Source organism: Streptomyces anandii JCM 4720, from assembly GCF_014650655.1.
GTDB lineage: Bacteria > Actinomycetota > Actinomycetes > Streptomycetales > Streptomycetaceae > Streptomyces > Streptomyces anandii.
In genome coordinates this window covers 65,481-112,637 of sequence record NZ_BMVJ01000023.1, presented here as the reverse complement: position 1 = coordinate 112,637, position 47,157 = coordinate 65,481, and the positions used below count along the sequence as shown (strand labels likewise).

The 47,157-nt window shown below is 72.9% G+C and carries 31 protein-coding genes and 1 pseudogene; 14 read left to right on the top strand and 18 right to left on the bottom strand.

What is annotated here, in order from left to right; all coding sequences use genetic code 11:
• Positions 1-490: pseudogene (locus IE249_RS38935) on the bottom strand (DUF4129 domain-containing protein); the annotation flags it as partial.
• A 4-nt stretch (positions 491-494) separates the two neighbouring features.
• Positions 495-1,925, bottom strand: coding sequence for a DUF7847 domain-containing protein (locus IE249_RS30210; protein WP_189709870.1), 1,431 nt, complete (start codon positions 1,923-1,925; stop codon positions 495-497).
• A gap of 140 nt (positions 1,926-2,065) precedes the next feature.
• Here IE249_RS30210 and mtnA point away from each other — a divergent pair, with 140 nt between their 5' ends.
• From mtnA to IE249_RS30175, 7 genes are all read left to right on the top strand, one after another.
• On the top strand, positions 2,066-3,208 hold the full coding sequence (mtnA, locus tag IE249_RS30205; RefSeq protein WP_189709868.1) for an S-methyl-5-thioribose-1-phosphate isomerase: 1,143 nt from the start codon (positions 2,066-2,068) through the stop codon (positions 3,206-3,208).
• Between the two features lie 142 nt (positions 3,209-3,350).
• Positions 3,351-4,040 (top strand): two-component system response regulator MtrA, encoded by a 690-nt coding sequence (mtrA, locus tag IE249_RS30200; protein ID WP_009188938.1) that lies wholly within the window; start codon positions 3,351-3,353, stop codon positions 4,038-4,040.
• Position 4,041: 1 nt separating this feature from the next.
• A complete protein-coding gene (mtrB, locus tag IE249_RS30195) occupies positions 4,042-6,135 on the top strand; it encodes an MtrAB system histidine kinase MtrB (protein WP_189709866.1) in 2,094 nt (697 codons plus the stop codon).
• Entirely contained in the window at positions 6,125-7,993 is a 1,869-nt protein-coding gene (locus IE249_RS30190) for an LpqB family beta-propeller domain-containing protein (protein WP_189709864.1), read from the top strand. Before mtrB ends, IE249_RS30190 begins: the two co-directional genes overlap by 11 nt.
• A gap of 76 nt (positions 7,994-8,069) precedes the next feature.
• Positions 8,070-8,927, top strand: coding sequence for a ComF family protein (locus tag IE249_RS30185; protein ID WP_189709862.1), 858 nt, complete (start codon positions 8,070-8,072; stop codon positions 8,925-8,927).
• Between the two features lie 313 nt (positions 8,928-9,240).
• The gene (hpf, locus tag IE249_RS30180; RefSeq protein WP_189709860.1) at positions 9,241-9,930 is read left to right on the top strand and encodes a ribosome hibernation-promoting factor, HPF/YfiA family; all 690 of its coding nucleotides are present in this window, start codon (positions 9,241-9,243) and stop codon (positions 9,928-9,930) included.
• 206 nt (positions 9,931-10,136) lie between these two features.
• Positions 10,137-10,883, top strand: a complete 747-nt coding sequence (locus tag IE249_RS30175; protein ID WP_189709859.1) for a response regulator — start codon at positions 10,137-10,139, stop codon at positions 10,881-10,883.
• Between the two features lie 26 nt (positions 10,884-10,909).
• Here the strand turns inward: IE249_RS30175 and IE249_RS30170 are convergent, their stop codons facing one another.
• Both IE249_RS30170 and IE249_RS30165 read right to left on the bottom strand, forming a co-directional pair.
• Positions 10,910-12,085, bottom strand: a complete 1,176-nt coding sequence (locus IE249_RS30170) for a winged helix-turn-helix domain-containing protein (protein WP_189709857.1) — start codon at positions 12,083-12,085, stop codon at positions 10,910-10,912.
• A gap of 97 nt (positions 12,086-12,182) precedes the next feature.
• Entirely contained in the window at positions 12,183-12,752 is a 570-nt protein-coding gene (locus IE249_RS30165) for a GNAT family N-acetyltransferase (RefSeq protein ID WP_189709855.1), read from the bottom strand.
• A 272-nt stretch (positions 12,753-13,024) separates the two neighbouring features.
• Between IE249_RS30165 and secA the strand changes: the two genes are divergently transcribed.
• Positions 13,025-15,841: a preprotein translocase subunit SecA gene (gene secA, locus IE249_RS30160; RefSeq protein WP_189709853.1), complete on the top strand. Its 2,817-nt coding sequence runs from the start codon at positions 13,025-13,027 to the stop codon at positions 15,839-15,841.
• Positions 15,842-16,100: 259 nt separating this feature from the next.
• Here the strand turns inward: secA and IE249_RS30155 are convergent, their stop codons facing one another.
• Complete coding sequence (locus IE249_RS30155; RefSeq protein WP_189709851.1) at positions 16,101-16,700, bottom strand: Rv3235 family protein; 600 nt, start codon at positions 16,698-16,700, stop codon at positions 16,101-16,103.
• 335 nt (positions 16,701-17,035) lie between these two features.
• Between IE249_RS30155 and IE249_RS30150 the strand changes: the two genes are divergently transcribed.
• The 4 genes from IE249_RS30150 to IE249_RS30135 all read left to right on the top strand — a co-directional run bounded on the left by IE249_RS30150 (position 17,036) and on the right by IE249_RS30135 (position 25,491).
• Complete coding sequence (locus tag IE249_RS30150) at positions 17,036-17,557, top strand: DUF6912 family protein (RefSeq protein ID WP_189709849.1); 522 nt, start codon at positions 17,036-17,038, stop codon at positions 17,555-17,557.
• Positions 17,558-17,587: 30 nt separating this feature from the next.
• The gene (locus tag IE249_RS30145; protein ID WP_189709847.1) at positions 17,588-18,256 is read left to right on the top strand and encodes an HAD family hydrolase; all 669 of its coding nucleotides are present in this window, start codon (positions 17,588-17,590) and stop codon (positions 18,254-18,256) included.
• A 551-nt stretch (positions 18,257-18,807) separates the two neighbouring features.
• A complete protein-coding gene (locus IE249_RS30140; protein ID WP_189709845.1) occupies positions 18,808-23,751 on the top strand; it encodes an NAD-glutamate dehydrogenase in 4,944 nt (1,647 codons plus the stop codon).
• 216 nt (positions 23,752-23,967) lie between these two features.
• On the top strand, positions 23,968-25,491 hold the full coding sequence (locus IE249_RS30135) for a putative glycosyltransferase family protein (protein ID WP_373304491.1): 1,524 nt from the start codon (positions 23,968-23,970) through the stop codon (positions 25,489-25,491).
• A 35-nt stretch (positions 25,492-25,526) separates the two neighbouring features.
• On the opposite strand, the gene IE249_RS30130 is transcribed toward IE249_RS30135, so the two are convergent.
• Positions 25,527-26,336 carry an ABC transporter ATP-binding protein gene (locus IE249_RS30130; RefSeq protein ID WP_189709843.1) on the bottom strand — a complete coding sequence of 270 codons (810 nt, stop codon included), beginning with the start codon at positions 26,334-26,336 and terminating at the stop codon, positions 25,527-25,529.
• Positions 26,329-27,243, bottom strand: a complete 915-nt coding sequence (locus IE249_RS30125; protein WP_189709841.1) for an ABC transporter permease — start codon at positions 27,241-27,243, stop codon at positions 26,329-26,331. Before IE249_RS30125 ends, IE249_RS30130 begins: the two co-directional genes overlap by 8 nt.
• 183 nt (positions 27,244-27,426) lie before the next feature.
• Here IE249_RS30125 and IE249_RS30120 point away from each other — a divergent pair, with 183 nt between their 5' ends.
• On the top strand, positions 27,427-28,050 hold the full coding sequence (locus IE249_RS30120) for a TetR/AcrR family transcriptional regulator (protein WP_189709839.1): 624 nt from the start codon (positions 27,427-27,429) through the stop codon (positions 28,048-28,050).
• A gap of 68 nt (positions 28,051-28,118) precedes the next feature.
• Here the strand turns inward: IE249_RS30120 and galE are convergent, their stop codons facing one another.
• From galE to IE249_RS30100, 4 genes are all read right to left on the bottom strand, one after another.
• Positions 28,119-29,099, bottom strand: a complete 981-nt coding sequence (gene galE, locus IE249_RS30115; protein ID WP_189709837.1) for a UDP-glucose 4-epimerase GalE — start codon at positions 29,097-29,099, stop codon at positions 28,119-28,121.
• 73 nt (positions 29,100-29,172) lie between these two features.
• The gene (locus tag IE249_RS30110; RefSeq protein WP_189709884.1) at positions 29,173-30,774 is read right to left on the bottom strand and encodes a glycosyltransferase family 2 protein; all 1,602 of its coding nucleotides are present in this window, start codon (positions 30,772-30,774) and stop codon (positions 29,173-29,175) included.
• Between the two features lie 44 nt (positions 30,775-30,818).
• Positions 30,819-32,123 carry a glycosyltransferase 87 family protein gene (locus IE249_RS30105; RefSeq protein WP_189709835.1) on the bottom strand — a complete coding sequence of 435 codons (1,305 nt, stop codon included), beginning with the start codon at positions 32,121-32,123 and terminating at the stop codon, positions 30,819-30,821.
• Between the two features lie 68 nt (positions 32,124-32,191).
• Positions 32,192-32,683 (bottom strand): MarR family winged helix-turn-helix transcriptional regulator, encoded by a 492-nt coding sequence (locus IE249_RS30100; RefSeq protein ID WP_189709833.1) that lies wholly within the window; start codon positions 32,681-32,683, stop codon positions 32,192-32,194.
• 145 nt (positions 32,684-32,828) lie between these two features.
• Between IE249_RS30100 and IE249_RS30095 the strand changes: the two genes are divergently transcribed.
• On the top strand, positions 32,829-33,242 hold the full coding sequence (locus IE249_RS30095; RefSeq protein WP_189709831.1) for an organic hydroperoxide resistance protein: 414 nt from the start codon (positions 32,829-32,831) through the stop codon (positions 33,240-33,242).
• A gap of 51 nt (positions 33,243-33,293) precedes the next feature.
• On the opposite strand, the gene IE249_RS30090 is transcribed toward IE249_RS30095, so the two are convergent.
• From IE249_RS30090 to IE249_RS30060, 7 genes are all read right to left on the bottom strand, one after another.
• Entirely contained in the window at positions 33,294-34,673 is a 1,380-nt protein-coding gene (locus IE249_RS30090) for a hypothetical protein (RefSeq protein WP_229859557.1), read from the bottom strand.
• Positions 34,674-34,708: 35 nt separating this feature from the next.
• Entirely contained in the window at positions 34,709-36,964 is a 2,256-nt protein-coding gene (locus IE249_RS30085; RefSeq protein WP_189709829.1) for a bifunctional glycosyltransferase/CDP-glycerol:glycerophosphate glycerophosphotransferase, read from the bottom strand.
• An 8-nt stretch (positions 36,965-36,972) separates the two neighbouring features.
• Positions 36,973-39,180, bottom strand: a complete 2,208-nt coding sequence (locus IE249_RS30080; RefSeq protein WP_189709827.1) for a bifunctional glycosyltransferase/CDP-glycerol:glycerophosphate glycerophosphotransferase — start codon at positions 39,178-39,180, stop codon at positions 36,973-36,975.
• Positions 39,181-39,738: 558 nt separating this feature from the next.
• Positions 39,739-40,647 (bottom strand): carbohydrate ABC transporter permease, encoded by a 909-nt coding sequence (locus IE249_RS30075; RefSeq protein WP_189709825.1) that lies wholly within the window; start codon positions 40,645-40,647, stop codon positions 39,739-39,741.
• Positions 40,644-42,008, bottom strand: a complete 1,365-nt coding sequence (locus tag IE249_RS30070; RefSeq protein ID WP_189709823.1) for a carbohydrate ABC transporter permease — start codon at positions 42,006-42,008, stop codon at positions 40,644-40,646. Before IE249_RS30070 ends, IE249_RS30075 begins: the two co-directional genes overlap by 4 nt.
• 5 nt (positions 42,009-42,013) lie before the next feature.
• The gene (locus IE249_RS30065) at positions 42,014-43,429 is read right to left on the bottom strand and encodes an ABC transporter substrate-binding protein (RefSeq protein ID WP_189709821.1); all 1,416 of its coding nucleotides are present in this window, start codon (positions 43,427-43,429) and stop codon (positions 42,014-42,016) included.
• Between the two features lie 162 nt (positions 43,430-43,591).
• Positions 43,592-47,157 (bottom strand): FHA domain-containing protein (locus tag IE249_RS30060; RefSeq protein WP_229859553.1); only part of this gene is annotated, 3,566 nt, incomplete at its 5' end.

Below are 47,157 nucleotides of genomic sequence, written 5' to 3'. Positions count from 1 at the left end.
GTTCCTGGACGGCCTGGTTCCAGTGGCCCTGGGCGGCGTGCGCCTCGGCGGCCGCACGGTGTTCGGCGGCGCTGCGGGGGCGGTCGTCGAACAGGGCGGCGGTGGAGGCGGGTTCGCGGCGCGGTGTGCCGAGGCGCCACCACAGTGCTCCCAGCACCGCGAGGACGGCCACGATGACGACGACGAGCCCGAGGGTGCCTCCCGGTGTGGAGGCCGCGGCCGAGCCGAAGAGTTTGTCGACCCAGTCCCAGAACTTGTCGAGGGCGCGTTGGAGCAGGCCGGGGTCGTTCTCGTGGTACATCCGCTTGGACAGCTCGCGCCGGGCCGCCTCCCGCGCGGGGTCGCGCGGGATCGTCACCGGCGGTTCGGTGGCCGTGCGCGGTCCCGACGCCAGCGCGGCGGCGTGGACGCGCAGCAGTTGCCGTACGGCTCCTCGGGCCGCGTGCGGCAGCGCGGGCAGCGCTGTGAGAACTCCCCCCGGCAGGCTCACGGCATCAGCTCCCGGAGGCGGGTGTGCCGGCGCCGTAGCCCTGGACACCGGCGGCTCGGGCCAGTTCGAGGTCGAGCGCCTCGCGGCGGATGCGCTGGTCGATGTAGAGGAGCACGGTGACGCCGGCCGAGATCGGGAACTTGATCATGGACGCGATCACCGCGCCGATCCCGCTGATGACGAAGTACGTCCAGCCGAGGTCGCCGGTGCCGTTCAGCAGGCCGGAGATGCCTTCGCCGCTGAACGCCGCGGCGATCAGGCTGAACGGGATGGCGATGACCGCCGAGACCACTCCGACGATGACCGCGGCCAGCAGCTGGATGCCGAGGACCCGCCACCAGGAGCCGCGGACCAGCTTGGCCGAGCGGCTCATGGCCTGCCTGATGCCCTGCTTCTCGAGCATCAGCGCGGGCGAGGCCAGGGAGAAGCGCACCGCCAGCCACACGGCGACCACGCCCGCGCCCAGGCCGCCCAGGAGAGCGAGTGCCAGGCCGCCGAAGGGCGATCCGGAGATGGCGACGAGGATGCCGGGCAGCATGCCCACGCCGAACACGACCACGCCGATGAGCAGCAACAGCAGGATCAGGCCGAAGAGTTTGAGCACCTGGGGGCGTGCGTCGCGCCAGGCCTCGCCGAGCCGGACCGGCTTGCCCAGCACCGCGCGGCTGGTGACCGTGGTGAGCAGAGCGGTGGCCAGGACGGTGCCGATCATGGAGACGACGAAGACGAAGCCGGTCCCGATCAGCGAGTCGCCCATGACGCGGAACAGCTCGCCGGGGGTGGCGTTGGGGTCGTTGAGGGCGTCGCTGTTGGCGAGGTCGTTCAGCGCCAGGCCCTGTACGAGGACGACGACGATCTCGGTGACGACCGCGACGACGAGGGAGATGCCGAGGACGGTGCGCCAGTGGGCGCGCATGGTCGACACGGCGCCGTCGAGGATCTCGCCTACGCCGAGCGGGCGCAGCGGGATGACACCCGGCTTGGCCGCGGGCGGGGGACCGCCCCAGCCGGCTCCCCAGGGGTTGTAGCCGCCCGGGGCGCCGTAGCCGCCGTAGCCTCCGCTGCCCGGAGGGCCGTAGCCGCCGGGAGGACCGTATGCGCCGTGGCCGCCGCCGGACGGGGGCCGGGTTCCCCAGCCCGGGCCGGGCGGGGGAGGCGGGGGCGTGCCGCCGGGCGGGGCCTGGCCTCCCGCGGGTGCGGACCACTGGCCGGCGGGCGGCTGCTCCTTGGACCACTTCACGCCGGGGCCCTGCGGCTGCGCGCCCGGACGGTCCACGGGCTGCTCTTGCTGCTCCGGCCGTGCGGGCTGCTGCTCCGGCGGTGCCGGCTGCGCGGGACCGGGCCGGCCGGAGGCGTCGGCGGGGCCGGGTGCGCCCGGTTCCCGGCCGTCGGACGGGGCGGATCCGGGCGAGGCCCAGCCCGGAGTGTCTTTCATCGTCGCTCCTTCACGGTGCCCGTCCGCGGTCGCGGCGGCAGCTTGGCAGCCATCGTGCCATGGGGTGGTCTTCGGGTGACCGGGCGCGGTGGCGGCTGCGTACCTTCAATTGTCCGCCGGATAACGGGCACACTGACGGCATGGCTGATCAGTACGCGCAGACCCGCGAGGACAACCGGCCCGCCGGGACACCGGCCATCCGCTGGGAGGAGCCGCCCGAGGGCCCGGTCGTGGTTCTCCTCGACCAGACGCGGCTGCCCGCCGAGGAGGTCGAGCTGGTGTGCACGGACGCGCCCGCGCTGGTGGAGGCGATCAGGTCGCTCGCGGTGCGGGGTGCGCCGCTGCTCGGCATCGCCGGGGCGTACGGCGTCGCGCTCGCCGCCGCGCGCGGCTTCGACGTGGACGACGCCGCGGCCGCCCTCGCGGGCGCACGGCCGACCGCGGTGAACCTGTCCGTGGGTGTGCGCCGGGCGCAGTCGGCCTACCAGAGCGCGCTCGCCAAGACCGGTGACGCCCGGCTGGCGGCCGCGGCGGCGCTGGCCGCCGCGCGTCAGCTGCACCAGGAGGACGCCCGGGCCAGCGCGCGGATGGCCGAGCACGGGCTGGCGCTGCTGGACGAGCTGCTGCCCGGCGGCGGGCACCGTGTCCTGACCCACTGCAACACCGGTTCGCTGGTGTCGGGCGGGGAGGGGACGGCGTTCGCGGTGGCGCTGGCCGCGCACCGCGCGGGGCGGCTGCGGCGGCTGTGGGTGGACGAGACGCGGCCGCTGCTCCAGGGCGCCCGGCTGACGGCGTACGAGGCGGCCCGCAACGACCTGGCGTACACGCTGCTCACCGACAACGCGGCGGGTTCGCTGTTCGCGGCCGGTGAGGTGGACGCGGTGCTGGTCGGCGCGGACCGGATCGCGGCGGACGGCTCGGTGGCGAACAAGGTGGGCAGCTACCCGCTGGCGGTGCTCGCGCGCTACCACCACGTGCCGTTCATCGTGGTGGCGCCGGTGACGACGGTCGACCCGGCGACCCCGGACGGCGCGGCCATCGAGGTTGAGCAGCGCCCGGGGTACGAGGTCACCGAGTTCATCACCCCGCAGGTTCCGGTGACGGGGGCCGGGGGCGGCCTGCCCATCGCGCCGCTCGGCACCCAGGCGTACAACCCGGCGTTCGACGTGACCCCGCCCGAGCTGGTGACGGCGATCGTCACCGAGGAGGGCGCCGTGTCGCCGGTGACCGCCAAGGGGCTGGCCGAATTGTGCGGTCGCTCGCGACAGGCCACGTCGGGCTAGCGGGCGCGTCCTCGGGCGGTGGCCCCGTATCGTGTTCCGCTCGTGATCGCGGGCGAGGGCAGACAGTAGCGGCTCGATACGACTATCGTCACAGGCCAGTGAGCTGCCTCACCTGGATCTTCGCCACCGTTACGAGAATGGGATGATGTCGTTTATGAAGGGACGAGTCCTTGTCGTCGACGACGACACCGCACTGGCCGAGATGCTCGGGATCGTGCTGCGTGGTGAGGGTTTCGAGCCGTCTTTCGTAGCCGACGGCGACAAGGCGCTGGCCGCTTTCCGCGAGGCCAAGCCGGATCTGGTGCTCCTCGACCTGATGCTGCCCGGCCGGGACGGCATCGAGGTGTGCCGCCTGATCAGGGCGGAGTCCGGCGTGCCGATCGTGATGCTGACGGCCAAGAGCGACACCGTGGACGTCGTGGTGGGCCTGGAGTCCGGCGCCGACGACTACATCGTCAAGCCGTTCAAGCCGAAGGAGCTCGTGGCCCGTATCCGGGCGCGGCTTCGCAGGTCGGAGGAGCCGGCGCCGGAGCAGCTGGCCATCGGTGACCTGGTCATCGACGTGGCCGGGCACTCGGTGAAGCGGGACGGGCAGTCGATCGCGCTGACGCCGCTCGAGTTCGACCTGCTGGTGGCGCTGGCCCGCAAGCCGTGGCAGGTGTTCACCCGCGAGGTGCTGCTCGAGCAGGTGTGGGGCTACCGCCACGCGGCGGACACCCGCCTGGTCAACGTGCACGTCCAGCGGCTGCGTTCCAAGGTCGAGAAGGACCCGGAGAAGCCGGAGATCGTGGTGACCGTGCGTGGCGTCGGCTACAAGGCCGGACCGAGCTGACATGTCCGGGGACAGTGCCGCTTCGGCGCCCGGACGGACCGGGGCCCGCGCGGGGCGGCCTGTCGGCCGGAAGGGCGCGGGCTCCCGCTGGGGACGCCTCCTGGAGGGCGGGCTGCTGCACGGTGGTGTGCAGGGCAGCCCGGTCCTGCGTCTGCTGCTGCGCTGGGTGCGGCGGCCGCTGCTGCCGGTCATGCGGCTGTGGCGGCGCAACATCCAGCTCAAGGTCGTCGCCACCACGCTGCTGATGTCGCTGGGCGTCGTCCTGCTGCTCGGCTTCGTCGTCATCGGTCAGGTGCGCAACGGACTGCTGGACGCCAAGGTGAAGGCCTCGCAGAGCCAGGCCACCGGCGGGTTCGCCGTCGCCAAGCAGAAGGCCGACGAGGCCGCCAGCGGGACCTCCGAGGAGAGCGCTCCCGGGGACGGCCACTCCTCCCAGAACGTCATCTCCTGGATGAGCGAGCTGGTGTCCTCGCTCTCCAGCGGCGGCCAGGGCGCCTTCGACGTCGTGACGCTGCCCGCGGGCGACGACAGCGCCGGCGGGCGCGGTCCGCGCGCCTCCGGTCAGGTGGACCCCACCGCGAGCGTGCCCGAGGCCCTGCGCGCGCGGATCAACGGCAGCATGGTCGCCGCCCAGAGCTACACCCGCATCGTCTACAAGGACGTCGACAAGGAGCCCCAGCCCGCCCTTGTCATCGGCAAGCAGGTCAACGACCCCAACGGCGACCCGTACCAGCTGTACTACCTCTTCCCGCTCACCCAGGAGGAGAAGTCGCTCAGCCTCGTCAAGGGCACCCTGGCGACGGCGGGCCTCTTCGTCGTCGTCCTGCTCGGGGCCATCGCGTGGCTGGTGGTGCGCCAGGTGGTCACGCCGGTGCGGATGGCGGCCGGGATCGCGGAGCGGTTGTCGGCCGGGCGGCTCCAGGAACGCATGAAGGTCACCGGCGAGGACGACATCGCGCGTCTGGGCGAGGCCTTCAACAAGATGGCGCAGAACCTGCAGCTGAAGATCCAGCAGCTGGAGGACCTGTCCCGGATGCAGCGTCGCTTCGTCTCCGACGTCTCCCACGAGCTGCGCACCCCGCTGACGACCGTGCGCATGGCCGCCGACGTCATCCACGAGGCGCGCGAGGACTTCGACCCGGTCACCGCGCGGTCGGCGGAACTGCTCGCCGACCAGCTCGACCGCTTCGAGTCGCTGCTGGCGGACCTGCTGGAGATCAGCCGCTTCGACGCGGGCGCGGCGGCCCTGGAGGCCGAGCCGATCGACCTCAGGGAGGTCGTGCGCCGGGTCGTCAGCGGCGCCGAGCCGCTCGCCGAGCGCAAGGGCACGCGCATACGCGTGACCGGGGACCAGCAGCCCGTGGTGGCGGAGGCCGACGCGCGGCGCCTGGAGCGTGTGCTGCGCAACCTGGTCGTCAACGCCGTGGAGCACGGCGAGGGCCGGGACGTGGTGGTCCGGCTCGCCGCGGCGGGCGGCGCGGTCGCGGTCGCGGTGCGCGACTACGGCGTCGGGCTGAAGCCGGGTGAGGCCACCCGCGTCTTCAGCCGCTTCTGGCGGGCCGACCCGGCACGCGCGCGTACCACCGGCGGGACGGGCCTGGGGCTGTCGATCGCCTTGGAGGACGCCCGGCTGCACGGCGGCTGGCTGCAGGCGTGGGGCGAGCCGGGCGGCGGCTCGCAGTTCCGGCTGACTCTGCCGAGGACGGCCGACGAGCCGCTGCGGGGCTCGCCGATACCGCTGGAGCCCAAGGACTCGCGCCGCAACCGCGGTCTCGCCGACGCCGGACTGCCGCACGACGGCGCCAAGCGGGCCACCGTGCCCCTGCAGGCGTCCGGCGGCGCGGCGGCGCGTACCCGGGACCCGATCGCGTCCCGGCCGGCCCCGGTGGCCCCCACGGCCGACCCGACGGCGCTGCCCGGCAACGGCGCGCGCGTGGTGCCCCGGCCGGCCTCGGGCGCGCTTCGGGAGGCCGTTCCCGCCGCCGAGCCGGTGACCGGGGAGAACGTCACCCCCGCGGACCCGGAGGGAGCCGGGCCGACGCAGGGGCAGGGGCAAGAGGAGCCGAGGCAAGGGGAGGCATTTCGTGGGCGCTGACCGCGAGGGGGGCGCGCGGCAGCGGCCGATGCGCGCGGTGGCGTTCGCCGCCTGCGGGGTCGTACTGCTGGCGGGGTGCGCCTCGATGCCCGACAACGGGGACCTGCGGGACGTGGAGTCCACCCCCCGCCAGGACACCGAGGTACGGGTGTTCGCCATGCCGCCGCGCGAGGACGCTCCGCCCTCGGAGATCGTGCAGGGCTTCCTGGAGGCGCTGACCAGCGACGACCCGTCGTACGCGACGGCCCGGCAGTATCTGACCGGCGCGGCCTCGAAGCAGTGGCAGCCGGACGCGGCGACGACCGTGCTCGCCAACGGGCCCGACATCCAGGTGGACCGCTCCACGGGGCGCGACGACACCGACGACTATGCGTTCACACTGACCGGCACCAAGGTGGCCCGGGTCGACGAGCAGCAGTCGTACACGCCGCTCGGCGGCCACTACAGCCAACCGGTGCACCTGGCCCGGGACAAGAAGACCGGCCAGTGGCGCATCGACGTGCTGCCGCAGGGCGTGGTCATGGGGCAGTCGGACTTCCAGCGCAACTACATGTCCGTCAACAAGTACTACTTCGCGTCGAACGGCTCGGCGGCCACCGGCGCCGGGGCCGCCTCCGCCGTCTCGACGCCGCCCGTGACGGCCGTCGCCGATCCGGTCTACGTACGTGAGCGCGTGGACGCGATGACGCAGGTGGTGCGGTCCGTGCTGGAGGGGCCGACGCGCTGGCTGCGACCGGTGGTCAGGTCCAGCTTCCCGACCGGTACGGCGCTGCCCAAGGGCGTCGTGGGCCTGGCGCCCGACGACCAGAACAAGCTGACCGTGCCGCTCAACGAGAAGGCGTCCCGCGTGGGACGCGCGAAGTGCACTGAGATGGCCACCCAGTTGCTGTTCACGCTGCAGAGCCTGACGCCCACGGTGGACACGGTCGAACTGCGGCGCGCCGACGGCAGCACCCTGTGCACCCTCGACGAGGACCGCGCCGAGACGCTCGCCACGCGCGGGTCGGTGAAGCGGCCCGAATACCTGTACTTCGTCGACGACAAGCACCGGCTGGTGCGCATCGCCGGCGGCGGCGCGGCGACGAGCACCGCCGAACCGGTGCCGGGGGCGCTCGGGGAGGGCACCCAGAAGTTCAGGTCGATGGCCGTGTCCTGGGACGAGCACACGGCGGCCGCGGTCGGCTTCGACGGCAGGTCGCTGTTCGTCGGTCCGATGACGGCGGGCGCCCCGCTCGGTGATCCGGTGCTGCAGAGCGCGGGCAAGACCGAGGACGACCGGCTCACACCGCCCAGCTGGGACGCGCGCGGCGACCTGTGGGTGGCCGACCGCGATCCGGCCCGGCCGCGGCTGCTGGTGCTCGAGCAGGGCGCGGGCAAGCCCATCGAGGTGCGCGTGCCCGGTCTCGACGGAAGGGTCAACGCGGTGCGGGTGGCCGCGGACGGGGTGCGGATCGCGCTGGTCGTACAGAACAAGGACGGCAACCGGTCGCTGCTCATCGGGCGGATAGAGCGGGACGACAGGAGCGGGGACCGGCCGGTGGTGTCGGTGCTGGAGCTGCGCTCGGCGGCGCCGCAACTGGAGGACGTCACCGCCATGTCGTGGGCGGGCGACAGCCGGCTCGTCGTGGCCGGGCGCGAGCAGGGCGGAGTGCAGACCATGCGGTACGTCCAGGTCGACGGCTCCACGCCGGAGGGGCCGGCGCCCGCCGCACTGACCGGGGTGCAGTCGATCGCCGCGTCCGACGACGAGCGGCTGCCGCTGGTGGCGTACTCGGAGGACGGGATCGTGCGGATGCCGTCCGGGGCGCAGTGGCAGAAGGTGGTCAAGGACGGGTCGGCGCCGGTCTATCCGGGCTGAACGGCCCCGCCGGAGTTTTCCACAGGGGTTTTCCACAGGGCTGGCAGGGTCGCTCCGGCGTTGGCACAGTGGGGTCATGCGCGGGTGGTGGCAGGACCTGGCCGACCTGGTACTGCCGGCCGAGTGCGGAGGCTGCGGCAGGCCTCGCACGGTGCTCTGCCCCCGGTGCCGTGCGGTCCTCGCCGGGGCCGCGCCGCGCCGGGTGAGGCCGGAGCCGGAGCCGTCCGGCCTGCCCGCCGTGCACGCGGCGGCTCCTTACGCGGACGAGGTGCGGGCGCTGCTCCTGGCCCACAAGGAGCGCGGCGCGCTGGCCCTGGCCGCCCCGCTGGGCGCGGCCCTGGCGGGCGCGGTGCGGGCCGGGCTGCGACAGGCCCTGGGCGTGGGCGCCGGGGGACCGGTGCTGCTCGTTCCGGTGCCGTCGGCCCGGCGTGCGGTGCGGGCGCGCGGGCATGATCCGACGCGCCGGATCGCGCTCGCGGCGGCCGCCGAACTGCGACGGTGCGGAACTCCGGCGCGGGCCGTGGCCGTGCTGCGGCAGCGGCGTGCGGTGGCGGACCAGTCGGGGCTGGACTCCCGGCAGCGCAGGGACAACCTCTCCGGGGCTCTGGCGGTCGCGGGAGCGGGCGTCCGGCTGCTGCTCGGCGGTCCGGTGGTCCTCGTGGACGACCTGATGACGACGGGAGCGTCGCTCGCGGAGGCGGCGCGGGTGGTCGGAGCGGCCGCGCGCGGGCCGGCGCACGACCGTGCGCCCGCCGCCGTGTACGCGGCGCGGACCCGGGAAGGGATGGGGGACAAGAACAGGGGAGCACGGCGGAAGGAGGGGAACTCGGTGTACGACACAGGGGAAAGGGCGGCTGCCATCGGCCCGGGTGAGGTGATCTGCGCGGCCGTTGTCGCGTCGTCGCCGGATTCCTTCGAAATAAACCGGAACTGACTGCGAACTCGCGTCGTTGCCGGTAATGAGAAGGTCAATTCACCTGAACGGAGGTACGCCGCAGTAGAGGGTGACGTCATCCGTCCGGGCGAGATATGTTCGGTTGTGAGGGAAAGGCGCAGGCCATCCCCGTCATATCCGAATGCCGTGCCGCGGGTTTTCGCAATCACCCGCACGGCTGGGTGGAGATCTTGCCCACGGGGGAGGAGGAGGTGGACGTCACCGAGTCCGAGGTTCCGGGGCTGACCGGAACCGGGTGCAAAAGGGAGATGCTCCGCCGTCGAAGCGGAGCGATCCGGGAACGGAGTTCTGCGTGGACATCGTCGTCAAGGGCCGCAAGACCGAGGTGCCCGAGCGGTTCCGCAAGCACGTGGCCGAGAAGCTGAACCTGGAGAAGATCCAGAAGCTCGATGGCAAGGTGATCAGCCTCGACGTCGAGGTGTCCAAGGAGCCCAACCCCCGACAGGCCGACCGTTGCGACCGAGTGGAGATCACGCTCCGCTCCCGCGGTCCGGTGATCCGGGCGGAGGCGGCAGCCAGCGATCCGTACGCGGCGCTCGACCTGGCGGCGGAAAAGCTGGGGGCCCGGCTGCGCAAGCAGCACGACAAGCGTTTCTCCCGGCGTGGCGCGCGCCGGATCTCGGCGGCGGAGGTGCCCGACCACGTCCCGGGCGCGGCGACGATGGGCGGGGCGAACGCGTCCCGGGAAGAGGAAGCGGGCCAGGTGCCCACCAAGAAGGTCGGCTCGCTGGAGGTGCAGGGGGACGGACCCCTCGTCGTCCGGGAGAAGACCCACGTCGCCTCCCCGATGACCCTCGACCAGGCCCTCTACGAGATGGAACTGGTCGGGCACGACTTCTACTTGTTCGTCGACTCCGAGACCAAGGAACCCAGCGTCGTCTACCGCCGGCACGCCTACGACTACGGCGTGATCCATCTGCGGACGGACACGATGGTCACTCAGACGCACTCTCCCGAGGCGGGCGGCACGCTGGGCGGCTGACCCCCCCGGCCGACAGCTGAGCCGGTGCCCCTGGAGCGCGTGTGCGCCCCCAGGGGCACCGGTGTGCGACCCCGGGGCGCACGTCTCGGTCACCACGGTGTCGGCCGGACATGGAATCATGGCCGCAACGGCTCAACGGATGGGCCGTTGCCTTGGGTTGGCCACGGCACGAGACACCAGGCCACAGCCTCAGGGGGAGGAACACGATGACGGACAGCTTCGGACCGATGCGGGACGAGGATGCCGACGACGGCGTCGTCGGCATGGGCCCGGAGGCGGGCACTCCACGCAAGGAGCCGATCAGAGTCCTTGTCGTCGACGACCACGCCCTCTTCCGTCGCGGACTGGAGATCGTGCTCGCCGCCGAGGAGGACATCCAGGTCGTCGGCGAGGCCGGGGACGGCGCGGAGGCCGTGGACAAGGCCGCCGACCTGCTGCCCGACATCGTGCTGATGGACGTGCGGATGCCCCGGCGCGGCGGGATCGAGGCCTGCACCTCGATCAAGGAGGTCGCCCCCAGCGCGAAGATCATCATGCTGACGATCAGCGACGAGGAGGCCGACCTCTACGACGCGATCAAGGCGGGCGCCACGGGCTATCTGCTCAAGGAGATCTCCACCGACGAGGTGGCCACCGCCATCCGCGCGGTGGCCGACGGGCAGTCGCAGATCAGCCCCTCGATGGCCTCCAAGCTCCTCACCGAGTTCAAGTCGATGATCCAGCGCACCGACGAGCGCCGGCTGGTGCCCGCGCCCCGGCTGACCGACCGGGAGCTGGAGGTGCTCAAGCTCGTCGCCACCGGCATGAACAACCGGGACATCGCCAAGGAGCTGTTCATCTCGGAGAACACCGTGAAGAACCACGTCCGCAACATCCTGGAGAAGCTGCAGCTGCACTCCAGGATGGAGGCGGTCGTCTACGCGATGCGGGAGAAGATCCTCGAGATCCGCTGACGGGCGCGTGCGCCGCTCAGTGGCGGTCAGCCGAGCGCGCCGGCCAGTTCCCGGACGAGGGCCTCGCGCAGCTCGGGCGCGTCCACCCGCTCGACGCGCACGTCCGTGCAGTCCACCCAGCTCGCCGCCTCGACCAGCGCCTGCGCCACCGCGGGCACGGCCCTCACGCCGTCCAGGGTGACCTGCTTGGCGACCAGGGTGCGTCCGGCACGGGCGGGGTCCACCCGGCCGACGAGACGGCCGCCGGCGAGCACCGGCATCGCGAAGTAGCCATGGACCCGTTTGGGTTTGGGGACGTAGGCCTCCAGGCGGTGGGTGAAGCCGAAGATCCGCTCGGTGCGGGCCCGCTCCCAGACCAGCGAGTCGAAGGGGGACAGCAGGGTCGTACGGTGGCGGCCGCGCGGGGGCGTCAGAAGCGCCGCCGGGTCCGCCCAGGCCGGCCTGCCCCAGCCCTCCACCGTGACCGGCACCAGACCCGAGTCCGCGATCACCGCGTCCACCTGCTCGGCCTTGAGACGGTGGTAGTCGGCGATGTCCGCGCGCGTGCCCACGCCCAGGGACTGACCGGCCAGCCGGACCAGGCGGCGCAGGCACTCGGCGTCGTCCAGTTCGTCGTGCAGCAGCTCGGCGGGCACCGCGCGCTCGGCGAGGTCGTACACCCGCTTCCAGCCGCGGCGCTCCACGCAGACCACCTCGCCGTACATCAGGGCGCGCTCGACGGCGACCTTCGCACCGGACCAGTCCCACCACTCGCTGGTCCGCTTCGCGCCGCCCAGCTCGGTCGCCGTCAGCGGTCCCTCGGCCCGCAACTGCTTGATCACCTGGTCGTAGGCGCCGTCGGGAAGCTGGTGGTTCCAGTGAGGGCGGTCGCGGTAGGCGCGGCGGCGGAACGCGAAGTGGGGCCATTCCTCGATCGGGAGGATGCAGGCGGCGTGCGACCAGTACTCGAAGGCGTGGGTGTCCTTCCAGTACGCGTCCTCTACCGTCCTGCGGCCGACCGCGCCGAGCCGGGCGTAGGGGATGAGTTCGTGGGAACGGGCCAGGACGGAGATGGTGTCCAGCTGGACCGCGCCGAGGTGACGCAGGACGCCGCGCACGCCGGACCTCCGGTCGGGTGCGCCGAGGAGGCCTTGGGCGCGCAGGGCCATGCGGCGGGCTTCGTCCGCGGAGAGCTCGGTGGTGGGACGCGGGGCGGTCGTCATGCTGGGCACGATAGGGCCCCGCACTGACAACCCGCGCCGACCTGGGGATCTGTCCGCGGGCCTCGGGATGCGCAGAGACATCGAGGGGCCGAAGGCATCACGCGCGGGCGGGCAGATAGGGCGCCGCCGAGGGCAGGCCGAGGTCCGAGGGCAGCAGGGAGCCCACCCAGCAGTCCCGGCGCACGCCCTTGTTGTTGAGGGCCGAGCGCAGGGTGCCCTCCACCGTGAAGCCGGCCCGTTCGGCCACCGCGCGGGAGGCCTGGTTGCCGACCTCGGCACGCCACTCCAGCCGGTCCACGGAGCGCTCGGTGAAGGCCCAGCGGGCCACGGCCGACGCTGCCTCGGAGACGTAGCCGTTGCCCCGGTGCTCCTTGGTGCCCCAGTAGCCGATCTCCGCCTCGCCCAGTCCGCGCATGGTGACACCGAGCATGCCGACCAGGTCGCCCGCGGGCAGGAAGAGCCCGAAGGTGAACATCGAGTCGCCGGCCCAGCCGTCGGGCACCAGCTGCCCGGTGAAGCCCTGCGCGTGCTCGTGCAGATAGGGCGACGGCACGGTGGTCCAGCGCTGGATGTCGGGGTCCTGGGCCGCGGCGAACACCGCGTCCGTGTCCTCGGGGCCCACGGTGCGCAGCACGAGCCGGTCGGTGGTGAGCGTGACGGGTTCCATCGCCTGATTGTCCTCGGACCGCCGCGAGGTGCGCCATCGCTTTTCGCGCTCCGTGAGCACGCGACCACGATTCGCGCAATTCGCCGCCGGAACGCGGCACCATCGGCGACCCTGGGCCGTTGTCCCATTGAAGGCGAAGCGGAGCAGCGGGCGGGGACCGTCACGGCAGGCCCTCCCGGCTTGGCGGGGTCCTCGCATACGATGGCCGTTGCTCAATCAAGTCAAATGGAAACCGACCGTCCCAGGCCCGACCGGCAAGGAGACCAACCCCCGTGTCCGTCCTCTCGAAGATCATGCGTGCAGGCGAAGGCAAGATCCTGCGCAAGCTGCACCGCATCGCGGACCAGGTCAACTCCATCGAAGAGGACTTCGTCGACCTCTCCGACGCCGAGCTGAGGGCCCTCACCGATGAGTACAAGCAGCGGTACGCCGACGGTGAAAGCCTGGACGACCTGCTGCCCGAGGCCTTCGCCACCGTGCGCGAGGCCGCCAAGCGCGTCCTCGGCCAGCGGCACTACGACGTCCAGATGATGGGCGGCGCCGCCCTCCACCTGGGGTACGTCGCGGAGATGAAGACCGGTGAGGGCAAGACGCTCGTCGGCACCCTGCCCGCGTATCTGAACGCCCTGTCCGGAGACGGCGTCCACATCGTCACGGTCAACGACTACCTGGCCGAGCGCGACTCGGAGATGATGGGCCGCGTCCACAAGTTCCTGGGCCTGAACGTCGGCTGCATCCTCGCCAACATGACGCCGGCCCAGCGCCGCGAGCAGTACGCCTGCGACATCACCTACGGCACGAACAACGAGTTCGGCTTCGACTACCTGCGCGACAACATGGCCTGGTCGCAGGACGAACTGGTCCAGCGCGGCCACAACTTCGCCATCGTCGACGAGGTCGACTCCATCCTGGTCGACGAGGCCCGTACGCCGCTGATCATCTCCGGCCCGGCCGACCAGGCCACCAAGTGGTACGGCGACTTCGCCAAGCTCGTCCTGCGCCTGAAGAGGGGCGAGGCGGGCAACCCCCTCAAGGGAGTCGAGGAGACCGGCGACTACGACGTCGACGAGAAGAAGCGCACCGTCGCCATCCACGAGGCCGGCGTCTCCAAGGTCGAGGACTGGCTGGGCATCGACAACCTCTACGAGTCGGTGAACACCCCCCTCGTGGGCTATCTGAACAACGCCATCAAGGCCAAGGAGCTCTTCAAGCGCGACAAGGACTACGTCGTCATCGACGGCGAGGTCATGATCGTCGACGAGCACACCGGCCGTATCCTCGCCGGCCGCCGCTACAACGAGGGCATGCACCAGGCGATCGAGGCGAAGGAAGGGGTGGACATCAAGGACGAGAACCAGACGCTCGCCACGATCACCCTGCAGAACTTCTTCCGCCTCTACAACAAGCTCTCCGGCATGACCGGTACGGCGATGACCGAGGCCGCCGAGTTCCACCAGATCTACAAGCTCGGCGTGGTCCCGATCCCCACCAACAAGCCGATGGTCCGCAAGGACCAGTCCGACCTGATCTACCGCACCGAGGTCGCCAAGTTCGAGGCGGTCGTCGACGACATCGCCGAGAAGCACGAGAAGGGACAGCCGATCCTCGTCGGCACCACCTCCGTCGAGAAGTCGGAGTACCTGTCCCAGCAGCTCAGCAAGCGCGGCATCCAGCACGAGGTGCTCAACGCCAAGCACCACGAGCGCGAGGCGCAGATCGTGGCCCAGGCCGGCCGCAAGGGCGCCGTGACGGTCGCCACCAACATGGCCGGACGCGGTACGGACATCAAGCTCGGCGGCAACCCCGAGGACCTCGCCGAGGCGGAGCTGCGCCAGCGCGGGCTCGACCCCGAGGAGCACATCGAGGAGTGGGCCCACGCCCTGCCCGCCGCCCTGGAGAAGGCCGAGCAGGCCGTCCGGGCGGAGAAGGAGGAGGTCGAGAAGCTCGGCGGTCTCTACGTCCTCGGTACGGAGCGGCACGAGTCGCGCCGGATCGACAACCAGCTGCGCGGCCGCAGCGGCCGTCAGGGCGACCCGGGCGAGTCCCGCTTCTACCTCTCCCTCGGTGACGACCTGATGCGCCTGTTCAAGGCACAGATGGTCGAGCGCGTGATGTCGATGGCGAACGTCCCCGACGACGTGCCGATCGAGAACAAGATGGTCACGCGCGCGATCGCCTCCGCCCAGTCGCAGGTCGAGCAGCAGAACTTCGAGACCCGTAAGAACGTCCTGAAGTACGACGAGGTGCTCAACCGCCAGCGCGAGGTCATCTACGGCGAGCGGCGCCGCGTCCTGGAGGGCGAGGACCTCCAGGAGCAGGTGCAGCACTTCATGGACGACACCATCGACGCCTACGTCCAGGCGGAGACCGCCGAGGGCTTCCCGGAGGACTGGGACCTCGACCGGCTGTGGGGCGCGTTCAAGCAGCTCTACCCGGTGAAGGTCACCATCGAGGAGCTGGAGGACGCGGCCGGCGACCGGGCCGGGCTGACCGCCGAGTTCATCGGCGACTCCATCAAGGACGACATCCACGAGCAGTACCAGGCGCGTGAGGAGCAGCTCGGCTCCGAGATCATGCGTGAGCTCGAGCGCCGGGTCGTGCTGTCGGTCCTCGACCGCAAGTGGCGCGAGCACCTCTACGAGATGGACTACCTCCAGGAGGGCATCGGCCTGCGCGCGATGGCGCAGAAGGACCCGCTGGTGGAGTACCAGCGCGAGGGCTTCGACATGTTCACCGCGATGATGGAGGGCATCAAGGAGGAGTCCGTCGGCTACCTGTTCAACCTGGAGGTCCAGGTCGAGCAGCAGGTCGAGGAGGTTCCGGTCGAGGACGCCAAGCCGGTGGCCGACCTGGAGAAGCACGACGCGGTGCCGGCGCAGGCGGGTGCGCGTCCGGAGATCCGGGCCAAGGGGCTGGACGCTCCGCAACGGCGTGAGCTGCACTTCTCCGCGCCGACCGTGGACGGCGAGGGCGGCATCGTCGAGGGGGAGTTCGCCACCGACGGCGAGCCGGTCCGCTCCGAGTCCGACGGACTCACCCGCGCGGAACGCCGCAAGCAGGCCAAGGCGGGCCGCCGCCGCAAGAAGTAACGGCACGTTCGTAGGAGGGCCGGGCACCTCTGGGGGCGCCCGGCCCTCCTGCTTCCCGGACGGGCCCGGGCCGGCTCTGCGGGCCTGCGCGCTGCGCTGCCCGCAGGAACTCGCTCCGTCGGCCCGGCCGTGCTCCGAGGACCCTTCCTGCCTGCTGCGCGGCTCTCCGCAGGTTGCCGCGGCCTTGGGGTCGGTCGCCGTCCCGCCCGGGCCTGTGGGGCCCGCTGGGGTGCGCCAGGCGTCTTTCGCTCCTTGGGGATCAGTCGTCGTTCGGGTGGGGTGGGCGGGGGCCGCCCAGTTCCACCGCCGTGCAGCGCCAGCGGAGGTCGCGGCCCAGTTCCAGTCGGAAGGCCATCGCGCGGAGCTGGTCGCCGGCGCCGATGCGGGCGAAGGCCTCCACGGCGCCCGGGCGGGGCTCGTAGTAACCGATGTCGCGGACGACCGGGCGGGTTCCGCGAGTGCGCAGGGGGCCGCGTTCGGCGAGCCGTGCCAGTTCGTCGTAGGCGCGGCCCACGGTGTGGCGGAGCATCCAGTGCACCGGCTTCTGCCCGCTGAGCACGGCGAGGAGGCGGTCGGCGAAGAGGTCGGTGGTGAGGGGCAGTTGGGCCGTGCGGACCTCGGGTCGGGCGGCCTGTGGGGTGGGCGCGGCGGTCCGGCTCGGGCGGGTCGGCGGGCGGGTGTCGCGGGGGCCGGTGCGGGACCGGTCGCCCGGCGACCCCGGTGGGCGGCTGCCGCCTCCCGGAGTGCGGCGGACGCTCCCGCCCGGTGTCCGGGGCGGGACCCCGCCGGGACGGCCCGGTGGGCGGGTGTCGGGGCGGGTGCCCGGGCGGCGGTGGGTTCTGGTCATGACCTTGTTCATGGGGCCCCGTTCGTCGTCGGCCGGAGGGATACCGGTCGGTAACTTGCTGGTGGGGATCTTGTACGGGGCCGGTGTCACCGCTGCAAGGAAGAGGCGGGGCCGTGGCGGGCGTCGGGGAAGTTCACCTATCCGGGTGGCGGCACGGGCCGCCGGCCTGGGCGCACCGGCCGGCGCAGGGTGACATCCGCGGCGCGGGGTGGACGCGTCCGGGCGTGCCGGCAGGGCCACGAAAGGGGACACCCGCACGTATCCTGAAGGCCGTCCGGGTGGCCCCGGCCGAGTCTTCTCGCGGCCCGGCCCCATGCACAGCCTCCGACCACGAAAGCGGCCAAGCCATGCGCGTCTACGTCCCCCTGACCCTCCCCGGGCTCGCCGAGGCGCACAGGACGGGGGAGCTGGGCAAGGGGCCGTTCACCGCGTACGCCGTCACGCCCGCCCTGCGAGAGTGGTACCTCTCCGACGACATGGAGGAGCTCGAGTACGCCGCCCTCAGCCGGGCCGCCCTGGCCTCGCTGCGGCTGCTCGCGGCCGAACCGGACGCCCCCCGTCGGCGGGTCGTCGTCGCCGTGGACGTACCCGACGGCGAGGCGGCCGCCGACCCGGACCGGGCGCTCGACCCGGTCGCCCTGGGCGAGGTGCGGGTGGCCCGCACGGTGGCGCTGGCCAAGGCGGCCGCGGTGCACGTGGACTCGGACGAGGCGGAGGCCGACGTGAGCGCGGCGGCCGGGGCGCTCGACGCGGCCGGCGCCGGTGACGACGACGCGCAGTTCGTCGTGGACGGTGCCGAGGACCACGAGCTGCTCTGGTACGCCACGCAGGAGATCCCCAACCTGGTGGGGCACGTTGCGGGGAGCTGATTGTCAGTGGTGACGGGTACGTTCTCGGGCATGGGGAAACAGTCAGCGGCGCACATCGTCTGGGACTGGAACGGCACGCTGTTCCACGACAACGACGCCGTCGTCGGCGCGACGAACGCGGCCTTCGCGGAGCTCGGCCTGGAGCCGATCACGCTGGAGCGGTACCGCGCGCTGTACTGCGTGCCGGTGCCGAAGTTCTACGAGAGGCTGCTCGGACGGCTGCCCACCCAGGCGGAGTGGGAGGCCATGGACCAGGTCTTCCACCGGTACTACGCCGAGCACCGCGTCCACTGCGGCCTCACCGAGGGCGCTGCGGAGCTGCTCGCCGGGTGGGTGTCCGCCGGGCGCAGCCAGTCGATCCTCAGCATGTACGGGCACGCGGATCTGATACCCCTGGTCAGGGGCTTCGGCATCGAGGCGCACTTCCTGCGCGTCGACGGGCGGACGGGGCCTTCCGGGGGCAGCAAGGCCGAGCACATGGTCCGGCACCTGGGCGCGCTGTCCGCGGCGGTGGACCCGGCGCGGACGGTGGTGATCGGGGACGCCGCGGACGACGCGGTGGCCGCGCGGCACGCGGGAGCCCGTGCGGTGCTCTACACCGGCGGCTCGCACAGCCGCGCCAGCCTCGAGGGGGCCGGCGTCCCGGTGGTGGACACCCTCGCCGAAGCGGTGGCCGAGGCCCAGCGCCTGGCGGCATAGTCCGCCGCCCACCCGCCGACCCGCCGCCCGCGGACCGTCGACCGCGGGCAGTCACCCACGTGCGTCCCTGCCCGGACCCTCTCCGCCCCGCCCGCCCGGATACGCCCTCCCCCACCCCTCCGCCCCTGTGCAGAACGTCAAAGTTCGACCCCTGGTTTTGTACACATACGGCTCATGACGGGCCCCCCGTAATGAGCGATAGCCTTGTGGCGTGATCAGCGCGATAGTTCGCGGGGGCGCCGTCGCCTCCGCTGTGCGCCCGGCGAGCACGGACCACATCCGTGACCGGGCGGCGGTCGCTGGTCCTCGCGGGCGGGAAGGGGCCGAGGCGGCCCCCGGGACGCCGCGTCAACCCCGGGCAGCGGCGTCGCGGAGAGCAGCGTCACACCCGTCGGGCGCGTCGAAGATGGCTGATATCCCCCCGCTCATCTCACCTTGCGGCATAGCGTCGAAGCGGACCGGACACCCCGGGCCGTGGCGTCTTTCCGGAGGGGAAGAGACCGTACTTCCTTCAACGTCACGCAACGGCGCGCGACAGGAGCCAGAGGACAATGCAGACCAAGCTGGACGAAGCCAAGGCCGAGTTGCTCGAGAGGGCCGCTCGGGTAGCTGAGAACAGTCCGGTCGGGGGGCACCTACCGACTGGGACGACGGGCGAGGACACCCCGGACCGGGACTCCGTACTCGCCTTCCTCCAGCGCTACTACCTGCACACCGCCCCCGAGGACCTCGCCGACCGTGACCCGGTCGACGTCTTCGGAGCCGCTTTCTCGCACTACCGCATGGCCGAGAACCGCCCCCAGGGCACGGCCAACGTGCGGGTGCACACCCCGACCGTCGAGGAGAACGGCTGGACCTGCAGCCACTCCGTGGTCGAGGTCGTCACCGACGACATGCCCTTCCTCGTCGACTCGGTCACCAACGAGCTGACCCGGCAGGGACGCGGCATCCACGTCGTCATCCACCCGCAGTTCGTGGTCCGCCGCGACCTCACCGGCAAGCTCATCGAGGTGCTTCCCGCCCGCCCGGCCGGTGAACCGCTGCCGCACGACGCGCACACCGAGTCCTGGATCCACGTCGAGATCGACCGCGAGACCGACCGCGCCGATCTGAAGCAGATCACCGCCGATCTGCTGCGCGTGCTCTCCGACGTCCGCGAGGCCGTCGAGGACTGGGAGAAGATGCGCGACGCGGCGATGCGGATCGCCGACGGCCTGCCCGACGAGCCCGTCCCCGCCGACCTGCCGGGGCAGCGGGTCGAGGAGGCCCGCGAGCTGCTGCGCTGGCTGTCCGCCGACCACTTCACCTTCCTCGGCTTCCGCGAGTACCAGCTGCGCGACGACGACACCCTGGCCGCCGTCCCCGGCACCGGGCTCGGCATACTGCGATCGGACCCGCAGCACGGCGGTGACGACAGCCACCCGGTCAGTCCGTCCTTCGAGCGGCTGCCCGCCGACGCCCGCGCCAAGGCCCGCGAGCACAAGCTGCTGGTGCTGACCAAGGCCAACAGCCGCTCCACCGTGCACCGGCCGTCCTACCTGGACTACATCGGCGTCAAGAAGTTCGACGAGAACGGCGAGGTCGTCGGCGAGCGCCGCTTCCTCGGCCTGTTCTCCTCCGCCGCGTACACCGAGTCCGTGCGCCGGGTCCCGGTGATCCGCCGCAAGGTCGAGGAGGTGCTGGAGCGCGCCGGCTTCTCGCCCAACAGCCACGACGGCCGTGACCTGCTGCAGATCCTCGAGACGTACCCGCGCGACGAGCTCTTCCAGACCCCGGTCGCCGAGCTCCAGTCGATCGTCACCTCGGTGCTGTACCTGCAGGAGCGCCGCCGGCTGCGTCTGTATCTGCGCCAGGACGAGTACGGGCGCTACTACTCCGCGCTCGTCTACCTCCCGCGCGACCGCTACACCACCGGCGTGCGCCTGCGGATCATCGACATCCTCAAGGAGGAACTCGGCGGCACCAGCGTCGACTTCACCGCCTGGAACACCGAGTCGATCCTCTCCCGGCTGCACTTCGTCGTCCGCGTCCCGCAGGGCACCGAGCTGCCGGAGCTGTCCGACACCGACAAGGAGCGCATCGAGGCCCGTCTGGTCGAGGCCGCCCGCTCCTGGGCCGACGCCTTCTCCGAGGCGCTCACCGCCGAGCTGGGCGAGGAGCACGCCGCGGAGCTGCTGCGCCGCTACTCGGCCGCCTTCCCCGAGGGCTACAAGGCCGACCACACCCCGCGCGCGGCCGTCGCGGACCTGGTCAACCTGGAGCAGCTGAACGAGGACAAGACGTTCGCGCTGAGCCTGTACGAGCCGGTGGGCGCCGCGCCCGAGGAGCGCCGGTTCAAGATCTACCAGAAGGGCGGCTCGGTCTCCCTCTCGCACGTCCTGCCGGTGCTCAGCCGGCTCGGCGTCGAGGTCACCGACGAGCGGCCGTACGAGCTGCGCTGCGCGGACCGCACGACGGCGTGGATCTACGACTTCGGGCTGCGCATGCCCAAGGCGGCCTCCGGCGCCCCCGGCTCCGGCGACTACCTCGGCGACGACGCCCGCGACCGGTTCCAGGACGCCTTCGCCGCCGCCTGGACCGGCAAGGCGGAGAACGACGGGTTCAACGCGCTGGTGCTGAGCGCCGGGCTGACCTGGCGCGAGGCGATGGTGCTGCGCGCCTACGCCAAGTACCTGCGCCAGGCGGGCTCCACCTTCAGCCAGGACTACATGGAGGACACCCTCCGCAACAACGTCCACACCACCCGTCTGCTGGTCAACCTGTTCGAGGCGCGGATGGCGCCCGAGCGCCAGCGCGCCGGGCACGAGCTGGTGGACGCCCTGCTGGAGGAGGTCGACGCGGCGCTCGACCAGGTCGCCTCGCTCGACGAGGACCGCATCCTGCGTTCCTTCCTCACCGTCATCAAGGCCACCCTGCGCACCAACTTCTTCCAGGAGGCGCAGGGCGGCCGGCCGCACGACTACGTCTCCATGAAGTTCGACCCGCAGGCCATCCCGGACCTGCCGGCGCCCCGCCCGGCGTACGAGATCTGGGTGTACTCGCCGCGGGTCGAGGGCGTGCACCTGCGGTTCGGCAAGGTCGCGCGCGGCGGTCTGCGCTGGTCCGACCGGCGCGAGGACTTCCGCACCGAGATCCTCGGCCTGGTCAAGGCGCAGATGGTGAAGAACACCGTCATCGTGCCGGTGGGCGCCAAGGGCGGCTTCGTCGCCAAGCAGCTGCCCGACCCGAGCGTGGACCGGGACGCCTGGCTGGCGGAGGGCGTCGCCAGCTACAAGACGTTCATCTCGGCGCTGCTCGACATCACCGACAACATGGTCGCCGGCGAGGTCGTGCCCCCGCAGGACGTGGTGCGCCACGACGGCGACGACACCTACCTGGTGGTGGCGGCCGACAAGGGCACGGCGACGTTCTCCGACATCGCCAACGCGGTCGCCGAGTCGTACAACTTCTGGCTGGGCGACGCCTTCGCCTCCGGCGGCTCGGCCGGATACGACCACAAGGGCATGGGCATCACCGCCCGCGGCGCCTGGGAGTCCGTCAAGCGGCACTTCCGCGAGCTGGGCGTGGACACCCAGAGCCAGGACTTCACGGTCGTCGGCATCGGCGACATGTCCGGTGACGTGTTCGGCAACGGCATGCTGCTGAGCGAGCACATCCGCCTGGTCGCCGCCTTCGACCACCGCCACATCTTCATCGACCCCAACCCGGACGCGGCCACCTCCTACGCCGAGCGCCGCCGCCTGTTCGAGCTGCCGCGCTCCTCCTGGGAGGACTACGACACGGCGCTGCTGTCGGCGGGCGGCGGGGTGTTCCCGCGCAGCGCCAAGGCGATCCCGGTCAACGCGCACATCCGCGAGGCCCTCGGCATCGAGTCGGGCGTCGCCAAGCTGACCCCGGCCGACCTGATGCGCGCCATCCTCAAGGCCCCGGTGGACCTGCTGTGGAACGGCGGCATCGGTACGTACGTCAAGGCCTCCACGGAGTCCAACGCGGACGTCGGCGACAAGGCTAACGACGCCATCCGCGTCGACGGGGCCGACCTGAGGGTCAAGGTGGTCGGTGAGGGCGGCAACCTGGGCTGCACCCAGCTGGGCCGGATCGAGTTCGCGCAGGCCGGCGGCAAGGTCAACACCGACGCCATCGACAACAGCGCGGGCGTGGACACCTCCGACCACGAGGTGAACATCAAGATCCTGCTCAACGGCCTGGTCACGGACGGCGACATGACCGTCAAGCAGCGCAACAAGCTGCTCGCCCAGATGACCGACGAGGTCGGCGCCCTGGTGCTGCGCAACAACTACGCGCAGAACACGGCGATCGCCAACGCGCTCGCCCAGTCCAAGGACATGCTCCACGCCCAGCAGCGCTTCATGAAGCACCTGGTGCGCGAGGGCCATCTGGACCGGGCGCTGGAGTTCCTGCCCACCGACCGGCAGATCCGCGAGCGGCTCGCCGCCGGGCACGGCCTGACCGGCCCGGAGACGGCCGTCCTGCTGGCGTACACGAAGATCACGGTCGCCGAGGAGCTGCTGCACACCTCGCTGCCGGACGACCCCTATCTGCGCGGACTGCTGCACGCCTACTTCCCGACGCAGCTGCGCGAGCAGTTCGCCGAGCAGATCGGCAACCACCCGCTGCACCGCGAGATCACCACGACCGTCCTGGTCAACGACACGGTCAACACCGGCGGTACGACGTATCTGCACCGGCTGCGGGAGGAGACCGGCGCCTCGCTGGAGGAGATCGTCCGGGCGCAGACGGTGGCCCGCGCGATCTTCCGCTCGGCGCCCGTGTGGGACGCCGTGGAGGCGCTGGACAACCAGGTCGAGGCCGACGTCCAGACGCGCATCCGGCTGCACTCGCGGCGTCTGGTCGAACGCGGCACGCGCTGGCTGCTGAACAACCGGCCGCAGCCGCTCCAGCTGTCGGAGACGGTGGACTTCTTCTCCGAGCGGGTCGAGCAGGTCTGGTCACAGCTGCCGAAGCTGCTCAAGGGCGCGGACCTGGAGTGGTACGAACAGGTCTACGAGGAGCTGTCCGCCGCCGGCGTCCCGGACGAGGTGGCCACCCGCGTCGCCGGGTTCTCCTCCGCCTTCCCGGCGCTCGACATCGTCTCGATCGCCGACCGCATGGACAAGGACCCGATGGACGTCGCCGAGGTGTACTACGACCTCGCCGACCGGCTGAACATCACCCAGCTGATGGACCGCATCATCGAGCTCCCGCGCAACGACCGCTGGCAGTCCATGGCCCGCGCCTCCATCCGCGAGGACCTGTACGCGGCGCACGCGGGCCTGACCGCGGACGTCCTGGCGGTGGGCAACGGCACCTCCACGCCGGAGCAGCGGTTCAAGGTCTGGGAGCAGAAGAACGCGGCGATCCTGTCCCGGGCGCGCTCCACGCTCGTGGAGATCCACGGTTCGGACGCGTTCGACCTCGCCAACCTGTCGGTGGCGATGCGGACCATGCGCACGCTGCTGCGCACGCACTCGTAGAGCCGTTCACAGCTCAGGCGCCGAGCGCCCCGAGTGATCGAAGGCGCCCCGGCCCGCAAGGGTCCGGGGCGCCTTCTCGTCGTCTTCTTGTTCGGGTCTGGAGCACGCCACACGGCAAATTTACCCTTTCCTGCTAATCGGGATCATTCGGATAAAGTTGCCGCGTGACCATGAATCTCTCCGAGAGAAAACCGGCCGCGACCGTCGTGGCCGGCTGTGTCGCCCTTGCGTGCCGCGCCCTCTGAGGCGCGCTCCGCGGGCAGAGCCGCGCCGCGGCCGCCGGCCCCCGCGAAACGGGCCGCCGCCCCCCGGGCCGCCGCCGCGCTGATCCTCGCCCTGCTGCTCCTGGTGATCGTCCGGCTGCCCTGGGCCGGTGACCTCGGCATGCACGCGGCGACCATCGAACGTCTGCGTCACAGCTTCCTGCACCCGGGCGACCCGCTCGTCGACGCCGACGTCCCGAGCCCGTACTACTCGCCCTGGATGCTGCTCCTCGGAGGTCTCGCGCGCCTCAGCGGCCTGTCCGTCTTCGTCGTCCTGCGCGTGGCCGCGCTCGCCGGGCTCGGGCTGCTGGTCACCGGAGTGTGGCGGTACGTCAGGACGCTCAGCCGGCATCCGGCCGCGCCCGCCCTGGCCGCGCTGAGCCTGGTGCTGCTGTGGGGCACCGAGCTGATCAACTGGAGCGGCTTCCTCTGCCTGAACTCACTCGCGCTGACCGTGTCGTATCCGAGCGTCCTGGCGCTCGGGCTCGCCTTCCACCACTGGGCGTGGCTCAGCCGGGCGCTGCGCACGCCCACCGGGTGGGGCACCTGGCTGGGGTTGGGGGCGCTGTGGGCGCTGATCCTGCTCTGCCACCAGTTCACCGGCGTCGTCGCCACCCTGGGCGGTCTCGCCACGGTGATCGCCGCCCGGCCGCCGCGCCCGCTGTGGCGCAAACTCGCCGCCGGCACGGCACTGGGCCTCCTGCTGCTGTGGCTGTGGCCGTACTACGACTTCTTCGCCCTCTTCCGGGCCGGCGGCGACCTGGAGGAGGTGCACCGCGCGCTCTACACCGAGTTCATCGGCCGGTACTGGCTGGCGCTGCTCGGGGTGGCCGCGCTCGACCGGCGGTGGCGGCGCGACCGGCTCGATCCGCTCGTCCTGTTCTTCGCGCTGGGCGCCCTGGTGTGCGCGGCGGGCTTCGTGTCCGGCCACTACTCCTGGGGCCGGGCACTGCCCGCCGCCCTGATCCCGGCCCAGCTCGCCGCGGCGCTCGCGGTGGTGGGAAGCGGCCGGCGGGCGGCGCGGGTGCGCTGGGCCTGTGCGCTGGCCGCGGCGCTGGCCGTCGGCGCGTGGGCCCAGGCCGGGGTGGTCGGCTACGCCGTGGGGCGTGACCGGCTCCCGGACGTGCTCGCCGCCAACTACACGGCCCCGTGGACCGGCTACCACTGGATCACGCCGTACGTGAAGTACGGGCAGGTGGTCATGACCCGCGACTTCCCGGCCCGGCTGGTGCCCGCCTACGGCGCCTACACCGTCGCCCCCGGCTACCCGGACTTCTTCCTCCCGGACGAGTCGCGCCGTGAGGCGGCGGTGCAGCGCTTCTACACGCGGAGCACGCCGCGGTCCGTGCGCAGGGACATCCTGCGCGCGTACCGGGTGCGCTGGGTCGTGGACGGGCCGCGCACGGACCGCGACCCGGGCCTCAGGCCGGTGGCCCGGGGACCGGCCGGCCAGACCCTCTACGCCGTGGTTTCCTAGGGCCTTTCCTCCGGCTCAGGCCGGCCCAGGCCGGCTCAGGCCTTCTTGGCCGGCTTGTCGGCGCCGCCGGTGAAGGCCTCGTAGGCCTCCAGGACCTCCTCGGTCGGGCCGTCCATGCGCAGCACTCCGCGCTCCAGCCACAGCACCCGCTCGCAGGTGTCGCGGATGGACTTGTTGTTGTGGCTGACCAGGAACACCGTGCCCGCGCGCTCGCGCAGCTCGCGGATGCGCTCCTCCGAGCGCTTCTGGAAGGCGCGGTCGCCGGTGGCCAGGGCCTCGTCGATCAGCAGGACGTCGTGGTCCTTGGCGGCGGCGATGGAGAACCGCAGCCGGGCCGCCATGCCGGAGGAGTACGTGCGCATCGGCAGCGTGATGAAGTCGCCCTTGTCGTTGATTCCGGAGAAGTCGACGATGCCCTGGTAGCGCTCCCTGACCTGCTCCCGGGACATGCCCATGGCCAGGCCGCCGAGCCACACGTTGCGCTCGCCGGTCAGGTCGTTCATCAGTGCCGCGTTGACGCCGAGCAGGGAGGGCTGGCCGTTGGTGTAGATCTTGCCGTGCTCCACCGGCAGCAGGCCCGCCACCGCCTTGAGCAGCGTGGACTTGCCGGAGCCGTTGGTGCCGATCAGGCCGATCGCCTCGCCCTTGTATGCGACGAACGACACCTTCTTCACCGCGTGCACCCGGCGCACGCCGGCCGCCTTCTCGGCCTTCTCGCGGCGCAGGATGCGGTTGAGGGCGGCGGTGGCGCTGCCCTTGCCGGAGCCGGTGCCGTTGACCCGGTAGACGATGTCGACGTTGTCGGCGATGACGGTGGGGATCGCCTCGGTGTTTCGCTCAGCCACGGCCGTACGTCTCCTCAGCCTTCCAGAAGTAGATGAAGCCGCCGACGCCGGCGAGCAGCGCCCAGCCCAGCGCGTAGGCCCACACGTGGTGCGGGAGCTGGTGGGCCTTGAAGCTGTCGATCAGCGCGAAGCGCATCAGGTCGATGTAGACGGCGGCCGGGTTGGACTCCAGCAGCACCTTCACCACGTGCGGCATGTTGCTGTGCTTGAGGGTGGAGTCGATGCTCCACATCACGCCGGAGACGTACATCCAGGTGCGCAGGATGAACGGCATCAGCTGGGCGATGTCCGGGGTCTTCGCGCCCATGCGGGCCATGACCATGGAGACGCCGGCGTTGAAGACGAACTGGAGCAGCAGCACCGGGAAGGCCAGCACCCAGGACACGCCGGGCACCACGCCGAAGCAGAGCAGGATCACCACCAGGGCGGCCATCGAGAACAGCAGCTGCTGGAGCTGCTGGAGCGCGAAGGAGACCGGCAGCGCGGCCCGCGGGAAGTGCAGGGCGCGCACCAGGCCGAGGTTGCCGGAGATCGCCCGGGTGCCCGACATGATCGAGTTCTGGGTGAACGTCCACACGAACACGCCCGTCACCAGGAACGGGATGTAGTCCGACACGCCCCGGCTGGTGCCCAGCAGGATGCCGAAGATGAAGTAGTACACCGCCGCGTTCAGCAGGGGAGTGGCGACCTGCCAGACCTGGCCGAGCTTCGCCTCGCTGTACTGCGCGGTGAGCTTGGCGGTGGCGAACGCGCTGATGAAGTGGCGCCGCGCCCACAGCTGGCGGACGTACTCGCGCAGCGAGGGCCGGGCGCCGCTGACGGACAGGCCGTGGCGGGCGGCGAGCGCCGCGAGGTCGTCCTCGGCCTGGGCCGGGGCGGGGGGCGGTGTGTGGAGGACCTGGCTCACATCCGCTGCTTTCGCTCGGGGGGTGGGGGTGCGGGCGTCCGGGTCCGAGTCCGCCGCCCGTTTCCTTACGGTTCTCTTCACGTTTTCTTACGTCGGAACGGCACCGTATCGTCGCAACGCGAGCGTAGGGCCAATCGACGTCGGAACGCAACCGTTTCGTCGTAACGGCCTATGCTTGACGGCATGACGACGAACGCCGAGGAGCCACGGACACGTCCGCGCCGCGCCCCCGCCGGGGCCGCCGTACTGAGGGAGGACGTGACGGAGGCCATCCGCGCCGCCGTCTTCGAGGAGCTGGCGGCCGTCGGATACGCGCGCATGTCCATCGAGGGGATCGCGCGCCGCGCGGGCGTCGGCAAGACGGCGGTCTACCGCCGCTGGCGCTCCAAGCTGCACCTGGTGCTCGACGTCGTCTCGGCGCTCGCGGTCCAAGGCCTGCCCGCGCCGGACACCGGCCTGCTGGAGACCGACCTGCGGCTGCTGTACGAGGTCACCTCGCGCGCCCTGCGCCACCCCGTGGCCTCGCAGATCATCCCCGACCTCCAGGCCGAGGCCGCCCGCAACCCCGAGATCGCCGAGGCCATGCAGAAGGCCCTGCGGGACGGGCAGGAGAGCGTCGCCAGCAGCATTCTGGCGGCGGCGGTCGGGCGCGGCGAGATCCGCGCGGAGCTGGACCGCGACCTCGCCCTCGACCTGATCTCGGGCCCGCTGTACTGGCGCGCGGTCGTCATCCGCTCCCCGAAGCTGCCCAAGGGCTATCTGGGCGCCCTGGCCCGCGCGACGGCGGAGGCCATAAAGGCGCTGTGAAACACCGCGGGGCCCGCCGAAGCGGGCCCCGCGGGCGGGAGGTGCGGCCGGGTGGCCGTGCGGCCCGGTCAGTCGCGGGCCGCCTCCGGGTGGCGGCGGACCCAGCCCTGCCAGGCCGAGGTGATCATGTCGTTGACGTCGTGCTTGGCCTTCCAGCCCAGTTCGGTGGCGATACGGTCGGCCGAGGCGACGACCCGGGCCGGGTCGCCGGGGCGGCGCGGGGTGACCGTCGGGGGCCGGTCGTAGCCGGTGACCGCGTTGATCGTGTCGATCATCTCGCGTACCGAGACGCCCTCGCCGCGCCCGATGTTCAGGGTCAGGTCGAGCCCGGGGGTGGCCAGCAGGGCGCGGGCGGTGGCCACGTGGGCCTCGGCGAGGTCCACCACGTGGATGTAGTCGCGGATGCAGGTGCCGTCGGGCGTGGGGTAGTCGTCGCCGAAGATGCGCGGCGGCGCGTTCTCCGTCAGCTTCTCGAAGACCATCGGGACCAGGTTGAACACGCCGACGTCCGCCAGCTCGGGGGTCGCGGCGCCCGCCACGTTGAAGTAGCGCAGCGACGCCGTGGCCAGGCCCGTCGCCCGGCCCGTCGCACGGACCAGCCACTCGCCGGCCAGCTTGGTCTCGCCGTACGGCGACATCGGCGCGCACGGGGTCTCCTCCGTGACCAGGTCCACGTCCGGCATGCCGTACACGGCCGCCGAGGAGGAGAACACGAACGCGCCGACCTCGGCCGCCGTCACCGCCTCCAGCAGGACGCGCAGGCCCTCGACGTTCTCCCGGTAGTAGTGCAGCGGCAGGTCCACCGACTCGCCGACCTGCTTCTTGGCCGCGAGGTGCACGACCCCGGTGACGTCGTGCTCGGCCAGCGCCTTGGCCACCAGGTCGCCGTCCAGCGTGGAGCCCACGACCAGCGGGACCCCGTCCGGCACGCGCTCGGCGATTCCGGAGGACAGGTCGTCGTACACCACCGCCCTCTCGCCCGCCTCGGTCATCGCGCGGACGACGTGCGATCCGATGTAGCCGGCGCCGCCGGTGATCAGCCAGGTCATGTGCGGGCGTCTCCTCATCAGTTGGCCCATGGGTGGTACGTGAAGCGGGGGGATGCGGCCGGGCGGCGGCCCGTCAGCGCAGCAGGCGGCGCAGCCGGCCGCGCAGCACCGAGGTGACCCCGCGCAGGCCGGTGGCCAGGCGCAGGGCGAGCGTGCCGGAGTGCGTGGCGTAGGGCTGGACCAGCAGCACGCCGTGCAGCAGGCTCGGCACGACGCCGCGGCGCAGCAGTCCCCCGCCGGTGCGCGCGTGCGCGGTGGTCTCGCGGGCCGTGCCGTCGGCGAAGCGCAGCCGCAGCCGCAGGTCCCAGGTGCCGGCGCCGAGCGCCGCGAGGTCCACGGCCGTCTCGGCCGACCACAGGTCCTCGCCGGCGGCCCTGAGCGCGACCGTGCCCTGCCGGCGCGTGCGCCCCTGCTCCCGGTGCCGCCACTCGATCTCCACGGCCACCGGACCCGCCTCGGCCACCCGGCCGTACATCTCGTGCAGGCGCAGCCGCAGCACCGTGGCACGCGCGCGTGGGCGCAGTTCCGCGTCCACGGCGAGGGGGAGCCGGTGGGCCGGGCGGGTGAGGAAGGGCTCCAGGGTGACCTGGGGCAGGTCGGTGGCCCAGACCGGCGTGCCCTGGGCGTCGCGCGCGTAGGGCGGGCACAGGCGGGTCGGCCGGGCGGCGAGCTCCCTGAGCCGGGGCAGGTCGCGCGGCTCGGGCGAGGCGAGGACGACGCGGGCGAGCAGGCGGCCGGGTGCGGTGGGGCTCGTGGTCCAGTCCGCCGCGTCGTACTCGCCGAGGAACTCGCGGGTGTGCGTCCACCAGGCCCGCCGGTACTCGGCGTCGCGCAGGCCCAGCTCACGCGCGTACATGCGCAGCTCGTGGTCGAGGAACTTCGCGCGGGCCGCGCGCGCCAGCTCCTTCTGGCCGGAGTTCAGCAGGATCTCGTACGCCTGCCGGCTCGCCTCCGCGCGGGCCCGCCAGTTGTCGATGCCCGCCCGGTCCAGGGAGATGGACAGCTGTTCGGCGGAGCGGCGCACGTGCCACACGTAGACGCGGTCCGGTACGAGGACCATGCGTGGGCCGGCGGCCAGCACGCGCGCGGTGAACACGAAGTCCTCGTAGCGGAAGCGGCCCTCGGGGAAGCGGATGGCGTGCTCGCGCAGGAAGTCGGTGCGGTACAGCTTGTTGACGCAGAGGGTGTCGTGCACCAGGCGGGGCTGCCGCGCGGGCCGGTCGAGCACGGCGGTCTCCGCGTACAGCTCCTCCTGCCAGGCCACCTCGCGCCCGGAGGGCAGCTCGCGGCGCACGCACAGCCCGCTCACCACCTCGGCGTCCTCGTCCCGGGCGGCGGCGAGCAGCGCGTCCGCCGCGCCGGGCGGCAGCACGTCGTCGCTGTCCAGGAACATCACGTACGGCGAGGTCACCGCGTCGATGCCGGTGTTGCGCGGGCTGCCGCAGCCGCCGCTGTTGGTGTCGCGTCTGATCACCCGCACGCGATCGTCGCCCGCGGCGAGGCCGCCGAGCAGGTCGAAGGTGCCGTCCGTGGAACAGTCGTCCACCGCGACGACCTCGCGGACGGCGGGCCCCTGGGCGAGCGCCGAACGCACCGCTTGGGTGATGTGGTCCTCGTCGTTGTATCCGATCACGACGACGCTGACGGCGGGCTTCTGGTGGCTGTGCGGCTGCATGGAATCCACGTGCGGGAATGGTAGGGGCGGTCGGTAATCTCCCGTTAAGAGGGACTTGGCGTCCCGTGCGGAAGACGGTGTGCGTCCGTTGCGGGTTCCCTTCGACGTGCCACCAGTTTGGTCGAGCGCCACAGCCGGGCCATGGAGAGTACCGCGGCGGCGCCCAGCAAAACGTTCCGGGTGACCATCAGCGCACAGCCCGTCCATGTGCAGGCGGCGACCTCGTAGTACAGCGTGGGGTAGGCGATCACGCTCACCAGGCTCGCCAGCGCGACCAGCGCGGCCACCGGGCGCTGGGTGGTCCGGGGCGAGGTCAGGCACACCGCGGCGAGCCCCAGCAGCCAGATCATGTACTGCGGGCTGATCACCCGGCTGGTGACGGTGAACAGCAGTACGGCGCTCAGGGCCGCGTCGTACGGGGTCGCCTCGGTCCAGCGGCGGGCCCGAACGCGCCAGAGCACCAGCAGGCCGAGGGCGGCCGCCGACAGCGCCAGTGAGAGCCGCGCCACGGCGTGCACGTGCGGCCCGGTGAACTCCAGCGCCCCGTACTGGTAGCGCACCCGGCCGGGCCAGCCGGCGTGTGTGGCCAGGGAGAGCACGGTGCCGCCGAACGACTCGATCTGCACCCCGCGCCCGCCCTGCTGCCGCAGGAAGGCCAGGGGGTTGCGGAACAGCAGGGCCAGGGACAGTCCGGCCCCGGCGCAGGTCAGCGCGGCGGCCGTCCACGACGAACGTGTCGTACGGCCCCGGGGCGTGCCCAGCAGCGCCAGGGCCGGCCACACCTTCACCAGGGCGCCGAACCCCGCGAGCACGCCGCACACGCGCGTGGCGCGCGGCAGCGCCAGCAGGGACAGCACGGCGAAGGCCGTGACCTGCACGTCGTAACGGGCGAGGGGCACGTGCAGCAGCAGCGGCAGGCCCAGGGTCCAGTAGCCCGCGCCGCGCAGCGAACGGCCCTCGCGCGTGCCCGCGCGGGCCAGCGCCGCGGCGATCACCGCGTCCACGACGAGGGTGAGCACCACGAACGACTGGAAGTACGTCAGCCCCGGCAGCAGCGCGGGCGACAGCAGCACCACGCCCGCGCCCGGCGGGTACTGCCACAGCGTGTCGTGGGCCGGGAAGGCGCCCTGGGACAGCACCAGGTACCAGTGGTGGTAGAGCTTCCACACCTCGCGCGCCACCGCGCCCCGGCCCAGCAGCGGCCGGGTGTTGTGCGCGAGCAGCCACAGCATCAGGGCACGGGTCAGCAGCCAGGCGGCCGCCAGGGCGAGGAGGCGGTGCCTCCTCGGCGCGCGTTCGAGGGCGCGCTTCACGTTCGGGCGGGCACGAGGCACGGCGGAGGCACTCATCACGCGGATGGTAAGCCGGACTAATGCCACAAAACGGGCAATACGCCGGTGAGGCGTCCAAGAGCCGCCTATCGGCAGCCGGGGGTCTCCTCCAGGGCGGCCGCGTCCAGGGCCGTGGTGAGCCGGTCCAGGCGGGTGTGCAGATCGCGGATCTCCTCCAGGGAGAAGCCGGTCGCCGACATGATCCGGCGCGGCACCGACAGTGCCCGCTCGCGCAGCGCCGCCCCCTCGCCGGTGAGGCCCACCTGGACCGAGCGCTCGTCGCGCGTGCTGCGCTCCCGGCGCACCAGACCGGCCGCCTCCAGGCGCTTGAGCAGCGGGGAGAGGGTGCCGGAGTCCAGGCGCAGATGCTCGCCGAGCTTCTTCACGGGCGTCTCGCCGTGCTCCCAGAGCACCAGCATCACCAGGTACTGCGGATAGGTCAGACCGAGCTCCTTGAGGAGCACCCGGTAGACGCCGTTGAAGGCGCGCGAGGCGGCGTGCAGCGAGAAGCAGATCTGGCGGTCGAGGCGCAGCCAGTCCTCTTCGGGGGCCGCGCCCGGCTGAAGCTCGGTGGTCATGGCTCCAGGATAGCCCCGGTCCGCCATTTGATTGTGCACAACTGAATTGTGTGCTCTACTTGTGGTCATGAGGCCGCCGGGCCCGGACCACCAGGGCCGGATCCGGTCGCCCGGACACGACGTTTCGAGAGGGATGGTTTCTGCCATGGACGCGCTCTACACCGCCGTCGCCACCGCCACCCACGGGCGCGACGGCCGCGCCTACACCAACGACGGCAAGCTGGACGTGCAGCTGGCCCCGCCGGTGGAGCTCGGCGGCAACGGCCAGGGCACCAACCCCGAGCAGCTCTTCGCCGCCGGCTACGCGGCCTGCTTCGCCAGCGCGCTCGCCCTGGTCGGCCGCCAGGCCAAGGTCGACGTCAGCGACGCCGCCGTCACCGGCGAGGTCGGCCTCGGCAAGCAGGGCGAGGGCTTCGCGCTCGCCGTCACCCTGCGCGTCGAACTGCCCGACACCGTGGACGAGGCCACCGGCCGCAAGCTGGTCGAGCAGGCCCACCAGGTGTGCCCGTACTCCAACGCCACCCGCGGCAACATCCCGGTCGAGCTCGTCGTCGAGTGACGGCACGGACGGGCGGCCCATCGCTCGGCACACACCGACGTGCCAGTCACCTCATCGGGTGATCGGGTTTCGGCCGTCGTCGTCCGTGTGCCACGGGTGCGGCGGCCCGTCCGCAGTGGCGTCCGTCGTGCACTCCGGCGTGGCGTCCGCCGTGCGCGGAGCCGGGAACGCCGGCGCCGCCCGGCCCGCCACCGCCTCCAGCAGCAGTGGCACCCCGAGCACCGGCAGCAGCCAGGCCAGCACGATCAGCCGCTCGCCCCACACACTGATGTCGGGGTGCGCCGCCTGGGTGAGGAACCCGGTGCCCGCGGCCGCCACCACCAGCAGGCCGAAGGCCCGGTGCCGGCGCAGCGCGCCCCAGGCGCCCGCCGCGAGCAGCGCGGCGAACACCGGCTGCCACAACTGCCTGCGCGCCCACTCCCGCCAGAAGTTCGCCTCCAGGTGCAGCAGCTCCCGCCAGGGATGGGCGCGGTCGGGCCGGGCGTAGTGGTCGGTGAGCAGGTCCTGGAGGCTGTCGGTCTCGGTCGGGTAGCGCAGCGCACGTGCCGCCAGCAGCGTGAGCGCCACCGCGCAGCAGCCGACGACCGCGATCGCCACCACCCCCGCGCCCGCGGCCGTACGCCGCAGCCGGCGCGCCACGGCGATCAGCGCGCCCGCCGCGCCCAGGCACAGCCCGAGGAACAGCGCCTGGGAGTGCTTCACCGCGAACAGCGCCAGCAGCGAACCGGCCACGAGCACCACTCCGGCCCACACCCGCCGGGGCGGCTCTCCCGGTGCTCGCCCGCCCGCGCCCAGGGCGAGGGCGCAGCCCCACAGGGCCGCCAGGGTGAGGGCCAGCATCAGGCCCTCGGCCATCGGGCGCATCGCCGTGGTGCCGCACGGCAGCACGTAGTAGAGCGCCTGGCCGGTCAGGGCGAGCGGGACCGGCACGCGCCGGGTGCGCAGCACCAGGTAGGCGAGGACACCGCCCGCCGCAGTGACCGCCACGCCCGCCGCCCACAGCCCCCAGGTCACCCCGAACACCGTCAGGAACGGCACGAGGAAGACCGGATAGCCCGGCCGCACCTCGAAGATCCGCATGAAGCGCTCGGACATGAACGGCAGGGTGTGCCCGCCGCTCTGCCCGGCCCGCAGCCGCGCCGACACCGCCCGCCACAACTCGGCCCGGCACTCCCGGGCCACCCGGGCGGCCGGGTCCGGCCGGTGGAAGCGCAGCACGTCCACGCGCTGTGCCCGGCGGGCCCGGGCGGCCCGTCCCGCGCACGCGTAGTCGATGGTCACGGCCGCGGTCTCGCGCTTGTCCTCGCCGCGCAGGCTCAGGGCGTAGGCGAGGTAGTTCTTGGTGTCGGGGGTGTCCCGGCCGGTGACGGTGGCGAGCTGGAGCAGCGCGAAGAGCGCGGCCAGCACCAGGACCCAGGTGCGCGGCCGCAACGCGCGTGGGATCGTCCGCGTCTTCACCGGCGCCCTCATGACGGTGCGAGCCGGTCGTGCCCGAGGGCCTGCGCGGGCACCTGGGCGGCGGCGGCCGGGACCGGGGCCGGGGCGGACGGCTCCGGCATCCAGCCCTTCTCGCCCAGCAGCAGGGTCCGTACCACCCGCTCGGCCGCCCAGCCGTCGTCGAACTCGCCGAACCGCGCCCGGAACGCCTCCCGCAGCCGCGCCGACTCCGCGTCCCGCCAGCGCCCCGACGCGAACAGGTGGGCCAACTCGGCGTACGAGCCCGTGACATGGCCGGGCGGCTGGGCGGTGATGTCGAAGTACGCGCCCCGGCTCGCCGTGAACGCGCCCCAGTCGTCGGCGTGGACGACGATCGGCCGGTCGAGGGCGGCGTAGTCGAACATCAGGGCCGAGTAGTCCGTGACCAGCACGTCGGCGGCGAGCATGACGTCCTCCACGTGCGGTTCGTCGGTGGCGTCGACGAGCACCCCGCGCCGGTGCAGCTCGGCCAGGCCCATGCCGCGCGCGGGGCCGGCCGCGAGCGAGGGGTGCAGCCGTACGACCAGGGTGTGGCCCGGGCCGAGGTCCGCCGCGAACCGGTCGAGGTCGATCCGCTCGACGTGCCCGCCGCGCCGGTAGTCGCGGCGGGTCGGCGCGTACAGCACCACCGTGTCGCCGGGCGGGACGCCGAGCCGGGCGCGCACCGCGGCGCCGTCACCCGGCCGCGCGTTGACCAGCACGTCGTTGCGGGGGCTGCCGGTGCGCACCGAGGTGAAGCGGCAGGGGTAGGCCCGCTCCCAGACCAGCTCGGAGTGACGGTTGGCGACCAGGCTGTAGTCCCAGCGGTCGGCCCGCTCCAGCATGGCCGGCACGTCCAGGCCGTGCCGGGCGCCGGGCTTGCCCAGCAGGTCGGCCGCCATGAACTTCAGCGGCGTGCCCAGGTGGGTGTGGATGTGGACGCTGCCGGGACGCTTGGGCAGCGAGCCGGGCCAGTTGACGTTGTTGACGAAGTAGCCGGCCCGCGCGGCCAGTTGGCGGTAGCGCAGCGAGCCCGGCAGCACGTACTCCGCGTCCGGGGGCAGCAGCCCCGCCCGCTCGGCCTGGGCCGCGTCCTGGACCACCCACACCCCGCGCAGATGAGGGGCGATCTCGCGTGCCTTGCGGTGGATCGCCGCCGGGTCGCCGAGCGCGCCCCGGTGCGAGAACGCCGAGTACAGGACCAGGTCCGGGTCCAGTGGGCGCAGCGTGTGCAGCGCGGCCCAGCCGCCCTTGACCCGCCCGGCCACCGCCCGGCGCGCCCGCAGCGCACGGCGCCCCAGCTCCCGCCGGGCCCGCCCGGACTGCCGCCGCAGCCGGTGGGCGGCGTACCCGCCGAGCAGCGCCCGGACCTCCCCGTCCACCGGCGCGCCCTCCGGCCGGTGCGCGCGGAACAGCTCGGCGGTACGGCGGAAGAACTCGGCCTTGTCGGACGGCGGCAGCCGGTCGGGCTTGGCGAGGATGTCCAGGCAGTGCTCGCCCATCTTGCGGTGCAGATACGGCCGCCAGGAGGCCAGTTCGGGGTGGGCGTCGACATACGCGAAGACCCGCTCGTACTGGTCGTGGATGTCGAAGTGCTTGCGGCTGGTGGTGGAAAGGATGTTGCCCTGCCGGCGCTGGCGGTAGTTCAGGCAGATCCGGTCCAGGGTGGCGATCCGCCCGGCGCTGAGCATCACCGGGAAGGTCCAGGGCGTGTCCTCGTAGTAGCCCGGCGGGAAGGTGAAGCCGCCCGCCTCGACGAAGTCGCGCCGGTAGAGCTTGTTCCACACCACCATCAACAGGTCCAGGATCCGGGGCTGTCCGGCGGCCGTGAACGTCTCCTCGCCCGCCTCGGCCAGCACCCGGGCCAGCACGTTGCGCCGGGTCCCGCCCCACCAGTAGGTGCGCGCGTAGTCGAAGACCAGCACGTCCGGGTCGGCGGTCTCCTCCAGGCGGCCGGCCATGGCGCCGAGCGCGCCAGGGGTGAGGGTGTCGTCGCTGTCGAGGAAGAAGAGGTAGTCGCCGCCGGCGAGCGGCATGCCCGCGTTGCGGGCGCGGCCGAGTCCCACGTTCTGGGGCAGGTGCAGCACCCGCACGCGCGGGTCGCGGCGCGCGTACTCGTCGAGGATCGCGCCCGAGCCGTCCGGGGAGCAGTCGTCGACGGCGATCACCTCGAAGTCCCGGAACGACTGCTCCAGGACCGAGTCCAGGCACTCGCGCAGGAAGCCCTGGACCTTGTAACAGGGGACGATGACGCTGAAGCGGGGCACTGCTCTCGTCAGCTCCTTACCGAAGTGGCCGCGGCGGGGGCGGGGGCCCGCTCGGCGAGCGGGATCACGGGCGGCAGCGCCTCGGGCGGCTCGCCGAGGAACACCCGGCGCACCACGCGCTCGGCGGCCCGCCCGTCGTCGAACTGGCAGAACCGCTCACGGAACGCCGCCCGCAGCGCCGCCGAGCGGGCCCCCGCCCAGGAGCCGTCGCGGAACAGCCGGGCCAGCTCGTGCGGGGTGCGCACCACCGGCCCCGGCGGGGTCTCCATCAGGTCGAAGTACACCCCGCGGGTCTCCCGGTAGACCTCCCAGTCGTCGGCGAGGACCACGATGGGGCGGTCGAGGACGGCGTAGTCGAACATGATCGAGGAGTAGTCCGTGACCAGCGCGTCGGCGGCCAGGCAGACGTCCTCGGAGGAGCGGTGCGCGGTCACGTCGATGACCCGGCCGCTGGTGCCGCGCAGGTCTCCGCGGTCGTAGAAGTAGTGGGCGCGCAGCAGCACGACGACGTCCTCGCCGGCCGCCGCGCAGAAGGCCTCGAGATCCAGTCCCGTCTCGAAGCCGGTGTGGTGGTCGCGGTGGGTGGGCGCGTACAGCACGGCCGTGCTGCCCTCGGGCACGCCCAGTTCCCGGCGGACGCGCGCCACGTCCTCGGGGCCCGCCGTGAGGTATACGTCGTTGCGCGGATAGCCGTACTCCAGCGGCTCGTACCCGCCGGGGAAGGCGCGCTCCCACATCTCGGTGGAGTGGCGGTTGGAGGACAGGTTGTAGTCCCAGCGGTCCACGCGGGCCAGCAGTTTGGTGAAGCTGCCGGTGGCGGCGGCGACCACGGGGTACGTCGACTGGTCGCAGCCCATCGTCTTCAGCGGGGTGCCGTGCTGGGTCTGCAGGTGCACGCTGCCGGGGCGCTTGACCACGGCGTCGGCGAAGTTGGCGTTGTTCACCAGGTACTTGGCGCGGGCCAGCACCCTCCAGTAGCGGGGGCTGCCGATCACCGCGTGGTCGACGTCCGGCGGCACGGTGTGTTCCTGGCCGGGCTCGACCAGGAACACCCCCCTCAGATGCGGGGCGAGTTCACGTGCCTTGGCGTGCAGGGCGGCCGGGCTGCAGGCGTAACCGCGGCCCCAGTACGCGCAGTAGACGACGAGGTCCTCCTCCAGCGGGCGGCACAGATGCCACCGGTAGGTCAGGCGGGCCCGCAGCCGCCGGCCGCGCGGCAGCCTCCCCGCGGCCCGCACGGCCGCCCGGTCCCCGGCGCACAGGGCGCGAAACGCCGTGTACGCGCCCGCCGCGAGCAGCCGAAGCCGCGCACCCGGGCGGCCGCCGGGCATGCGGAAGCCGGCCGGGCGGTGTCTGCGGTACAGCCGGCGGGCCCGGCGCAGGAAGGCCCGGCACCGGCCCGCGGGCAGCCGTCCGGGGTGCGCGGCCGTGTCCAGTACGACGTCGAGGACCTGCGTGAACAGGGCCGCGTACCGTCCCTCGGACAGGCCCGCGGCGGCCGCCCGCACCAGCACCCGCTCGCCCTGCTCGAGGAGGTCGAACTGGTGCTCGCCCGGCTGGTGCAGCCTGCTGCCCTGCCGGCGCAGCAGATGCCGTACGACGACCCGGCGCAGCACCGCGACCCGTCCGGCGGCCACCGTGACCAGGCCGCTCCAGCCCAGGCCGGTCCAGTGCCCGCCGGGGAAGGCGAGCTGGTGCCCGGTGAGGAAGGAACGCCGGTAGGCCGCGCTCCACACGGGCAGCCGCACGCCCGTCAGCCACGGGGCCTGTTCGGGGGAGAAGGCGTGCGCGGGCGCCCCCGCGAGCAGCTCAGCGGCCGGATTGGCGGGCGCGCCCTCCCACCAGGGCGTGCGCTCGTGCTCGAAGTACAGCACGTCGACGTCCCCGGTCTTTGCGAGCCGGGCGTCCAGCGCGGCCAGGGCGCCGGGCGCCAGCATGTCGTCGCCGTCCAGGAACAGCAGGTACGTCCCCGTGGCCGCCCGCATCCCGGCGTTGCGCGCCGCGCCCGGGCCCGCCGCCGGGGACGAGTGCACCGGGGCCACCCGCGCGTCCCGCCCGGCGTATCCGGCGGCGACGTCCGCGCCCGGGGCGCCGGGCGCGTCGCACACCGGGATCAGCTCGAAGTCGCCGAAGGACTGGGCGAGGACCGAGTCCAGCGCCAGGGAGAGCCGGCCGACGACCCCATGGGACGGGACGATGATGCTGAAGCGGGGCATTCTGCTCTTTCGGTCGTGGTCCTGGTCTTGGTCCTGGTCGTGGTCCTGGCGCCCGTACCGGCTCCCGTCCTGGTCCTGGCGCCCGTACCGGCTCCCGTCCTGGTGTCGGTCCTGGCCTTGGGCCCGCCGCGGCGGCCGCGGCCCGGGCGGCCCGACGGACGCCAGGTGGACGGGCGGGTGGGGGTGGGCCGCGAGGTGGCGGAGCGTGTGCCGGGGCCCCGGAACAGCGCCGCGCACGCCCGGAACAGGGCGGCGCACAGGGCGCGCAGGAGTCTGAGGGCCAGTCGCAGCGTCCGCGGGAGCAGGACCGTCGCCCGGCCCGGCGCGCGCAACGCGCGGCGCGGTCCCAGCCGGACCGCGCACATCAGGACGTGGAGACTGAACCTGGGCAACGGGGACATCCAACGGTCGGTGCGGGCGCTCTGCCCGGCAACGACCCTGGAACGTCCGAAGGAGTGAATCGGTTACGGTCCCCTCCGGCATGTGGGGGACATCGGCCGGACAGCGGAAGGGGGCGGGCCGTTCCCGGTCCGCCCCCGATGTCCCGTGCCCGCGCGGCTACTTCACCGCGCCCGCCATCACGCCGGAGACGAACTGCCGCTGGAAGGCGAAGAACACGGCCAGCGGGATCACCATCGAGATGAACGCGCCCGGCGCCAGCACGTCGATGTTGTTGCCGAACTGGCGCACCTGCGTCTGCAGCGCCACGGTGATCGGCTGCGTCCCGGACTTGGTGAACACCAGCGCGACCAGCATGTCGTTCCACACCCACAGGAACTGGAAGATGCCCAGGCTCGCGATCGCGGGCCCGCCGAGCGGCATCACCACCCGTGCGAACAGGCGCAGTTCCCCCGCGCCGTCCAGCCGGGCCGCCTCCAGCAGTTCGCGGGGGATCTCCGCGAAGAAGTTCCGCAGCAGGAACACCGCGAAGGGCAGGCCGAAGCCCGTGTGGAAGAGGATCACCCCGAAGATCGTCCCGAACAGGCCGATCCTGCCGAAGAGTTCGGCGATCGGGATGAGCGCCACCTGCACCGGCACGACCAGCAGGCTCACCACGATCAGGAACCACCAGTCGCGGCCCGGGAACTCCATCCACGCGAACGCGTAGCCCGCGAGCGAGCCGACCACGACCACCAGCACGGTCGCGGGCACGGTGATCAGGACCGTGTTCAGCAGGGAACTGGTGATGTCCCCGTTCTCCAGCAGTTTCTGGTAGCTGGTGAAGGTGAGCTGCGCGGGCTTGCTGAAGACCGTCCACCAGCCGCTGCCGCTCATGTCCTCCGGCGAGCGCAGCGACGACAGCAGCAGACCGATCGTCGGCACCAGCCAGAACAGGCCCACCAGGATCAGGAACACCCGGACCAGCCCGCCGCTGACCGCGTCCGCCAGCCGCGAGCCGAGGGACTGCCGGGCCCCGGCCGGTTCGGCGGGCGTCATCTTCGCCGCAGCCGATGCCTCCGCCGTCATCGCCGCACCTCCCGCCGCAGCCGGCGCATGTTGAACAGCATCACCGGAATCACCAGCAGCAGCAGGAACACCGCGATGGCGCTGGCGATGCCCGGCTGCCCCTCCGAGAAGCCCTTGCGGTACAGCTCCAGCGCCAGCACGTTCGCGTCGTCCTGCGAGGAGCCCGGGGCGATGATGTAGACGAGGTCGAAGATCTTCAGCACGTTGATCATCAACGTGACGGCGACGACCGCGAGCACCGGCGCCAGCAGCGGCACCGTGACCCGGCGGAACACCTGCCACTCGTTCGCGCCGTCCACCCGGGCCGCCTCCAGCAGCTCCCGGGGCACGCCCGCGAGCCCCGCCGCGATCAGCACCATCGCGAACCCGGCCCACATCCACACGTACGCCCCGATGATGGCCGGCGTGACCAGCGACGGGCCCAGCCAGTCGACCCCGTTGTACGGCTCCTTGAAGTTGCCCGCCGGAAGCCGCAACAGGGCGCCGTCCGCGCTCGCGGGCAGGGTGAAGGTGCCGTCGTCGGCGGCCTTGGTGGAGGCCACCACCTTGCCGTCCTTCACGGCCTCGACGCGCATCCCGGCGTAGCCCAGCTCGGACGGGTCGACCGCGCCGAGCCTGCCGACGCCCTTGCCGCGCGTGAAGTCCTGCCAGGTGGTGCCGGTGATTCTGCCCGGCTCGGCCTTGGCCCGCACGGCACGCTCAGCGCTGCTCGGCATCTGGTCCGGGGCGACGCCGACCAGCGGGAGGGCCACCCACTGGCCGGTGTGGACCGGGGTGGTGGTGAGGAAGCCGCCCTGGTCGCCGCCGTTGTCCGGCTTGAGCGGCGAGTTCCGGCCCGGGTGCGCCTTCGGGAATGCCGACGACTGCGCGAAGGTGTCGTGGACGCCCACCCACACCGCGTTGGCGACGCCCTTGTCCGGGTCCTGGTCGTACACGAGCCGGAAGATGATCCCGGCCGCCAGCATCGAGATCGCCATCGGCATGAAGACGACCAGCTTGAACGCCGTACCCCAGCGCACCCGCTCGGTCAGCACCGCGAAGATCAGGCCGAGCGCGGTGGCCACCGCCGGGGCGAACACCACCCAGATGATGTTGTTCTTCAGCGCGGTGCGGATGCCGTCGTCGGTGAACAGGGCCTTGTAGTTGTCGATCCCCGCGAATCCGTCGCCTGAGGCGTTGTAGAAGCTGCGGACGATCGAGTACCCGATCGGGTAGACCACGAGCGCGCCGAGCAGCACCAGCGCGGGCAGCAGGAAGAGGGCCGCGACTGTCCTGCGGGTGCCGGTCACGCTCTTGCGGCTGCGGGGGGCGGAGGGCGTCGCCGGGGTCCTGGCGACGCCCTCCGCCGGTGCCGACGTCATCGCGGTCAGCTCCCGCTGCCGTAGGCCGCCGCCGCGTCCTTCTCCAGCTTCGCCTGGGTGCCCGCGACGTCCGAGGGGTTCTTCAGGAAGTCCTGGAGGTCCTTCCACTCACCCTTGCCCGGGGTGCCGCCGAAGGCCTGCGGGGCCTGGTCGGACATGTCGAAGCGGAAGTTGTCGCCCGACTCGATCAGCGCCTGCGCGATCTTTCGCTGCACCTCGTTCGGATACGCGGAGTTCGGCACGTTCTTGTTCGGCGAGAGGTAGCCGCCGAGCCTGGCCTGGATGGTCGCCGCGTCCGAGGAGGCGAGGAAGGTGACCAGTGCCTGCGCCGCCTTGGAGTCCTTCAGGATCACCGCCGCGTCACCGCCGGAGACCACGGGGGCGGTGGAGCCCACGGCCGGGAACGGGAACACCTTCGCGTCCGTGCCCACCTTGGCCTTGGTCTCGCCGATGTTGACCTGGGCGAAGTCGCCCTCGAAGACCATGCCCGCCTTCGGCTGGTCACCGCCGGTGAAGGTCTGGGTGACCGAGGCCGGGAACTCCGTCTGCAGCGCGCCGCTCGGGCCGCCCGCCAGGTAGTCCCTCTTCGACCAGACCTGCGCGAGGGTCGTCAGGGCCTGCTTGACGGACGGGTCCGTCCACTTGATCTTGTGCTGGGCCAGTTGGTCGTACTTCTCCGGGCCCGCCTGGGAGAGATACACGTTCTCGAACCAGTCGGTGAGCGTCCAGCCGTCGGCGCCGCCCACGGAGAACGGGGTGACCCCGGAGTCGTAGACCTTCTGCGCGGTGGACAGCAGGTCCTTCCACGTCTTGGGCTCAGCCGCGCCCGCGTTCTCGAAGACCTTCGCGTTGTACCAGATGAGCGACTTGTTGGCGGCCTTGTAGTAGGCGCCGTACTGCTTGCCGTTCACCTTGCCGATGTCCTGCCAGCCCCGCGAGTAGTTCTTGGCCAGCTGCGCCTGGGCCTCGGCGCCCAGCGGCTTGGCCCACTTCTTGTCCACGGCCTGCTTGATGGCGCCCGGCTGCGGGAGCAGCGCCACGTCCGGCGGCTGGCCACCCGCGATCTTCGAGCCGAGGAAGTTGATGATCGGGTCCTGGGCGGGGACGAAGGTGACCTTGGCGCCGGTGCGCTTGGTGAACTCCGCGAGGACCTTCTTGAAGTTGGCCTGCTCTGCGCCGGTCCAGACGGCGGCGACCTCCAGGGTCGTGCCGTCCAGCTTGGGGAGGGTGACGGTGGCGCCGGTCGCGGGTGCGCCGCTGCTGCTCGCACCGCCGTCGCTCTTCTTGTCGTCCGAGCCGCCGCAGGCGGTGAGGGAGAGAGCCAGTGCTCCCGCGGCGACCACCGCCGCCGTCCTCGCGGCTCTGCCGGCGGTGCTCCTCGTGGCCGTGTGTGTCCGGATGGTGCTGCTCGTGCTGCGCATCACTGCCCCGTTCTTCGTATTCCTCGTCGAACGTCGAGCGCTGTCCCGTGCGCTCTGGTCTACGCCGGGGTCAGGAAGTCGGCAAGAGCGCCCACAGTGTCAAGCGGGCGATCGTGACCACGTCGTGACTCCATGTCAGGGGCCACGCGTGCGAACGGGGGATCAGAGCAGTGAGGGGACCTCGGCCGCCGACACCTCCCTCGCCGCCCGCTCCAGGGCGCTGGCCAGCAGGGCCAGGTCCGTCGGCCCGTTGCCCAGCTCCCGCACCGAGCGCCGGGCGGGCGGGTCGCCCATCCGGTCCCACTCCAGTGGAACGACCGTGGGGCGCTGGGTCGCCGTACGGGGGATGCGGCCCGTGACGCGGCCGCCCTGGAAGGCGGTCGTCAGCCCGTCCGCGCGGGTCAGCCGGCCGCGTCCGGGCGCCGGCTCGTCCGGGCCGGCCGCGGGCGCCTCCAGCGTGACCCGAAGCGTGGCCAGCCGGGCCGGTTCCGTCTCGGCCGTACGGCCGCCGGGCGTGGTGGCCGCCACCAGGTGCACGCCGAGCCGCCCGCCCTCGCGGGCCACCGCCTCCAGCGCGCGTATGACCGACCCCGCTGCGGGCCGCCCCGGCGAACCGAGCGCGGGGGAGACCAGGGCGTCCAGGTCGTCGACGACCACGACCAGCCGGGGCAGCGGCGGCGCGGTCGCGGCCTCGGCACGGGCGCGGGGCGCCGAGGGGCGCAGGCGCAGGGTGGAGCTGGGCGGGGCGTCGAGATCGGCGGCGCCCGCACCTGAGGCCGCACCACCGGTGCCCCCGGTACAGCTCGTGCCGCCCGTGCCGCCCGCGCCCTCGGCGCGGTCCGGGCCGGGTCCGGCCGTACCGGGTCCGGCCGTGCCGGGTCCGGCCGCCGGGGGTACCGCCGCCGGGGATCCCGCCGTACCCGGACCGGCCGCTGCCGGGCCTGACGCCGAGAGGCCGCTCACCCGGGAGCCGGAAGGGCCCCTGCCCGGTGGTGTTCGCTGGGCGACGATGCGGCCGGACACCTCGCGGTGGGTGTGCCACTCCGCGAAGCCGGCGCGCCCCAGCAGCTCGGCCCGGCGTTTCAGCTCGGCGCTCAGCGACTGGGCGAACTCCCGCATGCGGACCGGGTCGTTGGCCGTGAGGTGGGTGGTCACGTGCGGCACGTCCGTGCACACGCGCAGGCCCTCGCCGTGGCCGCCGGCCGCGCCGGTGCCGTCCCTGCCGTCGAGCAGGACGACGCCGAGACGGTCGGGGCGCTCGGCGGCGGCCAGCGAGGCCACCACGGACCGCAGCAGCTCCGTACGCCCGCTGCCCGAAGGGCCCTCGACCAGCAGATGCGGGCCGTCGGCCACCAGGTCCGCGCAGACCGGGCCGCGCGGACCGGCCCCGAGTATCGCCCAGGCGCGCCCGCCGAGGGCCGCCGTGTCGTCGGCCGCGTCCGCCCAGCGGGCCTGGAGCGACGCCGGGGTGGCCCGGGCAAGTCCCAGCTCGTCCAGCAGCCGTGCCGACAGCGGCAGCGGCGCCGACACCCGCGCGGGCCGGTCACCGGCGACGGTGTCCGTGCGCAGCGGCGCCAGCGCCCGCGCGAACCGCTCGGCCCAAGCGGGGGACACGGCGTCGACCACGGCCACGGTGCCGGGCCCCACGGGTGCGGCCGCGGTCTCGGCCGGGCCCGTGCGCGCCACGCGCATCAGCCGCAGCGCCGTCGCCACGTCGCCGCTGAGCAGCGCCACCGCGCCGCACTCGCGGAACACCGGCGACGCGGCGCACGCCGTCTCGTACGTCTCCGCCACCGGGGACGCGGGGGAGGCGGGCACCGCCTCGGCCAGGCACACCACGTGTATCCCGGCCCGCGGCCCCTCCTGCGCCAGCCGCGCCACCGCCTCCCGTACGTCCGCGCCGCCCGGGTCGCCGTCCACGACGAGCACGGTGTACGGCCCGGCGAAGCCCCGCGCGTCCGCCGTGTCGTCGTCCCGGGCCCAGGAGGGCCGCCGGGCGGTGGCGGGCGCGGGGTCCGGCGCGGGGGCGGCCTGCGGTGTCCGGTCCTCCAGGCGGCGCAGGAGTTCGTCGGTGCGCGCGGTGGCCTGTTCGCGGTCGTAGGCCAGGAGGAGACGGCAGTCCTGACCGTGGACCGGGCGGGTGTGCGGGAGCCAGCCCAGCCAGGACCACTCGGCGGTGCGCTCCGGGAGCGGCCGGGCGCGGTCCGCGCACAGCAGGACCACTTCGAGCGTGTCGGGGGAGTGCAGCGCGGTGAGCTGCGCCAGCACCGCCCGCGCCAGCCCGGACAGGCGGGCGCGCGGGCCGGCCAGGCCCAGGGCGCCCACCTCGCGCAGGTTCGCCGTCACGGGCACGGCGGGCAGCAGTCCCGAGCCGTCGGGGGCGGGGCGGTCGGCGGTGCCGAGCCGGACCGTGAGCGTCTCGGGGTGGCCCGGACCGCGCTCCCACAGCCGGGGCCCGGGGCCGAGGGCGGTCAGCAGCAGCGCCGCCGGGTCCGGCCAGGTCTCCGGCAGCTGCGGGGAGGTCGCGTACCGCACGGGCGCGCCCGCCGTCCCGTGCGATGCGCCGGCCGTGCCGGTCGTCGCGTACTCCTCCGGGCGGGCCGGCTGCTGGTCGGCGCGGCCACCGGCCAGCCTGCGCGCCCAGGCGCCGAGTCCGCCGCGCCGGCGCAGGCCCGGCGGGACCTCGGTGCCGCGCAGCGGGGTTCCCTTGCGGCCGCCCGCGCCGACGGTGCCGCTTTCCTGGCCGTGCGGCGCTGCCGTACCCGGCGCGGGGTCCTGCGGGGCCTCCGGGTCGTCATGGGCGGCGAAGGCGCCGGGCCGGCCGGCCACTCCGGAGCGGCCCGCGTGGGTGCCCCCGCCGTACGCGTCCCCGTCGTGGCCCTCGATGCGGGGGGCGCCGCCCTGCGCGGGCACCACGGGGGGCTGCACGGGCGCGTGCTCGCTCGCACCCGGTACGTCACCGGAGACGCCCCAGCTCGCGGAGCCGTAGGAGAGATGGGTCGGCCGGGCGCCGAGGGGGCCGGCCGCCGAAGCGGACGCCGGGCTCGCGGGCATGGTGCTGTCGCCGGTCTCCGAGGGCACCCGCGCGTGACCCTCGCCGTCCGGCGCCGTGCGCAGCCGCGCGCCGGGTCCGGCGGCCGGGGTCAGGCGCAGGGCGGACTCGCCGATGCGCAGCAGCGCGCCCGGCGCGAAGCGCAGCGGGCGGTCACCGACCGGCCGGCCGTCCAGCGCGGTGCCGTTGGTGGAGCCGAGGTCGGCCACCGAGACGCGGCCGTCCGGGGCGACCGTGACCGCGCAGTGGACGCGGGAGACGTCGGGGTCGTCCAGCGGGACGTCGGCGTCGGCGGAGCGGCCCACGGTGATCTGCCCGCCGTGCAGCAGATGGACACCGCCCGCGTCCGGGCCCGCCACCACGTGCAGCTGGGTCGGGGCGTCGTCGAGCTCGGGGTGCGGCTCGGGCTCGGCGGGGGCGCCCAGGGACAGCACCGCGCCGTCCAGCAGCGGGGGCTCGCCGAGCGTGCAGCGCTGGGCGTCGAGGCGCTCCGCGCCCGCGTACAGCACGACCGGGCCCGCGCCGGGCTCGCGGCCCCGCTCGGCCGCCGGCCGCTCCCGGCCGGCCCGCTCGGCCCGCTCGGTCCCGCCCCGCTCACGGCCGCCGCCGGCCGCCGCCCCGCCGTCCCCGGCCGCCGCGGCGGCGAGCGCCGACGCCACCGCGGCCAGGGCCGTGC

Coding starts and splice junctions, on each gene's coding strand:
- IE249_RS30210 (WP_189709870.1), bottom strand. CDS start 1,925: ATGAAAGACACTCCGGGCTGGGCCTCGCCCGGATCCGCCCCGTCCGAC.
- mtnA (WP_189709868.1), top strand. CDS start 2,066: ATGGCTGATCAGTACGCGCAGACCCGCGAGGACAACCGGCCCGCCGGG.
- mtrA (WP_009188938.1), top strand. CDS start 3,351: ATGATGTCGTTTATGAAGGGACGAGTCCTTGTCGTCGACGACGACACC.
- mtrB (WP_189709866.1), top strand. CDS start 4,042: ATGTCCGGGGACAGTGCCGCTTCGGCGCCCGGACGGACCGGGGCCCGC.
- IE249_RS30185 (WP_189709862.1), top strand. CDS start 8,070: ATGCGCGGGTGGTGGCAGGACCTGGCCGACCTGGTACTGCCGGCCGAG.
- IE249_RS30175 (WP_189709859.1), top strand. CDS start 10,137: ATGACGGACAGCTTCGGACCGATGCGGGACGAGGATGCCGACGACGGC.
- IE249_RS30170 (WP_189709857.1), bottom strand. CDS start 12,085: ATGACGACCGCCCCGCGTCCCACCACCGAGCTCTCCGCGGACGAAGCC.
- IE249_RS30165 (WP_189709855.1), bottom strand. CDS start 12,752: ATGGAACCCGTCACGCTCACCACCGACCGGCTCGTGCTGCGCACCGTG.
- IE249_RS30155 (WP_189709851.1), bottom strand. CDS start 16,700: ATGAACAAGGTCATGACCAGAACCCACCGCCGCCCGGGCACCCGCCCC.
- IE249_RS30150 (WP_189709849.1), top strand. CDS start 17,036: ATGCGCGTCTACGTCCCCCTGACCCTCCCCGGGCTCGCCGAGGCGCAC.
- IE249_RS30145 (WP_189709847.1), top strand. CDS start 17,588: ATGGGGAAACAGTCAGCGGCGCACATCGTCTGGGACTGGAACGGCACG.
- IE249_RS30140 (WP_189709845.1), top strand. CDS start 18,808: ATGCAGACCAAGCTGGACGAAGCCAAGGCCGAGTTGCTCGAGAGGGCC.
- IE249_RS30120 (WP_189709839.1), top strand. CDS start 27,427: ATGACGACGAACGCCGAGGAGCCACGGACACGTCCGCGCCGCGCCCCC.
- galE (WP_189709837.1), bottom strand. CDS start 29,099: ATGACCTGGCTGATCACCGGCGGCGCCGGCTACATCGGATCGCACGTC.
- IE249_RS30110 (WP_189709884.1), bottom strand. CDS start 30,774: ATGCAGCCGCACAGCCACCAGAAGCCCGCCGTCAGCGTCGTCGTGATC.
- IE249_RS30105 (WP_189709835.1), bottom strand. CDS start 32,123: ATGAGTGCCTCCGCCGTGCCTCGTGCCCGCCCGAACGTGAAGCGCGCC.
- IE249_RS30100 (WP_189709833.1), bottom strand. CDS start 32,683: ATGACCACCGAGCTTCAGCCGGGCGCGGCCCCCGAAGAGGACTGGCTG.
- IE249_RS30095 (WP_189709831.1), top strand. CDS start 32,829: ATGGACGCGCTCTACACCGCCGTCGCCACCGCCACCCACGGGCGCGAC.
- IE249_RS30080 (WP_189709827.1), bottom strand. CDS start 39,180: ATGCCCCGCTTCAGCATCATCGTCCCGTCCCATGGGGTCGTCGGCCGG.
- IE249_RS30075 (WP_189709825.1), bottom strand. CDS start 40,647: ATGACGGCGGAGGCATCGGCTGCGGCGAAGATGACGCCCGCCGAACCG.
- IE249_RS30070 (WP_189709823.1), bottom strand. CDS start 42,008: ATGACGTCGGCACCGGCGGAGGGCGTCGCCAGGACCCCGGCGACGCCC.
- IE249_RS30065 (WP_189709821.1), bottom strand. CDS start 43,429: ATGCGCAGCACGAGCAGCACCATCCGGACACACACGGCCACGAGGAGC.